This window comes from Clostridium sp. JNZ J1-5, assembly GCF_053901425.1.
Genome location: NZ_CM132773.1, coordinates 288,357 through 346,027, shown reverse-complemented (window position 1 = coordinate 346,027; position 57,671 = coordinate 288,357). Strand labels below are relative to the sequence as shown.

General features: G+C 31.7%; 60 protein-coding genes and 1 pseudogene (2 of these 61 cut by a window edge). 53 read left to right on the top strand and 8 right to left on the bottom strand.

The window, feature by feature from the left end; all coding sequences use genetic code 11:
* The 7 genes from ACWW38_RS01740 to ACWW38_RS01710 all read left to right on the top strand — a co-directional run.
* On the top strand, nucleotides 1–799 hold the 3' portion of the coding sequence (locus ACWW38_RS01740; protein WP_456259111.1) for an acyl-CoA dehydrogenase family protein. It extends 335 nt beyond the left edge of the window; only the last 799 of its 1,134 coding nucleotides appear in the window; its start codon lies off the left edge, out of view; it ends in the stop codon at nucleotides 797–799.
* Between the two features lie 34 nt (nucleotides 800–833).
* Nucleotides 834–1,631, top strand: a complete 798-nt coding sequence (locus tag ACWW38_RS01735; protein WP_456259110.1) for an electron transfer flavoprotein subunit beta/FixA family protein — start codon at nucleotides 834–836, stop codon at nucleotides 1,629–1,631.
* Nucleotides 1,632–1,644: 13 nt separating this feature from the next.
* Nucleotides 1,645–2,661, top strand: a complete 1,017-nt coding sequence (locus ACWW38_RS01730; protein WP_456259109.1) for an electron transfer flavoprotein subunit alpha/FixB family protein — start codon at nucleotides 1,645–1,647, stop codon at nucleotides 2,659–2,661.
* Between the two features lie 21 nt (nucleotides 2,662–2,682).
* Entirely contained in the window at nucleotides 2,683–3,468 is a 786-nt protein-coding gene (locus tag ACWW38_RS01725; RefSeq protein WP_456259108.1) for an enoyl-CoA hydratase/isomerase family protein, read from the top strand.
* A 59-nt stretch (nucleotides 3,469–3,527) separates the two neighbouring features.
* Entirely contained in the window at nucleotides 3,528–4,817 is a 1,290-nt protein-coding gene (locus tag ACWW38_RS01720; RefSeq protein ID WP_456259107.1) for an acetyl-CoA hydrolase/transferase family protein, read from the top strand.
* Between the two features lie 168 nt (nucleotides 4,818–4,985).
* On the top strand, nucleotides 4,986–6,755 hold the full coding sequence (locus tag ACWW38_RS01715; RefSeq protein WP_456259106.1) for a sigma-54 interaction domain-containing protein: 1,770 nt from the start codon (nucleotides 4,986–4,988) through the stop codon (nucleotides 6,753–6,755).
* An 83-nt stretch (nucleotides 6,756–6,838) separates the two neighbouring features.
* Entirely contained in the window at nucleotides 6,839–7,690 is an 852-nt protein-coding gene (locus tag ACWW38_RS01710) for a PhzF family phenazine biosynthesis protein (RefSeq protein WP_456259105.1), read from the top strand.
* Nucleotides 7,691–7,903: 213 nt separating this feature from the next.
* On the opposite strand, the gene ACWW38_RS01705 is transcribed toward ACWW38_RS01710, so the two are convergent.
* A complete protein-coding gene (locus tag ACWW38_RS01705; protein ID WP_456259104.1) occupies nucleotides 7,904–8,971 on the bottom strand; it encodes a hypothetical protein in 1,068 nt (355 codons plus the stop codon).
* 243 nt (nucleotides 8,972–9,214) lie between these two features.
* On the opposite strand from ACWW38_RS01705, the pseudogene ACWW38_RS01700 reads away from it, so the two are divergent.
* The 9 genes and pseudogenes from ACWW38_RS01700 to ACWW38_RS01660 form a co-directional block, all read left to right on the top strand.
* Nucleotides 9,215–9,340: pseudogene (locus ACWW38_RS01700) on the top strand (type II toxin-antitoxin system Phd/YefM family antitoxin); the annotation flags it as partial.
* Nucleotides 9,337–9,522: a death on curing protein gene (locus ACWW38_RS01695; RefSeq protein WP_456259103.1), complete on the top strand. Its 186-nt coding sequence runs from the start codon at nucleotides 9,337–9,339 to the stop codon at nucleotides 9,520–9,522. The pseudogene ACWW38_RS01700 and the gene ACWW38_RS01695, both read left to right, overlap by 4 nt.
* Before the next feature lie 224 nt (nucleotides 9,523–9,746).
* Complete coding sequence (locus tag ACWW38_RS01690; protein ID WP_456259102.1) at nucleotides 9,747–10,238, top strand: RNA polymerase sigma factor; 492 nt, start codon at nucleotides 9,747–9,749, stop codon at nucleotides 10,236–10,238.
* Nucleotides 10,235–11,422, top strand: coding sequence for an anti sigma factor C-terminal domain-containing protein (locus tag ACWW38_RS01685; RefSeq protein WP_456259101.1), 1,188 nt, complete (start codon nucleotides 10,235–10,237; stop codon nucleotides 11,420–11,422). The genes ACWW38_RS01690 and ACWW38_RS01685 overlap by 4 nt, the downstream gene beginning before the upstream one ends.
* 435 nt (nucleotides 11,423–11,857) lie before the next feature.
* A complete protein-coding gene (locus tag ACWW38_RS01680) occupies nucleotides 11,858–13,765 on the top strand; it encodes an acyl-CoA dehydrogenase family protein (protein ID WP_456259100.1) in 1,908 nt (635 codons plus the stop codon).
* Between the two features lie 60 nt (nucleotides 13,766–13,825).
* Nucleotides 13,826–15,025 (top strand): FprA family A-type flavoprotein, encoded by a 1,200-nt coding sequence (locus tag ACWW38_RS01675; protein ID WP_456259099.1) that lies wholly within the window; start codon nucleotides 13,826–13,828, stop codon nucleotides 15,023–15,025.
* Nucleotides 15,026–15,275: 250 nt separating this feature from the next.
* Nucleotides 15,276–15,455, top strand: coding sequence for a hypothetical protein (locus tag ACWW38_RS01670; protein ID WP_456259098.1), 180 nt, complete (start codon nucleotides 15,276–15,278; stop codon nucleotides 15,453–15,455).
* 1 nt (nucleotide 15,456) lies between these two features.
* Nucleotides 15,457–15,687 (top strand): hypothetical protein, encoded by a 231-nt coding sequence (locus tag ACWW38_RS01665; protein WP_456259097.1) that lies wholly within the window; start codon nucleotides 15,457–15,459, stop codon nucleotides 15,685–15,687.
* A gap of 224 nt (nucleotides 15,688–15,911) precedes the next feature.
* Nucleotides 15,912–16,592: a pseudouridine synthase gene (locus tag ACWW38_RS01660; RefSeq protein WP_456259096.1), complete on the top strand. Its 681-nt coding sequence runs from the start codon at nucleotides 15,912–15,914 to the stop codon at nucleotides 16,590–16,592.
* A gap of 97 nt (nucleotides 16,593–16,689) precedes the next feature.
* Here ACWW38_RS01660 and ACWW38_RS01655 read toward each other — a convergent pair whose 3' ends face one another.
* The 5 genes from ACWW38_RS01655 to ACWW38_RS01635 are packed head-to-tail and all read right to left on the bottom strand — an operon-like array spanning nucleotide 16,690 to nucleotide 18,973.
* Nucleotides 16,690–16,986, bottom strand: a complete 297-nt coding sequence (locus ACWW38_RS01655; protein ID WP_456259095.1) for a spore coat protein — start codon at nucleotides 16,984–16,986, stop codon at nucleotides 16,690–16,692.
* 23 nt (nucleotides 16,987–17,009) lie between these two features.
* Nucleotides 17,010–17,228: a hypothetical protein gene (locus ACWW38_RS01650; RefSeq protein WP_456259094.1), complete on the bottom strand. Its 219-nt coding sequence runs from the start codon at nucleotides 17,226–17,228 to the stop codon at nucleotides 17,010–17,012.
* A gap of 54 nt (nucleotides 17,229–17,282) precedes the next feature.
* On the bottom strand, nucleotides 17,283–18,419 hold the full coding sequence (locus ACWW38_RS01645) for a zinc-dependent alcohol dehydrogenase (RefSeq protein WP_456259093.1): 1,137 nt from the start codon (nucleotides 18,417–18,419) through the stop codon (nucleotides 17,283–17,285).
* Nucleotides 18,420–18,436: 17 nt separating this feature from the next.
* Nucleotides 18,437–18,799, bottom strand: coding sequence for a spore coat protein (locus tag ACWW38_RS01640; RefSeq protein ID WP_456259092.1), 363 nt, complete (start codon nucleotides 18,797–18,799; stop codon nucleotides 18,437–18,439).
* 12 nt (nucleotides 18,800–18,811) lie between these two features.
* Complete coding sequence (locus tag ACWW38_RS01635; RefSeq protein ID WP_456259091.1) at nucleotides 18,812–18,973, bottom strand: spore coat protein; 162 nt, start codon at nucleotides 18,971–18,973, stop codon at nucleotides 18,812–18,814.
* A 336-nt stretch (nucleotides 18,974–19,309) separates the two neighbouring features.
* Between ACWW38_RS01635 and ACWW38_RS01630 the strand changes: the two genes are divergently transcribed.
* From ACWW38_RS01630 to hydG, 15 genes are all read left to right on the top strand, one after another.
* On the top strand, nucleotides 19,310–19,975 hold the full coding sequence (locus tag ACWW38_RS01630) for an amino acid ABC transporter permease (RefSeq protein ID WP_456259090.1): 666 nt from the start codon (nucleotides 19,310–19,312) through the stop codon (nucleotides 19,973–19,975).
* Nucleotides 19,956–20,639: an amino acid ABC transporter permease gene (locus ACWW38_RS01625; RefSeq protein WP_456259089.1), complete on the top strand. Its 684-nt coding sequence runs from the start codon at nucleotides 19,956–19,958 to the stop codon at nucleotides 20,637–20,639. Before ACWW38_RS01630 ends, ACWW38_RS01625 begins: the two co-directional genes overlap by 20 nt.
* An 18-nt stretch (nucleotides 20,640–20,657) precedes the next feature.
* On the top strand, nucleotides 20,658–21,401 hold the full coding sequence (locus tag ACWW38_RS01620; protein ID WP_456259088.1) for an amino acid ABC transporter ATP-binding protein: 744 nt from the start codon (nucleotides 20,658–20,660) through the stop codon (nucleotides 21,399–21,401).
* An 18-nt stretch (nucleotides 21,402–21,419) separates the two neighbouring features.
* Nucleotides 21,420–22,310, top strand: coding sequence for a cysteine ABC transporter substrate-binding protein (locus tag ACWW38_RS01615; protein WP_456259087.1), 891 nt, complete (start codon nucleotides 21,420–21,422; stop codon nucleotides 22,308–22,310).
* A 197-nt stretch (nucleotides 22,311–22,507) separates the two neighbouring features.
* Nucleotides 22,508–23,593, top strand: a complete 1,086-nt coding sequence (locus ACWW38_RS01610) for a metallophosphoesterase family protein (RefSeq protein WP_456259086.1) — start codon at nucleotides 22,508–22,510, stop codon at nucleotides 23,591–23,593.
* A gap of 346 nt (nucleotides 23,594–23,939) precedes the next feature.
* Nucleotides 23,940–24,818, top strand: a complete 879-nt coding sequence (locus tag ACWW38_RS01605; RefSeq protein WP_456259085.1) for a cation diffusion facilitator family transporter — start codon at nucleotides 23,940–23,942, stop codon at nucleotides 24,816–24,818.
* 111 nt (nucleotides 24,819–24,929) lie between these two features.
* Nucleotides 24,930–26,411, top strand: coding sequence for an aldehyde dehydrogenase family protein (locus ACWW38_RS01600; protein ID WP_456259084.1), 1,482 nt, complete (start codon nucleotides 24,930–24,932; stop codon nucleotides 26,409–26,411).
* 157 nt (nucleotides 26,412–26,568) lie between these two features.
* Nucleotides 26,569–27,273, top strand: coding sequence for a hypothetical protein (locus tag ACWW38_RS01595; protein WP_456259083.1), 705 nt, complete (start codon nucleotides 26,569–26,571; stop codon nucleotides 27,271–27,273).
* A gap of 202 nt (nucleotides 27,274–27,475) precedes the next feature.
* On the top strand, nucleotides 27,476–28,507 hold the full coding sequence (locus ACWW38_RS01590) for an alpha/beta fold hydrolase (protein ID WP_456259082.1): 1,032 nt from the start codon (nucleotides 27,476–27,478) through the stop codon (nucleotides 28,505–28,507).
* Nucleotides 28,508–28,698: 191 nt separating this feature from the next.
* On the top strand, nucleotides 28,699–28,920 hold the full coding sequence (locus ACWW38_RS01585) for a YdbC family protein (protein ID WP_456259081.1): 222 nt from the start codon (nucleotides 28,699–28,701) through the stop codon (nucleotides 28,918–28,920).
* 77 nt (nucleotides 28,921–28,997) lie between these two features.
* On the top strand, nucleotides 28,998–29,471 hold the full coding sequence (msrA, locus tag ACWW38_RS01580) for a peptide-methionine (S)-S-oxide reductase MsrA (protein WP_456259080.1): 474 nt from the start codon (nucleotides 28,998–29,000) through the stop codon (nucleotides 29,469–29,471).
* 184 nt (nucleotides 29,472–29,655) lie between these two features.
* Nucleotides 29,656–29,997: a hypothetical protein gene (locus ACWW38_RS01575; protein WP_456259079.1), complete on the top strand. Its 342-nt coding sequence runs from the start codon at nucleotides 29,656–29,658 to the stop codon at nucleotides 29,995–29,997.
* Between the two features lie 164 nt (nucleotides 29,998–30,161).
* Nucleotides 30,162–31,058, top strand: a complete 897-nt coding sequence (phaZ, locus tag ACWW38_RS01570; RefSeq protein WP_456259078.1) for an intracellular short-chain-length polyhydroxyalkanoate depolymerase — start codon at nucleotides 30,162–30,164, stop codon at nucleotides 31,056–31,058.
* A 404-nt stretch (nucleotides 31,059–31,462) separates the two neighbouring features.
* Nucleotides 31,463–31,726 (top strand): TM1266 family iron-only hydrogenase system putative regulator, encoded by a 264-nt coding sequence (locus ACWW38_RS01565; RefSeq protein WP_456259077.1) that lies wholly within the window; start codon nucleotides 31,463–31,465, stop codon nucleotides 31,724–31,726.
* A gap of 18 nt (nucleotides 31,727–31,744) precedes the next feature.
* Complete coding sequence (gene hydG / locus ACWW38_RS01560; protein ID WP_456259076.1) at nucleotides 31,745–33,163, top strand: [FeFe] hydrogenase H-cluster radical SAM maturase HydG; 1,419 nt, start codon at nucleotides 31,745–31,747, stop codon at nucleotides 33,161–33,163.
* A gap of 230 nt (nucleotides 33,164–33,393) precedes the next feature.
* Here hydG and ACWW38_RS01555 read toward each other — a convergent pair whose 3' ends face one another.
* Together ACWW38_RS01555 and ACWW38_RS01550 are read right to left on the bottom strand one after the other, a co-directional pair.
* On the bottom strand, nucleotides 33,394–33,699 hold the full coding sequence (locus ACWW38_RS01555; RefSeq protein ID WP_456259075.1) for a hypothetical protein: 306 nt from the start codon (nucleotides 33,697–33,699) through the stop codon (nucleotides 33,394–33,396).
* Complete coding sequence (locus ACWW38_RS01550) at nucleotides 33,692–33,919, bottom strand: helix-turn-helix transcriptional regulator (RefSeq protein WP_456259074.1); 228 nt, start codon at nucleotides 33,917–33,919, stop codon at nucleotides 33,692–33,694. The genes ACWW38_RS01555 and ACWW38_RS01550 overlap by 8 nt, the downstream gene beginning before the upstream one ends.
* Nucleotides 33,920–34,144: 225 nt before the next feature.
* On the opposite strand from ACWW38_RS01550, the gene ACWW38_RS01545 reads away from it, so the two are divergent.
* From ACWW38_RS01545 to ACWW38_RS01440, 22 genes are all read left to right on the top strand, one after another.
* Nucleotides 34,145–34,468: a PadR family transcriptional regulator gene (locus ACWW38_RS01545; protein ID WP_456259073.1), complete on the top strand. Its 324-nt coding sequence runs from the start codon at nucleotides 34,145–34,147 to the stop codon at nucleotides 34,466–34,468.
* 1 nt (nucleotide 34,469) lies between these two features.
* On the top strand, nucleotides 34,470–35,093 hold the full coding sequence (locus ACWW38_RS01540; protein ID WP_456259072.1) for a DUF2812 domain-containing protein: 624 nt from the start codon (nucleotides 34,470–34,472) through the stop codon (nucleotides 35,091–35,093).
* Nucleotides 35,094–35,448: 355 nt separating this feature from the next.
* Nucleotides 35,449–36,681 (top strand): serine/threonine transporter SstT, encoded by a 1,233-nt coding sequence (gene sstT / locus ACWW38_RS01535; RefSeq protein ID WP_456259071.1) that lies wholly within the window; start codon nucleotides 35,449–35,451, stop codon nucleotides 36,679–36,681.
* A 272-nt stretch (nucleotides 36,682–36,953) separates the two neighbouring features.
* Entirely contained in the window at nucleotides 36,954–38,465 is a 1,512-nt protein-coding gene (gene malQ / locus ACWW38_RS01530) for a 4-alpha-glucanotransferase (protein WP_456260390.1), read from the top strand.
* A 126-nt stretch (nucleotides 38,466–38,591) separates the two neighbouring features.
* Nucleotides 38,592–39,560 carry an ROK family protein gene (locus tag ACWW38_RS01525; protein WP_456259070.1) on the top strand — a complete coding sequence of 323 codons (969 nt, stop codon included), beginning with the start codon at nucleotides 38,592–38,594 and terminating at the stop codon, nucleotides 39,558–39,560.
* A 160-nt stretch (nucleotides 39,561–39,720) separates the two neighbouring features.
* Complete coding sequence (locus ACWW38_RS01520) at nucleotides 39,721–40,527, top strand: MBL fold metallo-hydrolase (protein ID WP_456259069.1); 807 nt, start codon at nucleotides 39,721–39,723, stop codon at nucleotides 40,525–40,527.
* A gap of 81 nt (nucleotides 40,528–40,608) precedes the next feature.
* Entirely contained in the window at nucleotides 40,609–41,076 is a 468-nt protein-coding gene (locus tag ACWW38_RS01515; protein ID WP_456259068.1) for a pyridoxamine 5'-phosphate oxidase family protein, read from the top strand.
* A gap of 256 nt (nucleotides 41,077–41,332) precedes the next feature.
* Nucleotides 41,333–42,514: a class I SAM-dependent methyltransferase gene (locus ACWW38_RS01510; protein ID WP_456259067.1), complete on the top strand. Its 1,182-nt coding sequence runs from the start codon at nucleotides 41,333–41,335 to the stop codon at nucleotides 42,512–42,514.
* Between the two features lie 422 nt (nucleotides 42,515–42,936).
* A complete protein-coding gene (locus ACWW38_RS01505) occupies nucleotides 42,937–44,496 on the top strand; it encodes an acyl CoA:acetate/3-ketoacid CoA transferase (protein WP_456259066.1) in 1,560 nt (519 codons plus the stop codon).
* A gap of 53 nt (nucleotides 44,497–44,549) precedes the next feature.
* On the top strand, nucleotides 44,550–44,963 hold the full coding sequence (locus ACWW38_RS01500) for a VOC family protein (protein ID WP_456259065.1): 414 nt from the start codon (nucleotides 44,550–44,552) through the stop codon (nucleotides 44,961–44,963).
* A gap of 120 nt (nucleotides 44,964–45,083) precedes the next feature.
* Nucleotides 45,084–45,869: an acyl-CoA dehydratase activase gene (locus ACWW38_RS01495; RefSeq protein WP_456259064.1), complete on the top strand. Its 786-nt coding sequence runs from the start codon at nucleotides 45,084–45,086 to the stop codon at nucleotides 45,867–45,869.
* A gap of 22 nt (nucleotides 45,870–45,891) precedes the next feature.
* On the top strand, nucleotides 45,892–47,148 hold the full coding sequence (locus tag ACWW38_RS01490) for a 2-hydroxyacyl-CoA dehydratase subunit D (protein ID WP_456259063.1): 1,257 nt from the start codon (nucleotides 45,892–45,894) through the stop codon (nucleotides 47,146–47,148).
* Nucleotides 47,149–47,150: 2 nt separating this feature from the next.
* The gene (locus tag ACWW38_RS01485; protein WP_456259062.1) at nucleotides 47,151–48,269 is read left to right on the top strand and encodes a 2-hydroxyacyl-CoA dehydratase subunit D; all 1,119 of its coding nucleotides are present in this window, start codon (nucleotides 47,151–47,153) and stop codon (nucleotides 48,267–48,269) included.
* Nucleotides 48,270–48,491: 222 nt separating this feature from the next.
* Complete coding sequence (locus ACWW38_RS01480; RefSeq protein ID WP_456259061.1) at nucleotides 48,492–50,015, top strand: hypothetical protein; 1,524 nt, start codon at nucleotides 48,492–48,494, stop codon at nucleotides 50,013–50,015.
* A 257-nt stretch (nucleotides 50,016–50,272) separates the two neighbouring features.
* Entirely contained in the window at nucleotides 50,273–50,656 is a 384-nt protein-coding gene (locus tag ACWW38_RS01475; protein WP_456259060.1) for a response regulator, read from the top strand.
* A 157-nt stretch (nucleotides 50,657–50,813) separates the two neighbouring features.
* On the top strand, nucleotides 50,814–51,335 hold the full coding sequence (locus tag ACWW38_RS01470; RefSeq protein ID WP_456259059.1) for a PH domain-containing protein: 522 nt from the start codon (nucleotides 50,814–50,816) through the stop codon (nucleotides 51,333–51,335).
* A gap of 4 nt (nucleotides 51,336–51,339) precedes the next feature.
* Nucleotides 51,340–52,779, top strand: coding sequence for a PH domain-containing protein (locus tag ACWW38_RS01465; RefSeq protein WP_456259058.1), 1,440 nt, complete (start codon nucleotides 51,340–51,342; stop codon nucleotides 52,777–52,779).
* A gap of 422 nt (nucleotides 52,780–53,201) precedes the next feature.
* Nucleotides 53,202–54,230 (top strand): LacI family DNA-binding transcriptional regulator, encoded by a 1,029-nt coding sequence (locus tag ACWW38_RS01460; protein ID WP_456259057.1) that lies wholly within the window; start codon nucleotides 53,202–53,204, stop codon nucleotides 54,228–54,230.
* 61 nt (nucleotides 54,231–54,291) lie between these two features.
* Nucleotides 54,292–55,218, top strand: a complete 927-nt coding sequence (rbsK, locus tag ACWW38_RS01455; protein WP_456259056.1) for a ribokinase — start codon at nucleotides 54,292–54,294, stop codon at nucleotides 55,216–55,218.
* 33 nt (nucleotides 55,219–55,251) lie between these two features.
* Nucleotides 55,252–55,650, top strand: coding sequence for a D-ribose pyranase (gene rbsD, locus ACWW38_RS01450; RefSeq protein ID WP_456259055.1), 399 nt, complete (start codon nucleotides 55,252–55,254; stop codon nucleotides 55,648–55,650).
* A 35-nt stretch (nucleotides 55,651–55,685) separates the two neighbouring features.
* Complete coding sequence (locus ACWW38_RS01445) at nucleotides 55,686–57,185, top strand: sugar ABC transporter ATP-binding protein (protein ID WP_456259054.1); 1,500 nt, start codon at nucleotides 55,686–55,688, stop codon at nucleotides 57,183–57,185.
* A protein-coding gene (locus ACWW38_RS01440; RefSeq protein WP_456259053.1) for an ABC transporter permease crosses the window boundary here: on the top strand, nucleotides 57,182–57,671 show its 5' portion. Its footprint extends 464 nt past the window's final position; 490 of the gene's 954 nt are visible here — the first part of the coding sequence; the start codon lies at nucleotides 57,182–57,184; its stop codon lies off the right edge, out of view. Before ACWW38_RS01445 ends, ACWW38_RS01440 begins: the two co-directional genes overlap by 4 nt.

Here is a 57,671-nt window from a genome sequence, read left to right as displayed (position 1 = left end):
TATTGTACCAGGTGCTTTTGGTGCTTTCTGTCTAACAGAACCAAATGCAGGATCAGATGCTGGTTCTGTAAGAACAACAGCAGTAAGAGACGGAGACGAATATGTAATAAATGGTGCAAAATGTTTTATTACTAATGGTGGAGTATCAGATGTATATATAGTTTTTGCATCTACAGATAAATCAAAAGGACTAAAGGGACTGACAGCTTTTATTGTTGAAAGAAGTCGTGGTGGTATAACTGTAGGGAAAGAAGAAAACAAAATGGGAATCAGACTCTCAAATACTACTGATGTTGTATTTGAAGATGTAAGAATTCCTGCTACCAATCTTTTAGGAAAGGAAGGCGAGGGATTCAAAATTGCAATGAAAACATTGGATCTTGCAAGGCCTTTTGTTGGTGCAGTTGCTGTAGGTATTGCACAAAGAGCAATTGAAGAGTCAGTTAAATATTCAAAAGAAAGAATTACCTTTAAAAAACCAATTGCTAATTTCCAAGCAATACAATTCATGCTTGCTGATATGGACATTGAAACAGAGGCAGCACGTCAAACTGTAATACATGCAATGCAGCTGATTATAGCTAAAAGACCTTATTCAAGAGAGGCAGCCATTGCCAAATGTTTTGCAGGTGATGTTGCAGTTAAAGTAGCATTAGATGCAATTCAAGTTTTAGGTGGTTATGGGTATAGCAGAGAGTATCCAGTAGAAAAGCTTTTAAGGGATGCTAAAATATTCCAAATATTTGAGGGAACTAACCAAATTCAGAGGATAGTAGTTGCTGGTAATTTATTGAGATAACACATATTTATTAATAAATATGAAGGAGGTTAGAATGAATATTTTAGTCTGTGTAAAACAAGTGCCAGATACAACAGAAATTAAAATTGATCCTATTACAAATACCCTTATTAGAGCAGGTGTGCCAAGCATAGTGAATCCATTTGATGCGTATGCTTTAGAGTTAGCACTAAGAATTAAAGAAACTAATGGGGGGACAATAACCGTTTTGTCAATGGGTCCGGAACAAGCAAAGAGTGCATTGAGACAGTGTTTATCAGTAGGAGCTGATAAAGCAATTTTACTAAGTGACAGAGCCTTTGGAGGATCTGATACATTGGCGTCAAGTTACATTTTATCAACTGCTATTAAGGCTATTGAAGATAAAACAGAAAAATTTGATTTAATATTTTGTGGTAAGCAGGCCATTGATGGAGATACAGGGCAGGTTGGACCTGAAATAGCAGAGCATTTGGGCTATCCACAGGTCACATATGCTTCTGATATTACAGTTGATGGTAAAAATATAAGAGTAAAAAGAGAAAATGAAGACCACAGCGAAATTATTGAAGCACAAATTCCTACTGTTATTACTGTTATTAAAACTGCTTATGAACCAAGATATGCAACGATAAAAAGCAAGCTAGCGGCCAACAAGGTTCAAATATCTACTATGACATCTGATGATTTAGATATTGATTTAGAAAGAATAGGTTTAAAGGGCTCTCCTACAAAGGTAAAGAAAACCTTTACTCCTCAGCTTAAAAAAGCAGGTGTTAAAATTAAGGGAGAAACAGGTTCAGAGTCAGCATTAAAGTTAATTTCCTTGCTTTCTGATGCTGGACTCATATAGGAGGGAACATAAAGTGAGTATATTGGAAGATTATAAAGGCCTATGGGTTTATATTGAAGCAGTAGACGGAAAGGCTAAAAGTGTAGGGCTAGAGTTATTAAATCCAGGAAGAAAACTTGCAGATATCACTAAGGAAAAATTGATAGCTGTAGTAATTGGTGATGGCGTTGAAGATGTTGCAAAGACAGCCATTGCATATGGTGCAGATGAAGCTATTTTAGTACAGTCCTGTGAGTATAAAGAGTATACTACCGATGGATATGTTAATGTTCTTGATAAGTTGATTGAAAAATATAAGCCTTCAACACTTCTAATTGGTGCTACAAATAATGGAAGAGATGTTGCCCCTAGATTAGCTTGTAGAATCAAAACTGGATTAACAGCAGACTGCACAGCACTTGATATTGATAAGGAAAGCGGAAATATTGCATGGACCAGACCTGCTTTTGGTGGAAACCTTATGGCAACAATTTTATGTCCCAACACAAGGCCTCAGATTGGTACAGTAAGACCAGGTGTTTTTAAAAAAATAGAACCTGATTTCTCTAAAGAGATAAAAATTTTAAGAGAAAGAATTACTACACCTAAAGAAAAAATTAGAACTAAATTGATTGAATATATTAAGGACACAACAGGAGAGGTAGTTAATCTTGAGGAGGCTGAAATCATCGTATCTGGAGGAAGAGGATTAGGGAAGGCTGAAAATTTTTCATTGATAAGAGAGCTTGCAGAAGTGCTAGGGGCTACAGTGGGGTCTTCAAGAGCTGCAGTTGATGCTGGTTGGATATCACATATTCATCAGATTGGGCAGACAGGAAAAACTGTTCAAACTAAAATTTATATTGCATGTGGTATTTCAGGTGCTATTCAGCATTTAGCAGGTATGAGTTCTTCAGATATAATTATTGCTATCAATAAGGATGAAGATGCACCTATATTTGATGTTGCTGATTATGGTATTGTAGGAGATTTGTTTGAAGTATTACCTGTTTTAATAAGGGAAATTAAAAAAATTAAAAACAATAAATAAGAATATAGGAGGAGTGTTAGCATGGGTTATAAAAAAATTATTTTTAGTCATGACAACGGTGTTGCTAGAATTACACTAAACAGCAAAGAAAATTTAAATGCATTTGATTATTCTTTGGTATCAGAGGTAACTAGTGCATTGGATGAATGTGCAAGTAACCCAGCTGTAAGAGTAGTAATTTTAAATGGTGCTGGAAAAGGATTTAGCGGTGGTGGAGATATTGCTGCAATGTATAAAGCTATAGACCAAGGACAAGGTTTTGATGAATTAATTGAAGAGGCTGCAGAATTAGCAATAAAGATTAAAAAACTTCCTAAGCCTGTAATCGCTTCCGTACATGGTGCAGTTGCAGGAGCTGGCTTTAATACTGCAATAGCCTGTGATATTTGTATTGCAGCAGAAAATTCTTTATTTATACAAGCATTTGTAAACATTGGGCTTATACCTGATACGGGCGGTGTATATCTATTAACAAAAGCTGTAGGAGTATCAAAAGCTTCTGAGTTGACTTTGACTGGAAAAAGGATTTCTGCAAAAGAAGCATTTGACATGGGAATAGTAACAGAGATGTGTTCTATTGAGGAACTTGAGGAGAAAACAAATAAGCTTGCATTGAAAATGGCAAAGGGTCCTGCCGTTTCTTATAAAAATATAAAAGAACTAATTTATAAAACACAATTCTCTGACTTTGAAGAATATTTAAAAGAAGAAGTAAAAGCTCAGGCAGAATGTAGTAAGACAGAAGATTTTAAAGAAGGATTGAAAGCTTTCTTAGAAAAAAGAAAACCTAATTATGTAGGCAGATAAATAAATATTGCTTTTGAAATATTTACATTCATATTTTTATTTGAAAGAGGTGGATTTTTATGAGTTGGCAAGATATTTATAAAAGTAAATTAGTATCAGTAGAAGAGGCCGCAAAAAAGATAGAATCCGGTGATAAAATATGGTTTGGGGCATGTTCATCAGCACCAATACAAATCTTAGAGGCTTTAGCAGATCGTGCTCAAGAACTTAAGAACGTTGATCTTGTTACTGCAATGGCAATGTATCCATATAAATTTTTACAATCATCAGAATATATTGGTAAACTTAATTTCCATACAATTTTTTATGGACCTTTTGAAAGAAAGTTTTATAAAATCGGAAATGTAGATATTGATTCAGTTCACTTTGCTAATTCATACTTAGCAATAAGAGATGTATATAAGGTTGATACATTATTAGCAGATGTGTCAGAACCTGATGAAGACGGTTACATGTACTATGGAGCAGTGGGTGTATCATGGAATGGGGTAGTTGCTGAGTACGCAAAAAAGAAAATTGTTCAAGTCAATAAATGCCAGCCGAAAGTTAATGGAGTTAAACATAGAATTCATGTTAGTGAAGTAGATTGTATTTGTGAGTATGACCATCCACTTCCTGAATTAACACAGCCTCCTGTTAAAGAAACAGATAAGAAAATTGCATCTTATATTATTCCCTTAATACCTGATGGAGCAACCTTACAAGTAGGATTAGGTGGTATTGCTAATGCTGTTGCTTATGGCCTTGAAGATAAAAAAAATTTAGGTGTTCATACTGAAATGCTCACAGATTCCATGGTGTATTTAGCTAAAAAAGGTGTAATAAGCAGAAGAATTTTAGCAGGCTTTGGCTTAGGAAGCAAAGAATTATATGATTTTGTTGGTGAAGGCAAGGTTGAATTGGCCCCTATTGAAACTGTTAATGATCCGTATGTTGCAGGAAAAAATGATAACTTTATTTCAATTAACAGTACACTTATGGTTGATCTTACTGGCCAGGCAGGTTCAGAATCAATTGGTTTTTCACAGTTTAGCTGTACGGGAGGACAACTTGATTATGTAAGAGCTGCTGGTATTTCAAAGGGTGGAAAGAGTTTTCTTTGCTTGGCTTCTACTGTTAAAAATAAAGATGGTAGTATTGAATCTACAATCAATGTAAGCCTACCAGCAGGCCAGGCTGTTACAACCCCAAGATCTGATGTAATGTATGTTGTTACTGAGTATGGGATAGCTGATTTATATAACAAACCTATTAAAGCAAGAGTTGAAGCTATGATTTCTATTTCACATCCAGATTTTAGAGAAAAACTTAGACAAGATGCTATTGCGGCAGGATTAATATCAAAATAGAAATATTGTATTAATTTTTAAACCTGATGTGCTTTATAAGTACATCAGGTCTTTTAATATACGATTTTATAGCCGCTATGAACAACATTTATCAAATAAACATAATTTTTATATTTATTACATAATAAATATAAAGTTAAATATTATATTTGGTAGGTGGAGGTTAATATGATATTTTCTGAAATAAGCTGTAAGGCTGAAAATTCATTGAAAAAAATAGATAGTTTGGGTATTGCAGAATTGGTTAAAGCAGAGGCAGTTGGTATATGTACTATTACGCAAAAAAGCAAGGTATATATAGATGCTTGTGTAAAATATAATGAGAATGTAGCAGATTTAAAATCTATGCTGGATTGTATTGCAATGAAAATTTTTAAGTTAGAGGATAAAAATGAGGTGTTTAATCTTTCAAAGTATGGTAATTGTGGATTCATATTAGTGATTCCCATAAGAGCATACTATAAGTATAAAGTTTTTTGTGTGTTTTATAATATGAAGGGCTTTACCAAAGGAGAAGTTACCTCAGCATCTGCAGTGCTTAATTTATTGTATAAAAACGTTTTACTTTACCATGATGTATTAAATGAAAGAAATTATCTTAATAGTTTGTTTAATAGTTTGGAATCAATTGTTATTGGATTGGACAAGACTGGAGTAGTAACTTCTGGGAACAAAGCAGTAGAGAAGATATTCAAGATGAACTTACAAGATATTTTAGGAAATAATTTTATTGATTTAAAATATATAAAAGGAAAAAGAAATATTCATGAAATTATAAACAAGGTAATTAGAGAAAGTAGAAGTTACATAGTTAAAGAAGAAATATTTATGTTAGAAGGTGAAAAAGTATTTATGGATATGGTTTTTTCTCCAGTGAACAACAGCAATGGGGAAATTGAGGGTATAGTTATAGTTATGGATGATATTACTGATAGGAAAATGTATGAAAAGGAGAATGAACAGTTAAATCAATTCAAGAAATTAATTGGAAATGGTAAAGAAATAAAAAGAGTTAAAAAAATAATTGAGAAGATAAAGGATTTAGATACTATTGTTTTGCTCACAGGAGAAAGTGGAACAGGAAAGGGTGTATTAGCTAGAGAAATATTTTATAGAAGCAATCGAAGAGAAATGCCTTTTATACATGTAAACTGTGCTGCTTTACCAGAAAATTTAATAGAAAGTGAGCTGTTCGGACATGAGAAAGGGGCTTTTACTGGTGCAAATGAAACAAAGATTGGTAAATTTGAATCTGCTAGGAATGGAACCATATTTTTAGATGAAATTGGTGCTCTAGATTTAAACTTACAGGCTAAACTACTTATTGTTTTACAAGAAAAGAGTTTTGAAAGAATTGGATCATCACAGCCAAGAAAATTGGAAGCGAGAGTAATTGCTGCAACAAACATTAACTTAGAGGATGCTGTACAGAAAAAAATATTCAGAGAAGATTTATATTATAGATTGAATGTAGTGAGAATAGAATGTTCTCCCTTAAGATATAGGAAAGATGAAATAGAAGAGTTATCTTTAGCTTTCATAGAAAATATAAGTAAAAGGTTTAAAAAGAAAATATTATCTGTTTCAAATGAAATTTGGGAAATATTTAATATATATAATTGGCCGGGGAATATAAGAGAATTAGAAAACACACTAGAAAGTAGTATAGCTCTTGCTTCAGATGAAAGGTTAAAGGTAAATGATTTGCCTATAAGAATAATAGAAAAAGTAAAATATATAAAAAAAACAAGTCAAGTGCAAGAATCAAATGTTGCTTCAGAAACTGCAGTTAAAAAATTTAAATTTGAAGAGCAAGAAATTAGGAGATTAAAGGAAGCACTTTATAGAAATAATGGACATAGAGAAAAAACGGCAAATTATTTAAATATATCTAGACGTACTTTACAATACAAATTAAAAAAATATGGTCTTATCTAGGAGTTGAAAATTTCAACTCCTTGTAATTTCAAGGCTTCTATGATATTGTATAATACAGAAAATTACAATAAAGGAGAAAATCAATGAATTATTATCATGTAGATGTATTCAGTTCACAATCTTTATCTGGAAATGGACTTACAGTCATCTTTCATAAAGAAGACTTGGGAGAACAGTATATGCAAAGACTTGCACAGGAATTTAAGCAATTTGAAACTATTTTTTTGAGGCAGATGGGAGAAAAACGCTTTCGTGCAAGAATATTTACGGTAGAGGAAGAGTTGGATTTTGCCGGGCATCCTATTTTGGGGGCAGTATCAGCAATCCATGAAAAATTTTATTCAAATGAGGACAAGGTTACCATTACATTTGAATTAAATAGCAAAATTTTGCCATCAGAATCAATTAAGATGAATGGTTTTTTTCAAGCGACGATGAATCAGGGAATTCCAGAATCTTTGGGAGTTGTTGACGGAGAATTGAGACAAACCTTATTGCATGCTTTGAATCTTACTACCGACAATCTGTATCCGCAGCTTCCAATGGAGGTTATATCAACTGGATTGCCATATCTGATTGTTCCCCTTGCTTCTGGGTTAGAACAGGCAAAAATTATTACCAATGATTTTGAAAGGCAGTTGAGCAAGGTCAATGCGAAGTTTGTATATGTGTTCGATGTTGCTAAGAGGGAAGGACGCACTTGGGATAATTTTGGTGCGGTAGAGGATGTGGCAACTGGCAGTGCCGCCGGGCCGGTTGGAGTTTATCTTTATAAATGGGATATCTGCAATGCAACTGAAAGCATAATTTTAAATCAAGGCAGTTTTCTTGGAAGACCAAGTAAGATAAAAGTCTATGCCGATCAGTTTACAGGAGAAATTTATGTGACCGGTGATGTCAAGATAATTGCCAAAGGAGAACTGTTGTCGTTATGATATAACACCTTTTCAAAACTTTCCTTTAGTTCTAAGAGAAAATAGGGCAGGATTAACATGATATATTCTTATTTTGAGAACATTCCAATAGCTATAAAAAAACCACTTTCCTGATGAGAATTTTCATATCTAATTCACATCAAGAAAGTGGTATTTATTACTTCAATGTTTTATATCAGTTGCATTTTAAATTAGCTAAACCATAATATGAATCTAATCCAAATATATTTGTATTGCATCTATTTCTTGACCGAAAGTACCTGCATAACCATTATTTGAATCATATTCATTGTATCCAGTCACATAAGGCAGCCATGTACCAGTTGTTCTTAAATGAACTCTGTAATGAACAGTTTTTCCGGTATCAGTTTTTATCATTAAGCCGTCAATAGGTTTGCCCATTATACCTGCGTAATCATTTCTGTTTGTTACTGCAGGTAACCAGCTTCCGCCTTTGTAATGCACTTTGTAAGTTATATTTCCGCTTGATAAATTAGCATATACACAATCAACATCGTGCCCAAATATTCCTGCATAATCTGTTGTGTTAACTACATTAGGTAACCATGTTCTAGTAACATCATCATAGGTTTGATATGTTACACTTATTTGACCTGTATTAGAAGATCCAAGAGTACGCCAAAGGTTACTCCAATCAGTAGGTGCACCATTATAAACAGTATTACCACTTGCAACTTTACCCTTATTTATTATAGAAGTGGTTTTATCTGGGTTAATGTAAAAAGCATCAAAAGCATATGTGTTACCGAATCTTGAAAAATATGAAGTGAAGGAGCTTGTCCTTCCTTTATAAACACCTATATCATAGTGTAGACCATATACTTGTGTTACACCATCACTACCAATTCCACCTATTTTATAAAAATTGGTTCCTTGTGGAATAACAGTACCACTGTCCATATATGATTTCCAAGTAGAATAGTTACTTCCATGCATAAACTGAACAGTCATATAATCTAGGGTACCATCTGGATAGTATACTTTATCTATACTTTGAAATAAAGCTACACCATATGAGCTGCTAACGTTTACAATTTTCCCAGTAAAAGGTGCAAATGCATATGTTCCACCAACACAATCAATATGATTTGAATTTCCATGTGAGTAACTTTCATATGCTATTTGTGTAATGTTCATTGAACTAACTGGAAACCAAGCATATTCATAAGCTGCTGCAATGGTAATATCTGCAAACTTCGTGAAAGTCAGGCCAAGCATTAATGTCAACATAAAAATGAATGTCATTAATCTTTTTTTCATAATTATCCTTCCTTTCTTTTTTATATAGATTTGTGAACCTAGAATAAAAAATTATATATAATAAGCTTATTATATTATATATTATAGCAATATAGTAATTATATGTAAATAGAAAAATGTAAATATTTATAAATAAATGTAAAATATACTACAATTGTATACATAACAATACTAATTTTTTATAATTAATTATTAAATGAAAAAGCATTTATACTTAGGTGTTTTTTTATTTTTAACCTTTTTAAATATATTCTTTTAGATTTTGACCAATTCAGTAAAGAAGCAATATCAGAGGAAGAAAAATTAGATGTAATTGCAGATAGAATATTATCTGAAAACTTAGAAGCGTTTAAGGAGCTAGCTAAATGAAATATATATCAACAGATTATATTTTAAAATTACATGAAAAATTGATATTAACTACTGGTGGTTCGATAGGAATAAGAGATAAAGATCTTTTGGAATCAGCAATTGAAAACACAAAAGCAACATTTGCAGGAGAAGATTTATACAAAACTATTGAGGGAAAATATATTAGAATGGATAAATAATCATAAAAATCTATGATAAATTATTTAAATGAAGTAAAGCAGATTAAGAGAGTTATTTAGGAGCAGCCGTGTCTACACCGCTGCTCTTAAAACATATAAATTAGACGAATAGCTGGCAAGGTCAGCTATTCGTTTTTGTTTTATTTAATTATTAAATAAAATTGGAATATAGTGTAACATAAATAACAGGGGTTCGTTTATTAAGTGAAAGGGGCGAGAACATTGTGAAAAATGATGAGTTTGAAATTATATATAAAAAATATAGCGCAGAACTTTATATTTATGTCCTTTCACTATGTAAAAATCATCATTTGTCTCAGGACTTAGTAAGTGAAACATTCTTCAAAGCTTTGCTATCTATTGTAGATAGTCCTGGGCATATAAAATATTGGCTATTTAGAGTGTGTAAAAATCTATACTTAGATCATTTAAGAAAAAATAAATACTTACAAGATATTGAAATAGACCTAGACAAACTATTTGTAGAGGACAGCACACTAGATAAAATCATACTTAATGAGCAGCGGAGAAGTGTTTATTATGAGATTTTAAAATTACAACCGTCATATAAAGAAATAATTACTTTGTACTACTATTGTAATTTTAGTCTAAAAGAAATAGCAGCTATAATTGGAATTTCTCAAGGTGCAGCTAGAACTTTACTATTTAGAGCAAGAAAAAAATTGAAAGTAGTTTTAGAGGGGGAATTGAAATGAGCTTTAAAGATTTATTAGATAAATATAAAAATGGGACTGCTTCTGAGGAGGAAAAAAAATTAATAGAAGAAGAGCTTCATAAATACGAAGCAATAGATGAATATTTATCTGAAAGTTATGACATAGGTTTTGAAAGGGAAACTCTACAGGAGAATATTAATAATGAAACAACCTTTGTTAAAAGAAGTGTAAATAAAAAATTACGCAAAGTAATCTTAGTCTCTGTTGCTATTGTATTTTTAATATTATTTGGTACCTATTATGTAGTTTCTCCTATTGTAAGTAGTTTCTACTATAATCCATCTCAAAAGACAGTAGGTAAATACAATGAAGATTTATTTTATGATTTAAGAGTTTTTACAGAATTGAACTTGCCAGGTTATGCAATTACTGGTGCAGGCTCAGAAAATTTAGGATTTGGTGTTCACGATATATATTTTCAGAGAAAAAACCTATTTAATGGTGAAGCAAAAGATATTACTGCTAAGATTAAAAGAGATACAAAAATAGGAACCTGGCAGGATTTTTTTGCTAAGGATTATTTAGGATTTATGGACATTAGGTTTTCTAATCCTAATCCTCAGAAAAATCAATTTATTGAAAAGAGTAATGAAGAAGTCATCAGTCATATTAAGAAATTGAATCCTGTTTCTTATATTTCTTCAAATGTGATATTTAAAAAGGATTTAAGCGTAAGTGAATTTGAGGAGCTAAGAAAAAAATATTCTGATAAAGTTAGTTTTAAATGGGCAGGAGTGCGAACTAAGAGTAAAGATGATCCTTATAGTTATTTGTCTGGATTTAACCCTAATTTTAATGATGGATTGGTTACTGGAGATAGTGCAGACAAAAATAAATATCCCTATTTAGAATTAGTAGATTATATATCAGATGAAGGTAATAGGAAAAAGTTCAACGGTTCGTTTGTAGAAGCATATACTAAACATTTTACTTCATTATTAAGATATATGAATAATAGACAAGAATCAGTTAAGGTATTAGATTCTAGCCCTGTTAAGGTAGAATATTACAAAAATGCTCTAAATTATGTTGAAAAGAATGGAATAAATATTTATGGAGTTTTAATTTATAGTGAAGCGGGAGAATTATTAGAATTTATAAATAATGAAAATATAGAGTCTATAGAAATAAACAATGTTTTACCTTCAAAATATATAAATTAACAATCTCTAAGACACACAGTGATTATGAATGATTTCGAATACAATTATCTCCTTGTTCTAAGCTTCAGAGGGAGTTTTTACTCCCACTGTTCCTTTTTTTATTTCTGATTGCTTTTCCTGTCTAAAACTAGAGCCTTGAAACCTTAGTATTTTTCCCATTTAACATTGATTATGGAAAGAAAAAGTAAAAATGAAAAAATTTTTTTAAATTTAGGGTTGAAATGTATACTTTTTAGGTATACAATAAAACTATACGGTTTAGGTATACTTTTAAGGAAGATATTTTAAATTATGCTTGTTGCAGCAAAGCACATTGGTTAGATGATTTCTAAAGGCAAAAAATTGAAGAGGTCACCTGAGTTCAAGAAGTTTTGCTTGCACAGCTCATCATAGAATGGCATTCATGAAACCGTATTATTAAGAGGAGGTGTATTTATGTTTTTTAAAACTACGGAACAACATGAAAATTTAAGAGCACAAATTAGAGCTTTTGTTGAAGAGGAAGTTAAACCTATTGCATTTATGTTGGATCAGGAAAATAAATTCCCTTCGGAAGCAATTCATAAGTTAGCTGATATGGGGATGTTGGGAATCCCATATCCAAAAGAATACGGTGGAGCAGGTCTAGATACAATCAGTTATGCAATTGCTGTTGAGGAATTATCAAGAGTGGATGGTGGTACAGGAGTAATTCTTTCAGCTCATACATCTTTAGGTGCATATCCAATTGCTGCCTATGGAACAGAAGAGCAGAAACAAAAATATTTAGTTCCACTAGCAAAGGGAGAAAAGCTTGGAGCATTTGGTCTTACTGAGGAAAATGCTGGTAGTGATGCAGGTGGTACAGAAACTACTGCTGTCTTAGAAGGCGATTACTACATTTTAAATGGTGAAAAAATCTTCATAACCAACGCAGGTGAGGCTGATATATATATTGTTTTTGCAGTTACTACACCAGATATAGGTACTCGTGGTATAAGTGCATTTATTGTTGAAAAGGGATGGGAAGGCTTCGCCTTTGGTAAACATTATGATAAGATGGGTATTCGTTCCTCTGTTACTGCAGAATTGGTTTTCAACAACGTAAAAGTTCCTAAGGAAAATCTATTGGGTGAAGAAGGCGAAGGTTTCAAGATTGCTATGGGTACACTAGATGGCGGTCGTATTGGTATAGCAGCTCAAGCTCTTGGAATTGCCCAAGGTGCTTATGAGAGTGCACTAGAGTATTCAAAAGAAAGAATCCAATTTGGTAAACCTATATGTCAACAACAGGTAATCTCTTTCAAATTAGCTGATATGGCAACTAAGCTTAGAGCAGCTAGATTACTTATTTACAGTGCGGCAGAGTTAAAAGAAAATCATGAGCGTTACGGCATGGAATCTGCTATGGCTAAACAATATGCTTCAGATGTTTGCCTTGAAATTGTTAACGATGCTCTTCAAATATTTGGTGGAAGCGGCTATATGAAAGGTATGGAAGTTGAACGTGCTTACAGAGATGCTAAGATATGTACAATATATGAAGGAACTAATGAAATTCAACGTACTGTTATCGCTGCTAACATTATAGGTAAGATGCCTAAGACTGAGAGTGCAGGCAGAGTTGCTAAAAGAGGACCTATAACAGGTTATCGTAAGAAAGTTATTTTCAAGGATGGAACTCCTGAAGAACAAGTTAAAGCTCTTGTTGAAGCCCTTAAGGCAGACGGTTACGATTTTACAGTTGGAATTCCTATAGATACTCCTATTACTAAAGCTGAAAGAGTAGTCAGCGTAGGTCTAGGTGTAGGAGAAAAGAAAAATATGAAACTTATAGAAGATTTGGCAGTTCAAGCTGGTGCAGCTATAGGATCTTCTCGTCCAGTAGCTGAAACACTTAAATATGTACCACTTAATCGTTATGTTGGTATGTCTGGCCAAAAATTCAAAGGCAACCTTTACATTGCTTGCGGTATTTCAGGTGCAGGTCAACATCTAAAAGGTATAAAGGATGCGTCTACAATTGTTGCTATAAATATCGATCCTAATGCGAAGATATTTAAGAACGCAGACTATGGTATTGTTGGTGACATGATGGAAATATTACCATTGCTTACTGCTGAATTAGACAACGGAGAACCAAAGAAGGATGCTCCTCCAATGAAAAAGATAAAGAGAGCTGTTCCAAAGAAAGTTGCTCCAACTTGGAAATATCACGTATGTAACGGATGCGGTTATGAATATGACCCTATGGTAGGTGATCCTGAAGGTGAAGTAGCTCCTGGCACACTCTTTGAAAATCTACCTGAAGAGTGGACTTGTCCTGCTTGCGGTGAAGAAAAAGATATGTTTATAGAAGTCTAATTTCTATAATAAGTAAACATAATAGTATAATATGTTTTAATGTAAAGGGGGATTAAATATATGTATTGTGTTAGAAATGTAACAGAGGATCTTTATTGGGTTGGTGGCAATGATCGTCGACTTGCCTTATTTGAAAATATTCATCCAATTGAAAGAGGTGTTTCATATAACTCTTATCTACTTTTAGATAAGAAGACAGTATTATTTGATACTGTGGATTGGTCAATTTGCCGTCAATTCCTTGAGAATATTAAATCAGTTCTTGGGGACAGACCTTTAGATTATATGGTAATCAACCATATGGAACCAGACCATGCAGCTTGTATGGAAGAGATTATTCTTCGTTACCCTGATGTAAAAGTTGTATGTACAGAAAAAGCTGCTATGTTCATGCATCAGTTTGGTTTCCATATCGATGGCAAAATAGTACAAGTTAAAGAAGGGGACACTATGTCCTTCGGAAAACATAATGTTGTATTCGTATCTGCTCCAATGGTACATTGGCCAGAAGCTATGGTAACATATGATACTACTAATGGCGTATTATTCTCTGCAGATGCCTTCGGTTCTTTCATATCATTAGACGGCAGACTATTTAATGATGAAGTTAACTTTGATCGTGATTGGATTGACGAAGCAAGAAGATACTATACAAACATTGTAGGTAAGTATGGTCCTCATGTTCAAGCTCTATTAAAGAAAGCTGCTACTATAGATATCAAGATGATTTGTCCTCTACATGGACCAGTATGGCGTAATGATTTCGCATACTTATTAGATAAATACAACAAGTGGAGCAGTTATGAACCTGAAGAAAAGGGCGTAATGATTGTTTATGGAACAATGTACGGCAATACAGAGGCAGCTGCTAATGATTTAGCAACAAGATTAGCTGAAAAGGGAATGACAAATGTGGTTATGTATGATGTTTCAAAAACACATGTATCATACTTGATTTCTGAGTCATTCAAATATAGTCACATAGTTCTTGCTTCCGTAACTTATAACTTGAAGATTTATCCACCAATGCTAAGTTATATAATGGATATGAAGGCATTAAATCTTCAAAAGCGTACTTTCGCTATTTTGGAAAATGGATCATGGGCTCCTCAATCTGGCAGATTAATGCGTGAACTTATAGAGGAAATGAAAGATATGACTATTTTAGATAGTGATATGACAGTTAACTCAAGCTTAAAAGAAGGCGATGAGGATTCAATGGATGCCATTGCTGACAGTGTTATCGAGTCAATGAAGTAATGTTATTTTAGATTCGTCTAAATTAATTTACTGCATATATCTAAAGTTTTTAAAATGATGGAGAAAAATTTATCTTGGAAAGAGAATCTAGCTTAGATGAGCTTAGGTAATAAAAGCTGTATTGAAAGACCTCAATGCAGCTTTTATTTATTTGCAAGGAGGTACACAAAGGAATTGCATTGCTAGGTTTATTTACTATAATTTATAACTATGGTATTATTATACTATAGTTATAAATGGAGGATTGAATATGGCTAAGCAGGTTAAAAAGTTTTACAGGTTTCTAGCTTGGTTCTTCTCCGTGGTTCTTGCAGCTGGTACCTTAATTGGTTGTGAGGGAGAAAATAAGTACGGGCCGCTAACTTCAAAATATGGTCCGCCTGTGCCAAGCGGGTACCAAGATAATATACAAGGAAACAAGGTAATATAAAATGAAAAAGCAGTTTCAAAATTGGGCTTGGAGCCAAGGAAATGTTAATGAAATATCTTTTTCTGAAGCTTGGGAAACCAGATATAAGAGCATGAGAAATCGAAAATGGATGAAAACCGGAGATTGTGAAAACTGTGAACAGTGGAAGAAATGTAATGGGTCAAGTCTTCATCTATGGGATTTTAAAAATAAAAGGCCCAAAATGTGCCACTTTAAGATGCTTAACGATTAAAGTGATTGAAGGCAAATATTAGAATGTACCTAATTAGATACATTCTATGGACCTAATGATGTAAAGATGATTTACACTAAAAGGTTCTAGTATTTTAATATGTTATATGATATATTAGACATAAACTAAGATAACCGTACACAATGTGTGCGGTTTTTCTAATTTGTGGAGTTACAAAAAATATATTAATTTTCAATGAAAGTGAAAGGATAAATATTTATAATATGAGAATAAATAAACTGCTTAGTAATCGTGGAATATGTTCAAGAAGGGAAACTAATAGAATTATTGAAGAAAAAAGAATTACAGTTAATGGAAAGTTGTGTGAGGCGGGGCAGTGGGTAAAAGAAAGTGATATCATCTTAATTGATAATAGGCCTATTCCTGTAAAGGATAAAGTTTATATTGCCTTAAACAAACCAGTAGGAATTACTTGTACAGCGGCAAAGGGAGTGGAAAGCAATATAATTAAATTTATAAATTATCCGGAGTATATATTTCCTGTTGGAAGATTAGACAAGGCATCGCAAGGATTAATACTGATGACTAATGATGGAGATTTATCAAATAAAATTTCAAAGGCGGAAAATAGACATGAGAAAGAATATATAGTAACCCTTAATAGGCCTTTTGATGATGTTTTTATGAAAGAAATGTCTGATGGAGTTGAGATTTGCGGAGTTGTTACAAGACCTTGCACGGTTAGTAGAGTAAGTGACAATACCTTTCGTATTATTCTAACCCAAGGACTAAATAAACAAATTCGAAGGATGAGCAAGGCTCTAGGGTATAAGGTTATTCGTTTAGAACGTATCAGAATTATGAATATAAAAATTGATGGCATAGACATGGGAAAGTGGCGTAATCTTACAGAAGAAGAAGTAGAAGGTCTAAGAAACTGGTGAAAATTTCACATTTCATGAATAAAAGGCTCGGCAAGCAGCTGAGTCTTTTATTTATAACTTTCTTGATCTTAATCTATTTTGTTTACTATACGTAGAGTTAGAGTGTAAGATTTAAAGCTGTTTCAGTTGTTTTCATATCTACTTCGAATTGTTCTTGAGGGTTATAAGCATGGTAATAACTATTTTTTACCATATAATTTGTAATCACTTCATGAGTTCTTATAGCATCATTTAGATGCCTCCTTAGTACTACTCTTACATCTGGGGAAGTTGTTTCTGTCAAAGCGACGGCATAATTTTTGATACCGCTTTTAGCAGCTATTAAAAAGTCTGTAGCAATAACTTGGTCACTCATTTTATCCATTCCAGTAAGACTTTCTATTATTGAATTCATGATTTCACCAGCTTTCTATATTTTTATAGGTTTGTATTGTTTAGGCAAGAATGCTCTAGCAGTTCTTTTAATTCTTCAATATGTTGCTTTGTTGTAGTAACATCCTGCTGTAAAATTGATTTCAGCTCTTTATCAGAAAGTAGTGGTGACATAGTAATTGATTTTGTCAAACAAAGGTTTTTAAAGGTTAAAAGCTCATGAAGCTCAATACTTTCATGTGGAGCAACACCTTGGGATTGCATTATATCACCTCCTAGTTAAGTGAAAGTCTAATATTAATTTTTTAGAAGTAGTGTTTATGGTTTTAGAACAACTTTGATACATCCTTCAGTTTTTGTATCAAAAACCTCGTATCCATGTTCTGCTTCATCTAGAGATAATCTATGTGTAATTATATCGCTAGGATCCACCTTTTTTTCAACAAGCAGTTTATAAAGCTGTGGCATATAAGGAATAACTGGTGCTTGACCTGTTCTCAAATTAACATTTCGATTAAATATATCTCCAAGAGGAAAAGCGTTATACCTAGCACCATAAGTTCCTGTTATTTGGATAGTTCCACCCTTTTTAACTGACTGAGTAGCCATAACCAAGGCACCCATAGAACCACCTTGAAGCTTTAATCCTGTTTCTAAAAATTCAAGAGGAGTCATTTTTCCATCCATACCTACACAATCTATAACTACTTCTGCGCCGCCATGAGTGATTTCTCTTAAATATTCTCCAGTATTTTCATGTTGCTCAAAGTTTACGGTTTCCACTTTATTAGTTTTCTTTGCATGTTCTAGACGATAATCTATATAATCAACTGCAATGACTCTTTCTGCACCATTAAGCCAAGCAAACTTTTGAGCTAAAAGTCCAATAGGTCCGCAGCCAAAGATAACTACTGTATCACCTTTTTTAACACCAGCATTTTCTACACTCCAGTATGAAGTAGCCATGGCATCAGACATTAACAGTAGCTTTTCGTCTTCAACTTCACAATCCTCTGGAATAAGGAAAGGAGTAAAGTTACCATAAGGAACCCTCATAAATTCAGCTTGCCCTCCTGGATACCCACCAAAGGTTTCAGAATATCCAAAATAAGCACCGCCTTCACCATGAGGATTTGAGTTATCGCATTGACTTGTTAACCCGTGCTTGCAAAAAAAACATTCTCCACAGCTAACGTTAAAGGGAACGATAACCCTATCTCCTTTTTTTACTTTTGTAACTTCAGGACCTACCTCTTCAACAATTCCCATAGGTTCATGGCCTATTATGTAATCTTGAGGAAGATTAGGAATCATATCGTGAATAAGGTGTAAATCTGACCCACATATAGCTGTACTCGTGAGCCTTACTATAATATCATCTGGCTTATGAATTTTAGGATCTTGTACCTCTTTAACCTTTACATTTTTTATACCTTGAAATGTTACAGCTTTCATTGCTGATACCTCCTAAATTATTTTTCTGGTGTTGCAAATGTACCAAGCCTACTAGTATTTCCAGGGAAGAGGTCTAAGTTTGCAATTTGAACTGCTGTTTCTGAAGATTTCATATCCATTTCAAATTGTTTATTAAGTTCATAAGGATAAAACCAACCTTTATTTATCATAAGATTAGTTATTTCTTCATGAAGATTAATTGCATTTTCCAGTTGGGTACTTAAAGTAGCTCTAACCTCTGGAGTTGCAGCTTCTGACAAAGCGAAAGCACAATTTCTTACCCCAGTTTTTGCAGCAAGTAAGAAGTCAAGAGCTATGGTTGAATCAACAAGCTTAGGCATTCCCTCGGCATTCCTCACTTCTAAATAGTCATTAATCATTGTTTTCACCTCCTATTGTAGAGTTGGAGCTTTAGATAATAATTCTTGCAAATCATTTATAGCTGTGATGGATTGTTGTACATCTTTTTCCATTATATTTTTGAGGTCTTGATCAAATACTAAACCTTGCATCATCTTAGATTTAGTTATGCAAACTGTCTTAAAGTTAAGCATTTCGTGGACTTCCATTGTTTCATGTAACGCTAAACTTGAATGTTTCATAAATTCGCCTCCTATATTTCTAATGTATATATTCTTCCACTCACAGCTCTTTGATATACAGTGGGTATTATCGTTGAATATATGCTAAAGTAGGAAAAAACGTGCTAAAATTTTTGATATCTTTGATAATGCGAAAAAAATAATCATTTGTTAAAAAATAATTTAAATCTTATTGACAAAACTAGACAATGCGTATAATATATACTACATAACATAGTAAAACTATAGGAATTATAAATTACACTTTATAAACTTAGCGCGAATCATATTAAAAAGGGTGATAAATTTATGAATATTAATTGGGAGTTTATTCTAGAGCATTTACCTTTGTATGAAAAAGCAACTATACTTACCTTAAAACTTGCCTTTTGGGGTATATTGTTTTCAATAATACTTGGGGTTATATGTAGCGTAATACAATATTACAAGATAAAGGGGCTGCAGACTATTGCGCAAGTTTATATAGAACTTTCACGTAATACTCCGCTACTTATACAGCTATTTTTTTTATACTATGGATTTCCTAAGATGGGCATAAAAATGAGCGAAAATACTTGTGCAATAATTGGTCTAACATTTTTAGGTGGAAGCTATATGGCTGAAGCCTTTAGAGGGGGAATTGAGGCGGTTAATAAAACTCAGATTGAGTCAGGACTTAGCATTGGTCTTTCAAAATTCCAGCTTGCTAGGTATGTAATATTGCCCCAGGCATTTTCGGTGAGTGTACCTGCCTTAAGTGCAAATTGTATATTCTTACTAAAAGAAACCTCTATTCTAGGAGCAATATCAATTTTAGATCTTATGAATGTAACAAAAGATTTAATAGGAATGTATTATAACACCTTTGAATCTCTATTAATGCTAGTAGCTACATATTTGATTATAATTTTGCCTTTATCAGTCTTTCTTACTTGGGTAGAAAGGAAGGTGCGTTATGCTGAATTTGGGAATTAGGGTTCTTTTTGAAGGAAGAAATGTAGAGCGACTATTTGGGGGATTGCTAGTAACTGTAGGAATTGCTTTTATTTCAATTTTTATAGGCGCTTTACTTGGAATAGTTTTGGGAATCATAAGGACTGCAAAATCGAGATCAAAATTTATCAGAGTTATATATCGATTTTACTTGGAGTTATTTAGAATAATACCAGTTCTTGTTTGGCTTTTTATTGTTTATTTTGGAGTTACTGCTGCTTTAGATATACATTTAAGTGGTGAGGCAGCTTCAGTTATAGTTTTTAGCCTTTGGGGAGCTGCAGAGATGGGAGATATTGTAAGAGGTGCATTAGAATCTTTACCAAAGCACCAAACCGAATCGGGAAAGGCTATTGGTCTTAGCACCTTTGGACTTTATAGATATATTCTTATACCTCAGGCCATAAGGAGAATGCTTCCAGGCGCCATAAATTTAGCTACAAGAATGATTAAAACCACTTCATTAGTAGTGTTAATAGGAGTTATGGATGTTGTAAAAATAGGCCAGCAAATTATAGAGCTGTCTCGTTTAGAAGTACCTTCAGCGTCCTTTTGGATTTATGGTATCATATTTATTTTGTACTTTATAATTTGTTATCCTCTATCCATACTATCAAAAAAGCTAGAAGCTAAGTGGCAAAACTAAGGAGGGAGTATAATTCATATGGAAAAGAATCAAGTATTGCTTAAGATAAATGATTTAGAGAAGAGATATTCAGAAAAAGAAATACTAAAAGGTATTAGCCTTAACATACACAAAGGAGAAGTTGTAGTTATCTTGGGGCCATCAGGATGTGGAAAGAGTACGCTGCTTAGATGTCTTAATGGACTAGAAGATATTCAAGGAGGTAGAATAGAGTTTTCTGGCAAGAACCTTGCAGATAAAGATGTTAATTGGCAAGAAATTCGTCAGAAAATAGGTATGGTGTTTCAAAGCTATGATCTTTTTCCACATATGACGGTTATTGAAAATATACTTTTAGGACCAATAAAAGTTCAAAAGAGATCAAAAGATGAAGTGATGAGACAAGCAGAGCAGCTGCTAGATAGAGTAGGTTTGCTTGAGCGTAAGAATTCCTATCCTCGTGAGCTATCAGGAGGGCAAAAGCAGAGAATAGCAATAGTAAGAGCTTTATGTATGAATCCTGAAATAATGCTTTTTGATGAAGTAACAGCATCTCTTGATCCTGAAATGGTGAGAGAGGTTTTGGAAGTTATATTAGACCTTGCAAAACAGGGTATGACTATGATAATTGTGACACACGAAATGAACTTTGCACAATCTGTTGCTGATAAAATAGTTTTTGTTGATGAAGGAAATGTCTGCGAGGTATCAGAGCCAAAGGAATTCTTTACAAATCCAAAGACAGAAAGAGCTAAACAATTCTTAAATGTATTTCAATATTAAATAAAGGAGGAAGTTAACATGAAGAAAATGAAAAAACTTTTAGCTGCAGTTATGGCTGGCACTATAATATTAGGAGGTCTTGTAGGTTGTGGTAAAACAAGCTCAGAAGCAGCAAATAGTAAATCTGAGTCTTCTGAATCAAAAGTGACAGCAAGCTCATTAGATGAAATTAAGAAACGAGGAACTATTAAAATTGGAGTATTTAGTGACAAAGCTCCTTTTGGCTATGTAGATTCAAATGGTAAAAGTCAAGGCTTCGACGTACATATTGCTAGAAGATTTGCAAAAGACCTTTTAGGAGATGAATCTAAGGTAGAATTTGTCCTAGTTGATGCAGCAAGCAGGGTAGCTTATTTGGAGTCAAACAAAGTTGATATAATAATGGCAAACTTTACTGTTACAGAGGAAAGAAAACAAAAGGTAGATTTTGCAAACCCGTATATGAAGGTTTCTCTTGGATTAGTATCGCCAGACAGTGCTCCAATTAATTCTATTGAAGAAATGAAAGATAAGAAGATTATTATCGCAAAAGGTACAACTGCAGAAACTTATCTTACAAAGAATCATCCAGGTATACAGTTAGTAAAGTATGATCAATACTCAGAAATATTTGAAGCATTAAAAGATGGACGTGGTGATGCAATAGCTAATGATAACACAGAAGTACTTGCATGGGCAAAGAAAAACCCTGGCTATAGTGTTACTATACCGAAATTTGGAGGAGAAGATACAATAGCACCTGCTGTTGCGAAGGGGAATAAAGAACTTCTTGACTGGATAAATTCTGAACTTATAACTTTAGGAAAAGAAAACTTTGTCCACAAAGCTTATGAGGAAACATTAAAAGATACCTACGGGGCTGAGAGCATAGAAGATATAGTTATTGAAGGGGGAAAAGTAGAACAATAAAAAAACTTAAGAAGTGGAAAGCTTAAAGTGGAAAACGGAAAAAATTCCTCGCTATAAGCTTTCCACTTTAAACTCTAAACTAAAATTTCTAACCTCTAACTTCACGCTTTAGCGTCTAACTCAGGCTCAAGTCCCTAGCTAAAGTTGCTGCGTAATTTTAAAGTACTTTAGTCAATACATTACAGTTAAGTATTACTGTGCATACTGGAGAAACAGTAAAAATTCAACCGGTACAGCCAACTGCTGCAGATAACTCCAGAAAAAATAAATACATAATCCTGGGTGATAATCGAGACGGATATGATACTTTTGGGGAGATTATTCAACAGGTAAATGGCCAAAATCCTATATTTGTAATCGATAATGGGGACTTGGTGTTTAGTGGAAAACCTAACCAGTACAGACTTTTTGACCAGATGATGTCAAAAATCTCTGCTACAGTCTGCACAACTCTTGGTAATCATGATATTCGCAGCAATGGCCGTGATACTTATACCATGTTGTATGGCCCGGCTAATTATTCATTTGATTTTGAAGACAGCCATTTTGCATTCGTAGATTCATCTCCAGGATGGGCTGAAAAAAGAGCTATTTCGGATGAGCAATATGCATGGTTAGAAAAAGACTTGAAAAAAGCACAGGGTAAACGTATTTTTGTCGTTACACACATACCACCTGAAGATCCAAGAAGTGGCGTAACTCCTAATAAAATTCCGAATTATGTTAATCAAGTGGAAAGCGGCGAAAATTGGGTAGAGCAGAAATTGAACAATTACAACGAAAACAAGAATATGGATCATGGCTTCCAGGACCTACAGGAAGCGGCAAAGTTTGAAAATCTCATGAGTAAATACCATGTAGATACAGTATACTTATCTCATATTCATAGCTATATGGAATACGCCAAGGGTGGTGTGCGCTATTTGATTACTGGTGGTGCAGGAGCAGAGCTTTTAACTAAAAACAGCTATTACCACTATATAATTGCTAAATTTGGTGATATTAATAAAGTCACAGTGGTAGAGTTTCCATCACCAGCAAATAATTATATTTCTAGATATTTGGCAACTATACAACTTTTTGCAAATGCTATGTATGAAGAAAATCCGATTTCGGTTGTACTTATCAGTATAGGTTTTATATTGCTTATACTCTTATTTGCTATAAAGGTTTACTTACGTAAAAAGCAGCCACTTGATACTTTTAGAAAGTGGATAAGTGATACTGTCAAATATTCGGCCAAACGTTTTAAAGAATTGTTTATTAAAAAAAGAGACGATTAATAGATACAGAGTGTACCATTAGCAGCTTGTATAGAAATGATTTTAATACCTTATACTATGCTTAGAAAGATTAATATTTATTTTTTAATCTTCCTCAGTAAGTAAAGGTATTACAGTTGAAGCTTCTAATGATAATGATGTGCATCTTGTTTTAGATTCATTGTAAACAAGGAGTAGGAAGAACAACTACCTTTATGATTACTGTAAAACAAATGGAGATTCCTTCAATATAAAATGGAGTGATTGGAAGAAAGCTACTAATTCTAACAGTTCAGTAGCTTTCAGTACTGAGTACATGGCAAATATTATAATTTCTTAGATTTTGAAATAGAGGAGGAGGTTATCTATGGTTACTTCTGACAGGAGAGTTAAAGTTGCTCTTTTATCAATTATATCAAACACAATGCTCATAATTTTTAAGATTGTAGCAGGTATTTTAAGTGGTTCTGTAAGCATTATTTCTGAAGCAATACATTCAGGAATGGATTTAGTAGCATCACTGATTGCGTTTTTATCTGTAAGACATTCTGCAAAGCCTGCTGATAGGAAGCATCCTTATGGACATGGAAAAATAGAGAATATATCTGGAATAATGGAAGGGTTACTGATTTTTATAGCCGCTGGAATGATTATTATCGAAGCTTTTAAAAAAATATTTGAACCCGCTGCAATAGAGCAAGCAAATATAGCAATTGCTGTTATGCTTATTTCAGCACTTATAAACCTTGTTGTGTCAAGAAAATTATATAAGGTTTCTAAGGAAGAGGATTCTATGGCTCTTAAAGCGGATGCTCTTCACTTGAAAACTGATGTTTACACATCACTGGGAGTAGGGCTTGGAATTCTTCTTATCAAGGTTACAGGACTACTTATCTTGGATTCAATTGTTGCAATACTTGTAGCACTGTTAATAATTAAGGAAGCGTGGGAACTTTCTAAAGATGCCTTTGATTATCTTCTTGATGCAAGATTATCTGACGAAGAAGAAGGAGAGATAGAGAAGATTATAAAAGAACATAATAATCAATTTATAGATTATCATAAGCTAAAAACTAGAAAGTCAGGGAACATGAAGCATATAGATTTTCATATTACTGTAGATCCTAATCTTACAGTGCAAGAAACACATAATATTATTGGTAGTTTAAAAAAAGATATGAACAAAAAATTTAAAAATATCAGAGTAAACATTCATATAGACCCTTATAAAAAAGAAGAAAATTAGCATATTTAAGTGTTTTATGTATAATATTATTTGTCAGAATTGTCGGAATATTATTAAAGTGATATAATGTACATGTAATTAAATTTTATAATTAGTAGAGGGGGAGATTACATGGAAATTAAATTACAAGAAAAATATCAATTATATATTGATGGACAATGGAGAGATGCTTCTGATGGTACAACTATTAAAACTTATAACCCAGCTACAGGTGGATTATTAACAGAGATTGCTGATGCATCAGAAAAAGATGTAGATGATGCAGTGAAAGCAGCGCGTAAAGCATTTAAAACTTGGGGAAAAACAGCACCTGCCGAAAGAGCTGCTGTATTAAATAAAATTGCAGACATTATTGATGAAAATGCAGAGTATTTAGCTACTATTGAAACTATGGATAATGGAAAACCTATTAGAGAAACAACAGGAGCCGATATTCCATTGGCAGCAGACCATTTCAGATATTTTGCAGGAGCTATTCGTGCTGCAGAAGGTAGTTCAACAATGGTTGATGAAAATACTTTGAATATAATATTAAGGGAGCCTATTGGTGTAGTAGGACAAATTGTACCATGGAATTTTCCATTTTTAATGGCAGCATGGAAACTAGCTCCAGTATTGGCTGCAGGAGATACTACAGTATTTAAACCATCAAGTACTACCTCGTTGAGTGTAATAGAGCTTATGAAGTTAATAGAAAATGTTGTTCCTAAGGGTGTAATTAATATAATTACAGGAAGAGGATCAAAGAGCGGTGAATATATACAGCATAATCAAGGAATTGATAAACTAGCTTTTACAGGATCTACAGAAGTAGGTAGAAAAATTGGACTTGCCGCAGCACAACAGATTATTCCTTCTACTTTAGAACTTGGAGGGAAATCTGCTAATATATTCTTTAAAGATGCAGATATAGATATGGCTCTAGAAGGTCTTCAATTAGGAATTCTTTTTAATCAAGGACAAGTTTGTTCAGCAGGATCTAGGATTTTTGTTCAAGAAGACTTTTATGATGAATTTATAGAAAAAGCAATCCAAGCTTTTGAAAAAGTGAAAGTTGGGAATCCATTAGATATTAATACTCAAATGGGGGCACAAGTTAGTGAAACTCAGCTTAAGAAGATTCTTAATTATATAGAAATTGGAAAACAAGAAGGAGCTAAAGTGGCTACAGGAGGAGAAAGATATACTGAAGGCGATGCTGCAAAAGGTTACTTTATGAAACCTACACTACTTGTAGATGTTTCAAATGATATGAGAGTAGCTAGCGAAGAAATCTTTGGACCAGTAGGGGTTGTTATTAAATTTAAAAACGAAGAAGACGTTATTGATATGGCAAATGATAGTGATTATGGTCTAGGCGGTGGTGTATTTACACGTGACATTAATCGTGCTATCCGAGTTGCAAGGGGAATCAGAACAGGTCGTGTATGGGTTAATACTTACAATAGTTTCCCAGCTGGAGCACCTTTTGGAGGATTTAAAGACTCAGGAATAGGCAGAGAAACTCATAAAGTTATATTAGAGCATTATACTCAGATGAAGAATATTATCGTTAATCTATCTGAAAAACCTGGCGGAATGTATGTAAAATAAAGTAGTTTTTAATTAAAATAGATATAAGGCTATAAACTGTAGTAATGATACAGTTTATAGCCTTATTTTCTATTAGCAAACTAATTACCGTAGATTTCGTATATAATATTGAAAGTTAGTATAACTGGATAATTTATTTTATATGGAGGAATAAATTATGGGCAAAAAAGGTAATCACATCACATTACTTATCTTATCATTATTTATGCTTGCTACGTTTATAGGTTGTGCCGACAAAAATGACCCAAAAGATACTTTTTATATTGAACAATTTCAAAGTGAAATGAAAGCAAAGAATTATAAATTTCAAATGCAAGATGTAGAGAAATCTAAGCATTTTCTTCCAACTACACGAAAAAAAATGATATTTGATAATGAAGCATTATATATTTATTTGTTTAATAGCAATGAGAAGATGGAGAATGAAGCAAAACGTATTGATAGTGATGGATGTGGATATAGCGATGGCTCTAAATCAATGGCGATTGATTGGATTTCATCACCTCACTTCTATAAAAAAGGGAATATTATTGTTCAATATGTTGGAAAAGATGAAAAAATTATTTCTGACTTAGAAGATATATTAGGAAACCAGTTTGCAGGGGAACGGGATGTTAGAGAAATCGCATACAATCAACTAACATCAAAAGATAAAGAGAGAGTAGTAGGAACTTGGAGAGATAGTAAACTTTCTAAAACAACTTTAAAAGAAAGCATGGGAAATATTTATGATAAATCTTATATTGGGAAAGAAGTATATCTTGTGGATTTTCCAAGAAAAAGCGAATCAAAGCTAAACAATATGATTGTATATATAAGTATAGATAATTATAAATTAATCGGGCATGGACATGTAGACTAAATTGACCGCGAAATTTATTTTTTGTAATGCACAGCTAAAGATTAGTAGTGTATAATCTAAATAAGAAGGTTTTGGTTTGAAGTTGCAATATAGGAAATATGTAGAGATACAATATATAGAGCTGCTATAGGATAGTAAAAAATTATGGCGTAATATTTATTATGTTTTGCAAAAAAAGAAGGTCATTTTTGGAGGTGCATATTTGAAAAAAATAAAACAAATTTTAAAGTATATAGGTATTATTATAATTCTACTCATTGTAATATTGTTGATTTTTCCTACTTGGACACCAGCAATTAAAGGAGAAAATAGCATAAGTGAACTTGAAAAAGTTGAAATAAATGGTACTAAGCATCAGATTATGATAAGAGGACACGACAAGTCAAATCCAATTTTAATTTTTGTTCATGGAGGACCAGGTTGTCCAGAAATACCTTATGTGACAAAATATCAAGATTTATTAGAAAAAGATTTTACAGTGGTTCATTATGATCAACGGGGAAGTGGTAAATCTTATCATTTTTTTGAGGACTATTCAAATCTTTCATCTGAGTTACTGGTGAATGATGTGCTAGCATTAACAGACTATATTTCTGAACGTTTTGGCAAGAAACAAGTGGTATTGATAGGTCATTCATTTGGTACATATATTGCATTGCAAGCCGTAAATAAAGCACCAGATAAGTATATTGCGTATATTGGTATTGGGCAAATGGCTAATACTGCTCAGAGTGAATTAGATAGCCTGAATTATTGTATTAAACAAGCAGAGAATGCTAAAAATATGGATGATGTTTCAAAGCTCAAAGAGTTATCAAATAAAATTGAAAAAGGTGAAACTTTTACTCCACGCAATTATGTTAGAAAATATGGCGGGGCATCACGACTTATTGACGATAATCGCGATTATACTGAAGGTTTTTTGTTTCATCCAGAATATAATCTCCTTGATGTTGTTCGATATTTTCGCGGAGTAAATATTTCACAAGAAGCACTACTTGATGAAGCTTTAACAAATCCTTTGCCTACACTTGTGAAAAGCCTTAAAATTCCTTGCTATTTTATTATGGGGCAATATGATTACATGACCTCAGCACAGTCGGCAAAGAATTATTTTGATTTAATTGCAGCTGACAAAAAGGAGTATATATTATATTCAAATTCAGCTCATTATCCACAGTTTGAAGAAAAGGAAAAGTTTGCGAAATGGCTCATAAGCAACTTTGCAAAATGATTATAAGCTGTAATTGTAGTTAAGACATATAATTCTTAAAGGTTGCACTAATAATGTTTCTAAGGTTAGTGCAACATTGTATTTTATAGCAATCTAGTTATATTTTCATAAGTTATTAATGATACTATAATAATAGATAAATCAATGTAAGAACATAAAGTGATTATTTAGTTTAGTAGGAGGAAGAATTAATGGCAGAAATTAAATATGAAATCAAGAAAACTATTGGTATTGTTTCAGAATCAGCTAAAGGCTGGTCTAAAGAGTTAAATATAATCTCATGGAACGGAAGAGATCCAAAATATGATATAAGAGATTGGTCAGCAGAACATGAAAAGATGGGAAAAGGAATAACTTTATCGTCTGAGGAGCTAAAGAAGCTTAGAGATATATTGAATGGTATGGAGTTATAAAAGCTTTTTAAGAAATGCTGACTAAAATAAATTAAAAATGTTTATATAAAAATCTTTAAATTAGAGAGGTATCGTTTATGAGAGAAATAGTTTTAGCTGGAGGTTGTTTTTGGGGAGTAGAAGAATATATGTCAAGAAATCCTGGAATAGTGGAAACAAAAGTGGGCTACGCCAATGGAATAAAAGAAAATCCTAGTTATGAAGAAGTATGTACTGGAACTACAGGCCATGCAGAAGCTTGTTACGTAAAATATGATGAAAATATTATATCATTGGAAAAGCTATTATATAAATTCTGGAGCATAATAGATCCAACAATATTAAATAGACAAGGAAATGATAGAGGGAGCCAGTACAGAACAGGCATATTTTACTTAGATGAAAAAGATCTAAATATAATTATGAAGAGTAAAAATGAGGAACAGAAAAATTACAAAAATCCTATAGTTACTGAAGTAGAACGCTTAAAGTGTTTCTATGAGGCTGAGGAATATCATCAAAAATATTTAAAGAAAAATCCAGGAGGATATTGCCATATACATTTAGATTAATTGAAATCTATCAAAATAAATATTTTGAATTTTTAAAATATTAAAAATAATTCTAAAATTTTAAGGTAAAAATACAGATTATATATTATAATATAAATAATAAACAAATCATAAAGTCTACCTACCTAATATAAGTTCTAAAAAAATAATAAAAATAATTGGTATATTTAAGGAGGGCTTTTTTATGTATGCAAATTTGGCTAAAGAAATTTGTATTGAAGATACAGAAGACTTAAGATTAAAAGAGAAGTCAGATTTATCAAATGGAGAATATAAGGACTATGAAGTTTTTATATTTACTATTAAAAATTCTCCAAGTATATTACACAATAAATTGGAATCAAAGGTAGGGAATATAGTACTATACTGCTATAAGTGGAAAAATAATCCTGAGCATATTGTGAGAGCTTATGTAAAGAAGGATTCTTCAAGAAAACTAAATACAAAAGATTGTTGGAAATTATTAAGAGAAGATATGGAGAACTTAGGAATTGAAATTAAGAAATTAGTAATGCACAAAGCCTAATTAAATAAATGAATTTTTAAGTACAAAATCTAAGCTTTATAATAATGACGGCTTTATGCAAGAGTGGTATATCAAAATAAGAAATTAAAGAATATGGGAATAAAACTTCTTAAGAGTCTTAGAACTTAGGAAGTTTTATTCTTTATAATTTAGGAGGAGAAAAAATGAGTAAAAATTTAACACCAAAATCTATAAAAATCAAGAATGGAGAAACTATAGGTTACAGAGAAAGTGGCTATGGAGATAAGATTATAGTTCTGGTTCATGGGAATATGACCTCTTCAAAGCACTGGGATTTGCTAATGGAAGCTATGCCTGATGATTACAAAATATATGCTGTAGACTTGAGAGGTTTTGGTATATCAAGTTATAATAATCCCATTGATTCAATAAAAGATTTTTCAGAGGATTTAAAACTTTTTGTAGATGAACTAGGTATAAAGGGGTTTTACTTAGGTGGATGGTCCACAGGTGGTGGAGTATCAATGCAATTTGCAGCTGATTATTCAGACTATGTTAAAAAGTTAATATTGATAGAATCTGTAAGTGTTAAGGGATACCCTACATATCCTTTGGATGCTAAGAGAAAGCCTTTATCTGATAAGCCTTTTCAAAGTAAGGAGGAACTTACCAAAGATCCAATAAGTATGATTCCATTAGTTGAAGCTTATAAAAAAAGAGATAAGAAATTTTTAAGAAATTTATGGGATGCAGTAATCTATACTGATAAGAAACCTTCAGACTTAAAGTATGATGAATATTTAGAGGACATGTTAACACAAGTAAATATATTGGACGTGCATTGGGCTTTAATAAAATTCAATATAAGTCATGAACATAACGGAGTTACAGAAGGTACTGGAGAAGTGGATAAGATAAAAATTCCAACCCTAATTATCCAAGGAGAAAGAGATTATGTAGTTGTTCCTAGTAGAGGAAAAGAGATAAAAGCTGCAATGGGTGATAATGCAACCTATCTCAGTCTAGAAGCTGGACATTCTCCTTTTATAGATTGCTTGGAAACTCTAGTAGATAAAATAGTTAGCTTTATTGAAGAATAATTTAAATAAGGATTTGTGTTTATGTAACTAATTAAAATAACTTTTTTGTATAAAACAGACTATAGAAAAAATGAGTAAGATGTAATATTATAGCTCTAGGGAATGACTGGAAAATATCCTTTGCTATTTGGTAAAAAATTGTGGTATAATTAATTGTGTTTTGGTAAACTGTCTGAGGCTTAGCTTTTATTGCTTTTTCTTGGAGTTAACCATAAAAACGTTAATTCTAAAAAAGTATCGTACTGAATGCATGAGGGTTAGTCCCAAATGAAAAGGCGAGATAATAGTTGTTATAAACTCGGGGAATCCATATATATGTGATTATCTGCGATTTATTTGCTATCCTTGTTCTTTTTTTGGAACAAGGATTTTTTATTATTATAATTTAAGAAAGGATTTTAAAAATGGAAACAAGAATCGCTATTATTGGAATTATTGTTGAAAACGGAAATTCCATACAAAAATTAAACTCTATTCTGCATGAATATAGTGATTATATTGTAGGTAGAATGGGGATTCCGTATCAAAAACGTAATATTAAGGTAATAAGTATTATTATGGATGCGCCTAATGATATTATCAGTGCCCTTTCCGGAAAATTAGGTATGTTACCTGATGTAAACATTAAAACGGTTTATTCAAAAGTGTCCCAGACAGCAAATGAATAAAATTGGAGGGGTTTTTTAATGTACAATAGTAAATCTAAGATTGCAACTGAATTTATTGATGACGAAGAAATTATGGATACTCTTGCATATGCGAAAAAAAATAAAAGTAACCGTCAGCTTATTCAAAGCCTTATTGAAAGAGCAAAGGATTGTAAAGGTTTAACACACAGAGAGGCAGCAGTATTACTGGAATGTGATTTAGAAGATGAAAATGAAAAAATGTTTAAATTGGCAAAAGAGATCAAACAGAAATTTTACGGAAATCGTATCGTAATGTTTGCTCCTCTTTACCTTTCAAATTACTGTATAAACGGATGTGTTTACTGTCCATATCATTATAAAAATAAAAGTATAGCAAGAAAGAAGTTGTCACAGGAAGACATCAAAAGAGAGGTAATTGCACTTCAGGATATGGGGCATAAGCGTTTAGCGTTGGAAACTGGAGAAGATCCTGTAAACAATCCTATTGAATATGTTCTTGAAAGTATTAAAACAATATATAGCATAAAACATAAGAATGGAGCAATTAGACGAGTAAATGTAAATATTGCGGCTACTACAGTGGAAAACTATAGAAAATTAAAAGAGGCAGGCATTGGAACCTATATACTCTTCCAAGAGACATATAACAAGAAGAGTTATGAGGAGTTGCACCCTACAGGTCCAAAACATGATTATGCATATCACACTGAAGCCATGGATCGTGCCATGGAAGGCGGCATCGACGATGTGGGAATTGGTGTTCTATTTGGTCTTAATATGTACAAGTACGATTTTATAGGATTACTAATGCATGCTGAGCATTTAGAAGCTGCCATGGGAGTGGGTCCGCACACTATAAGTGTTCCTCGTATCCGCCCAGCAGATGACATTGACCCTGATAATTTTTCAAATGCTATATCAGATGATATTTTTGCAAAAATTGTAGCAGTTCTTCGTATTGCAGTACCATATACAGGTATGATAGTATCAACACGTGAATCTCAAAAAACTCGTGAACGTGTACTAGAATTGGGTGTATCACAAATTAGTGGTGGTTCCAGTACTAGTGTTGGAGGTTATGATAAACCAGAAGCAGAGGATGATAATTCTGCACAGTTTGAAGTTAATGATAATCGTACACTTGATGAAATTGTGAATTGGCTTTTAGAAATGAAGTATATTCCAAGCTTTTGTACTGCTTGCTATCGTGAGGGAAGAACTGGTGACAGGTTCATGAGTCTTGTTAAATCAGGACAAATTGCAAACTGCTGTCAGCCAAATGCTTTAATGACTCTTAAGGAATATTTGGAGGACTATGCTTCCGATGACACAAAGAAAAAAGGTGAAGCATTGATTGCTGAGGAAGTTCCTAAAATACCAAATGAGAAGGTTAAAGCAATAGTAAAAGAACACTTAACAGAATTAAAGAACGGAAAACGAGATTTCAGATTCTAAGCAAGTTGTAAGTGGCATAAACTGATAACTTAGTAATCTAGCTGATTCTTTAACTTAAGTATTTTTAATAATATATTATATAAGAATATATTATTAAAGGTTGCACTAATAATGGCTTTAGAGTTGTTGGTGCAACCTTGTATTTTATAACAAACTAAGGAATATAGAAACTATGGTAAGTTAAAGTATATATAAATCTATGGATATATAGAATGAATATTAGTATACTTTTAGTTCCAAAACTTTTTTAAAATAACTACTGTTAAAAATGCAATAATAAAAGTGAGAATAAATATAAAGGTAACTACTTTTATCCAATTTTTTACTAAGATTTTCTTTTTATACTGATACATTGTTATAACAATTCCACTTATAATTATTATAGCAAATAAGTCCCATGGTGCTTCATTGAACCTTAAAGCCCTGTAGATAATATCAAGAAATAGTACGTAGGTAATGAATTTGTATCCAAATGTATAACTGGCATTTTCAACAAAGGTTGTTCTTTCATCTTTTTCCACCATTTTATTAATCATTATTTTTTACCTCCTCAAAATAAAATAAATCTTCAAACTTTTTATCAAGCACTTTTGAAAGTATTAATGCTAATTTTGCAGTAGGACAATACTGACCTGTTTCAATAGAACTAATTGTTTGTCGAGTTACGCCTGCAAGTACAGCAAGTTGTTCCTGTGACAGGCTTTTTTCAGCACGAGCAATTTTAAGCCGATTCTTTAGTGGTCTATCTTCATTCAAAGTATCACCTCCATTAATTAAATGGTATCATGTGGAAATATATTTGTCAAGTATACTTTGCAAAACGACAAGTATACTTGTTAAAATTCATTGCGCAAGGTAAGTATACCTAATTTAGATATAAATTGATTTTTACTCCATTTTTTATTGACGTTTATTACGGTTAGTGATATAGTTATATTACAGTAAACGATATATAGGATACTGTAATACTGGAGGTGCAAAATGAGAGATAATGTAAAAGGCGGTGCTTTGACGGAAACTACCTTTTTCATTCTGCTGGCTGTATATAAACCTAATCACGGTTACGGAATTATGCAGTTTATTGAGAATGAAACAGATGGCAGATTGTCTTTAGGAGCCGGAACATTGTACGGAGCAATCAACACATTATTGAAAAAGGAATGGATTGTTCTCTATGATAGTGACGAAAATAACCGCAAAAAAGAATATGTTATTACAGATAAAGGTAAAGAAGTTGTAGAAAACGAATTGATAAGATTAGAAAAAGTTCATAGTGCTGCAATAAAAATCATAGGAGGGAAATAGTATGACCATAAAAATATTTCGATATTTTTTCAGCTTTTTTGAAACACAGGAAAAGTGGCTGAATAAAATGGCAGCTCAAGGTTGGAGACTTGTTAGAACTACAAAATTGTTTTATGAATTTGAGTCTTGTAAACCATCAGAATATGAATACTGTGTAGAATTTGTAGGTGCTAAATCTTATAAGGAGGCTAAGGAATACAAGTCTTTCCTTGAAGAAATGGGATTTAGAACATTTACAAAGAATATCAATACAAACTATTCATTTGGCAAGATTAGATGGCGTCCGTGGGCAAGAGGGGGTGGTCAGATAGCAACATCTCCAGGTGGTTATAACAAAGAAATATTATTATTAGAAAAGAAAAATGATGGAAAACCATTTGAATTGCATACTGACTACAATGATCTTATTCGATATTATCGCCCGATTCGAAATGCTTATTTATGTGGATTGTTGCTGCCATTATTTATGATGATTGGAAATTATGTTTTTGATTTATTTATGGTTTCAATTAATTCATATGGAAAAATCTTAGTAGCTATTGTAGCACTGATTCTTACGATTCCAATTTATAAATATTCTGCGCTTATTAAAAAATATAAGAGTATTTTAAAAATAAATGAATGAGGTATTCAATAAAGAAATGGAGCATGATTTCGCTCCATTTTTATATTTTTGTACTACATTATGATGAATGAAACTTATTTATTTCAATTAATAGTAAAGTTACTAATTTTCAAACTTGAAATACCTTAAATATAGTGAGTTTTTAGATAGTAAAACGGTATTATACAAAAAATAGTAAATAAACATAAAATACTATTATAATATTAAAAAAAATAATTTTTAACTTAAAAAGTTTGTGATATACTGTAAAAGGAACACGATTATTAGTGGGGATAACGTGGCTCCTGAAACAGCACATTTTAGTATATGTGCATTGCAATCATTCGAATTATATATTTAAGGGGGGAAAAAGACAATGAGAAATCTGATCAACAAATGGAATCAGCTCAGTCTTGTAAAAAGAATTATTGTAGGTCTAGCTATCGGTATTATTCTAGCAGTAACGATCCCTGACAAGGCACAACCAATCGTCATTTTTGGGTCTTTATTTGTAGGTGCTTTAAAAGCTATTGCACCTGTATTGGTATTCTTCTTGGTTATGTCCGCTATATCTCAACATAAAAGTGGCCATGAAACCAATATGAAGTCTATCATCGGTCTTTATCTATTAGGAACATTTTTAGCTGGTCTTACTGCGGTTGTTGCAAGTTTTATGTTCCCAGTGAGCTTGACACTAGCAGCAGGAGCAGAGAATGTGTCGCCTCCTGGAGGGGTTACAGAGGTTCTAAAAGCATTACTCTTAAACATTGTAGACAACCCAGTTAAGGCACTATTTAATGCCAACTATATTGGTATATTATCTTGGGCTCTACTTCTTGGTTTTGCTTTAAGAAGTGCACATGAATCTACTAAAATAATGATCAGCAATTTTTCAGATGCAGTATCTAAAATGGTAGTATTGGTAATCAACTTTGCACCATTAGGTATTATGGGGCTTGTATTTGATTCTATTGCCACAAATGGAATTGAATCTTTATTAAGCTATGGGCAATTACTTGCTGTTTTAATTGGCTGCATGCTTTTTGTAGCACTTGTTGTTAATCCAATTATTGTGTTCGTATACACTCGTAAGAACCCATACCCACTAGTTCTTAAATGCCTAAAAGACAGCGGTATTACAGCATTCTTTACACGTAGTTCAGCTGCAAATATTCCTGTAAATATGAGCTTATGTGAAAGACTTGGTTTAGATAAGGACACATATTCTGTTTCTATTCCATTAGGAGCTACTATAAATATGGCTGGTGCAGCTGTTACAATTGCTGTCTTGACATTAGCGGCAGTACACACACTAGGTATTCAAGTGGATATAGGTACAGCATTGATACTTAGCGTATTGTCAGCTGTATGCGCTTGCGGTGCTTCTGGGGTAGCTGGTGGATCTCTATTGCTAATTCCACTAGCATGTAGCTTATTTGGAATACCAAATGACATTGCTATGAAAGTAGTTGGTGTTGGTTTTATAGTAGGTGTGTTACAAGACTCTTGTGAAACAGCACTTAACTCATCAACTGACGTTCTATTCACAGCAACTGCTGAATTTGCAAAGAGACGTAAAGAAGGTAAAGAAATCATTATCAACAAGTAACAGCTTGAAGATATTATTCTAGATTTATTTAATCCCTCTGTTCTCAGTTTATTTTTCTGAGGTAGAGGGATTTTTATTTGAGTACATAGTAGCTGATTCAAAGTTTTAAATCTAAATCCTATAGAGGCCTTAAGGTTTGAATAGGATTATTACAAAAAAATGTACTACAGGATCTATTAAGAGGTATAACTTATATTTTTAAGAGATATAAATTTAATATTAGCATCTTACTATCAGATAAATAAAAATTTGAAAGTAAGGTGCTTTTCTATATTTTACAGAGTTATAAGGGGGAAAAGTTAATGATTAATAGATGCAGTGGTATTTTAATGCATATTACCTCTCTGCCGAGTCCCTATGGTATTGGAACCTTTGGAAAGGAAGCATATGATTTTGTAGACTTTTTAGAAAAGTCAGGGCAAAGTTTATGGCAAATATTGCCTATAAGTCCTACTGGTTATGGTGATTCTCCTTATCAATCCTATTCAGCTTTTGCCGGTAATCCATATTTTATAGATTTACCATTGCTAACAGAAGTGGGATTATTGAAAAAAGAGGATTATGAAAATATAAACTTTGGTAAGGACTGTACAAAAGTAGACTATAATAAAATATTTGATAATAAAATACCTATTTTAAAAAAGGCCTTTAAGAATAGTACGGGTAAATTTGAAAATAGGATAAAAAAATTCAGAGAAGATAATAAAACATGGATAGAGGACTATGCTTTATATATGAGCATAAAAGAGGGATTTAACTTAAAACCTTGGCAGGAATGGGATAAAAAAATTAAGTTAAGAGATGAAAAAATTTTAAAAAAATGTAGAGAAGAATTAAGAGAAGAAATAGATTACTGGGTGTTTTTACAATATATTTTTTTTCAACAATGGGCAGATTTAAAAGGTTATGCAAATGATAAAGGAATAAAGATTATAGGAGATATACCAATTTATGTGGCGGAAGATAGTGCTGATACATGGGCAAACAGTGAAGTGTTTGTTTTAGATGAAAATAAAAATCCTACTGTTATTTCTGGATGTCCTCCTGATGCTTTTTCAGCTGTAGGTCAATTATGGGGCAACCCTATATATAGATGGGACTACTTAGATAAAGCAGGCTATGGTTGGTGGATAGAGCGAATTAAAGCAAGCAGTAAAATATATGATATAACCAGAATTGATCATTTCAGAGGTTTTGAGGCTTATTGGGAAGTACCAGTCGGAGAAGATACTGCAATAAATGGGAAATGGGTTAAAGGACCGGGAATGAAATTATTCAATAAGATAAAAGAAGAAATAGGAGAAATTGAAATAATAGCTGAAGACTTAGGTTTTTTAACTAAAGAAGTTATTGATTTTAGGGTTACTTCTGGCTATCCAGGGATGAAAGTTTTAGAATTTGCTTTTGATGCTAAAGAAGAAAGTGATTATTTACCACATAATTATGATAAAAATTGCGTAGTATACACTGGAACTCATGATAATGATACCATTAATGGCTGGATGGAAAATGCAAATAAAAAAGATATAGATTTTGCTATAAAGTATTTAAAGCTAACTGAAGAAGAAGGATATAATTGGGGATTTATAAGAGGAGCCTTAAGTTCAGTTGCAAATCTTGCAGTAATACAAATGCAGGATTATTTAGGACTTTCAAGTGAAGCTAGAATGAATATTCCATCAACTGTAGGAGGAAACTGGCAGTGGAGGATTAATAAAAATGACTTAACAGATGAACTGGCTAAAAATATTTATAACATTACAAGGTTGTATGGAAGGTTATAGATGAAGAAAAGGTTAGTAGTGACAGTATCATATAATATTATCCAAAAGAAGCTTGGAATATAATTCACGGGAGATATGATATAATGAGACAGACTAAAACTTAATTTTAACAGGGGGCTTTATAGTATGTATATAGGCGTAGATTTAGGAGGAACTAATATTGCCACTGGTATAGTAAATGAAGAAGGAAAACTAATATATGATGATTCTGTGCCTACAGGAAAAGAGAGAAATTATAAGGTTATAGTTAATGATATTATAGATCTGATAAATAAAATAATTAAGGAAAGTGGAATTGAGAAAGAAAAGATTAAGGCGGTTGGCATAGGAATTCCAGGAATTGCTGAAGCAAATACAGGTAGAGTAATAAAATGTCCAAATTTAAATTGGAGTAATATCCCATTAAAACAGATAATGGAAGATAGATTAAACATTCCTGTATTTATCGATAATGATGCTACTTTAGCTGCGCTTGCAGAACATACAGCAGGATCAATGAAATATGTTAGTAGTGGAGTATTTATTACCATAGGAACGGGTATAGGCGGTGGAGTTATATTAGATGGCAAGATAGAGGCTGGATTCCACGGAATTGGTTCGGAAATAGGTCATATGATAGTTGGAAAGAATTATTATAATTGTGGTTGTGGCAGAAATGGATGTTTAGAAACTTTTGCTTCATCTACAGCACTAATTTCATATACTAAGAGACTTATAGAAAGTGGAGAAAAAACTGTTATTATAGATAAATTGAGAGGGAATATAGAAAAATTAAATGGTAAATTAATTTTTCAGGCAGCTAAAGAGGGAGATCCCCTAGCGAATAAGGCTGTCAATAGAATGGCTAAATATTTAGCAGTAGGAATTATGAATATAGTTTCTATCATTGATCCTGAAATCTTTGTATTAGGTGGTGGAATTTCTAAGGCAGGTGACTTTTTATTAAACAAGATTAAAGAAGAGGTATCTAGAATAAAGTACTATGAAGGGCTGCCTATAGGCAATATAGTTCTTGCAAAACTTGGAAATGAAGCTGGTATAATTGGGGCAGCAATTCTTGGAAAGTTGAATTTAGAAAAAGAAAGAAAAATATGATGATAGAGGAGGAAGTAAATTCCTCCTTTAAATTTTTAGGTTTGTTATTACTGACAATTGCTACATTTTTTGATATGATATTTCCTATAGTTAATACTGAATAGGATATATGTAAAATACTTTTATTGAGAGTGCTTTATTAATTAAAGGAGTGAAGAATGTGAAACTAAGAGTTCTGGTAGATAATAATACATACATTGATCAATATTATTGTGGTGAACCTGCTGTTTCATACTATATTGAAGATGAAGATGTTAAGTTACTATGGGATGTAGGTTATTCTGACTTATTTTTGAGAAACTCAGCTGCATTAGATATAGATTTAGAGAGTATAAGTATTATTGCTATTTCACATGGTCATGATGATCATACAAAGGGATTAAAATACTATTTTGATCAAAAATATAAAAATCATATTTCTATTATTGCCCATCCAGATGCATTTAAAGAAAAAATAATAAACAATATGAAAATTTGTTCTCCTATTTTAGGGGAAGAACTAAAAGAAAAGTGTAATTTAAATCTTTCTAAAGAACCTGTTAAAGTCAGCAAACATATAACTTTTTTAGGAGAAATACCAGAAATAAATGAATTTGAAAATAGAAAATCTATTGGTAAACAAGTTATTGGTAAAGATTTAGTTGATGATTATATAAAAGATGACACAGCACTTGCATATAAAAGTGAAAATGGAATTTACATTATTACAGGATGTTCCCATAGTGGCATATGTAATATAGTAGAATATGCAAAAAAAGTATGTAAAGATAATAGAGTATTAGGAATTATAGGAGGATTTCATTTATTTGAAGTAACTGAACAGGTTAATAAAACTATTACTTATTTAGAAAATAACGGAGTAAAAGAATTATATCCTTGCCATTGCACTTCATTTGCTGTTAGAGCAGAGATGAATAAAACTCTGCCTATAAAAGAAGTTGGAGTTGGTTTGGAAATAAATTGGTAAAACTTAAAGGGCAAATTAAATAATTGAGGAATGTATATGGATTGCTAATTATAAAAAATAACTTTATGGGGGGAATTTAATATGCCAGTAAAATGGATTTCTAAAGATAAGTGTATGACTTTATTATCAAAAGCGGTATATGGAAGGCTTGCTACATCTGGAGAAGATGCTCAACCTTATATAACGCCTATAAATTTTGTGATTTATAATGATAAAGTATATTTTCACACAGGTTTCAAAGGAAGAAAATTAGATAATTTAAGTAAAAATCCAAAGGTTTGTTTAGAGGTTAGTGCATCTGGTAAAATTTATGCAACACCTCATGCTAGAAATTTTACAATGAGGTTTTGGAGTATTTTAGTTTTTGGAAAAGCCACTATAGTTAAAGATAAGGAACTGAAATTAACTGTACTAAACTTACTCATGGAAAAGCATGCAAAAGGATATAAATATGAGCCTCTTTCTATTGATGATATGGAAATTGTAAATATTGTTGAAATATCCATGGATGAAATAACCGGAAAGGTAAGTGTGGATCCTAGCTTATAATAAATTTTATAGTAGATTTAAAGAATTGTATCCAGTATTAAAAAACACCTTTAAAGAAAAAGTATGAAAACCAAATTTGGGATATATTATTATATGAAGGCAGTATTCTTTATATGTTTCCATTAGATAGAAATAAGTCTAATATACTTGAAATTAATCCCAAAGTATGTAATTGACTATAAAAAATAAAGAAACTACCATAGTATATAAGTAGAGCAGCTTTTATGCTTAATTATATCTATAGAAGGTGAAATAAATGGATAAATTTTTTATAAGTAAATTTTTAAGTGAATTATTCTCTGATACTTTTGAAGTACATTATTGGGATGGCACTAGCGAAAAACATGGTGAAGGGGATATTAAGTTTAAGATATACATAAGAGAAAAAATATCAAAGAAAGATATTTTAACTGATCCATTTCTTGCATTTGGAGAAGCTTACATGAATAATAGTATAGATTTTGAAGGTAATATTCAAGAAGTAATAGAATCTGTATATAAAAATGAAAAAAGTTTCTTACATAATTCGTCAGCTTTTGCCAAATTGTATAAAATAGCATCTAATAGCATAAAAAACAGTAAGGAAGATATTCAATATCATTATGATTTAGGGAATGATTTTTATAAATTATGGCTAGATGAAACAATGAGTTATTCCTGTGCGTATTTTAGAAAAGAAGATAATTCTTTATATGAAGCACAAATGAATAAAATACATCATATATTGAAAAAGCTTAATTTAAAGAGCGGAGATAGATTACTTGATATAGGATGTGGTTGGGGAGAATTAATAATTCTTGCAGCAAAAGAGTACAATGTTAAGGCATTAGGAATAACCTTAAGCCAAGAACAGTTCAATAAAGTAAAGGAAAGAATCAAAGAAAACAACTTGGAAGGACAAGTAGAAGTAGCATTAATAGATTATAGAGAGTTAATTAAGAAAGGAGAGAAGTTTGATAAAATAACCAGTGTGGGAATGATAGAACATGTAGGAAGAGAAAACATTCCTTTATATATAAAAGAAATAAAGGATCTTTTAATACCTAAAGGAGTAGGATTACTTCATTGTATTACTGCACAAAAGGAAGGCGAAGCTAATCAATGGATTAAAAGATACATATTCCCGGGAGGATATATACCATCTATAAGGGAGTTGGTATATAATATGGGTGAAAATGACCTGCATTTAATTGATTTAGAAAGTTTAAGATTGCATTACAAGAAAACATTAGAATGTTGGGCGGAAAACTTTGAGAAAAATATTGAAAGCATAAAACAGATTAAAGATGATAAGTTCATTAGGATGTGGAGATTATACTTAAATTCCTGTGCAGCATCTTTTCACTATGGGCCAATAGATGTACACCAATTTTTATTTACAAGAGGATTAAATAACGAACTACCATTAACAAGAGAGAGTTTATATAAATATGATTAATAGAATAAAATCTTATCAACTTAAGAGTGCTGATAGTATTCTCTTACAGTAAATATTTAATTAAAGAATTCAATAAGGATGGAGATTTATACCTTTTATAGGGTATAGATCTCCATTTTTAATTAAATTTTATATAAAATCCTCTATTTAATAACAGATTATATGTAAAATGCAAGGGGTATTTAGTTGAAAAGATATGAATCAACTTGAATTTTAAACATGCAATAGTTGAATTATTTTCTCCAACGTTAATCAATTTAATCTTGTTTTATTTCCCTTTAACTAGTATTAAAATGAATTTAGAAACACATTTTGACATTTTTAAATTTGAAATGTGTAAATTTTATACCTTGTCATTTAAGAACTTAGAATTTAAAATCTGCGCAGATTTTAATGCTATAAATGTAGTTAGGGGGAAGAATATGAAAAAAGTTAGTATACTTACAGCCGAAGAAGCAGTTAAATTAGTTAAAGATGGTGACACAGTTACTACAACTGGTTTTGTTGCTAGCTGTAACCCAGAAACATTAACTAAAGCATTAGAAAAAAGATTTTTAGAGACTAGTTTTCCTAAAAATTTAACACTTTTCTATCCATCATCTCAAGGTAATAGAGATGGAAAGACTGGTGGAGATCATTTTGCACATGAAGGTATGATTAAGAGAGTAATAGCAGGACATTATGCTACTGCACCAAGATTAGGAGAAATGTGTGTTAGTAATAAATGTGAAGGATATAACCTACCTCAAGGAGCACTTTTATATTTATTAAGAGATATTGCTGGACATAGAATTGGTACACTTACAGAAGTTGGTTTAGATACTTTTGTAGATCCAAGAAATGGTGGAGGTAAAATAAACGAAAGAACAACAGAAGATTTAGTAGAAGTTGTAGAAATAAATGGTAAAGAAATGCTTTTATATAAAGCTTTCCCTATAAATGTTGCATTTATTAGAGCAACATATGCAGATGAATATGGTAATATAACTTTTGAAAAAGAAATAACTCCTCTTGAAGGAACATCAATAGCACAAGCAGCTAAAAATAGCGGCGGTATAGTTATTATACAAGTTGAAAAGGTTGTCAAAGGAGGTACATTAGATCCTAGACTAGTAAAAATTCCAGGAATCTATGTAGATGCTGTTGTAATAGCAAATAAGGAAGACCAAGAACAAAGTATGGGACAAGATTATGAACCAGGAATTTCTGGAGAAGCTAAAGTTATCATAGATAACCCTAAACCTTTAGCATTAAGCGCTAAAAAGATTATTGGTAGAAGAGCAGCTATGGAATTAGAAGAAAATGCGGTTGTTAACTTAGGAGTAGGAGCACCAGAATATGTTGCTCAAGTTGCAAGTGAAGAAGGAATTGGAGACTACATGACACTAACTGTTGAATCAGGACCAATAGGAGGTATTCCTCAAGGCGGACCTAGATTTGGATCAAGTTTAAATCCAGATTGTCTTCTTGACCAACCATATCAATTTGATTTTTATGATGGCGGCGGTCTTGACATGGCATATTTAGGATTAGCTCAATGTGATGAGAATGGTAACATTAATGTTAGTAGATTCGGTTCAAAAATAGCTGGCTGTGGTGGATTTATCAATATAACTCAAAATTCTAAAAAAGTATTTTTCTGTGGTACTTTTACAGCAGGCGGTTTAAAAACAAGAATTGAAGATGGAAAATTAATAATAGAACAAGAAGGTAAAGAACGTAAATTTATAAAACAAGTTCAACAGGTTACATTCAGTGGAAGATATGCAGTTAAAAAAGGACAACCTGTACTATATATAACAGAAAGAGCTGTGTTTGAATTAAGAGAAGATGGAGTTCACTTAATAGAAGTTGCTCCAGGAATAGATATCCAAACACAAATTGTAGATTTAATGGATTTCGTTCCTAAGTATGATAAAGATAAAGTTAAGATTATGGATTCAAGAATATTCAGAGAAGAAAAAATGGAATTAAAAAAATAATATAAATAATTAAAATTTAAATATAATATTTAAATATTAGGAGGAAAAAAATTATGAAACCTATGAGAATGCACCACGTTGGTATTATTATGCCTACAAAAGAGAAAGCACTAAAATTTCTTGAAACATTTGATTTAGAAATTGACTATTCAGGATATGTTGAAGCATACTCTGCTGAGGTAATATTCACAAAATATAAAGAAAATGAAAGCCCAGTTGAATTAATTATTCCAACATCAGGAGTTCTTACTAAGTTTAACGACGGAAAAGGTGGTATTGCTCATATCGCATTTGAAGTTGATGATATTGAAGCTATACGTCAAGACTTTGAAAGCAAAGGAATGCAAATGCTTGAAGGAAAAGCTGTACAAGGAACAAGTGACATTATAGTTAATTTCTTAAGACCAAAATACGGACAAGGAATACTTGTTGAATATGTACAAAGTGTTGGACCAATTGAAAGATAATTTCATATAGAATATCTTTGAATTTTATCCAAGATAATTTTTAATCAAATTTGTTAAATAAATAACCATGATAAATAAGAAGTAGGTAAAAACTATTAACTATAAAAAGGAGGATATACAATGTTTACAATGGGAATTGACATTGGTTCTGCATCCTCAAAAGTAGTAATTCTTGAAAATGGAAGTAAGATTATTGCTGCAGAAGTTGTTCAGATTGGAACAGGCTCTACAGGACCTAAACGTGCATTAAATCAAGCTCTTACAAGTGCAGGGCTTAAGATAGAAGATATAGAAAAAGTTGTTGCTACTGGTTATGGAAGATTTAATGTGGAAGAAGCACAAAAACAAATCAGTGAAATTAGTTGTCATGCTAAAGGAATTTTCTTTTTAGTACCTACAGCAAGAACAATTATAGACATTGGGGGTCAAGATGCTAAGTCAATTAGACTCGACAGTAAAGGTAATGTTAAGCAATTCTTTATGAATGATAAATGTGCCGCTGGAACAGGACGTTTCCTTGATGTAATGGCCAGAGTTCTTGAAGTGAGACTGGATGAAATGGCAGAATATGATAGCCGCGCAACAGAACCAGCCACTGTCAGCAGTACTTGCACAGTTTTCGCAGAATCTGAGGTAATATCTCAGCTTTCAAAGGGAATTGCTAGGGAAAACATCATTGCCGGAGTTCACCAGTCGGTTGCTAGCAAGGCTTGTGGCCTAGCTTATAGAGGTGGATTAGAAGATGATGTTGTTATGTGCGGAGGTGTTGCACAAAATGCAGGAGTTGTTAGAGCCATAAGCAGAGAACTTAAAAGACAAGTTATTGTAGCGCCAAATCCTCAAATTACAGGTGCACTTGGTGCAGCTATATTTGCCTATGAGGAAGCTAATAAATCTAAAAAATAAAATAAAGGGAAGAGGGATAAAAATGACTGATATAGCAGAAATGAGTGCAAAACAATTATTAGGTTACTATCAGGAAAAATTAGATGAAGAAGCAAGACAAGCTAAAAGAGAAGGAAAACTTGTTTGCTGGTCAGCATCTGTTGCTCCTCCAGAATTTTGTGTTGCTATGGATATTGCTATGGTATATCCTGAAACACATGCTGCTGGAATAGGTGCAAGAAAAGGTGCACTAGATATGATTGAAGTTGCAGATAGAAAAGGATATAATGTTGACCTTTGTTCTTATGCAAGAGTAAATCTTGGCTATATGGAACTTTTAAAAGAAAAGGCTTTAACAGGAAAAACTCCTGAAAAGCTTGCAAATTCTCCAGCAGCAGATGTACCACTTCCTGACCTTATAATAACATGTAATAATATTTGTAATACATTATTAAAGTGGTATGAAAATCTTGCAGCAGAATTAAATATTCCTTGTATTATAATTGACGTACCATTTAACCATACAATGCCAATTCCACAATATGCAAAAGATTATATTGCTGAACAATTTAAGGAAGCTATTGCTCAACTTGAAGAAGTTTGTGGAAGAAAATTTGACTATGATAAATTCTTAGAAGTACAAAAACAAACTCAGCGTTCTGTTGCTCAATGGAACAGATTAGCTTCTCTACTATCATATAAACCATCACCTTTAAATGGTTTTGATCTTTTCAACTTTATGGCACTTATCGTTTGTGCTAGAAGTAGAGATTATGCTGAAATTACATTTAAGAAATTTGCAGATGAACTTGAAGAAAATCTTAAAAATGGAGTTTATGCATTCAAAGGAAATGAACAAAAACGTGTTACTTGGGAAGGTATAGCTGTTTGGCCACACCTTGGACATACATTTAAAACATTAAAAAATACTGGTACTATAATGACTGGTTCAGCTTACCCTGGTATTTGGAACCTTACTTATACACCAGGAGACATGAGCTCAATGGCAGATGCTTACACTAGAGTATATATAAATACTTGCCTTGATAACAGAGTTAAGGTTCTTAACGATATAATTACCGGAGGAAAATGTGATGGTGTTTTATATCACCTTAACAGAAGCTGTAAGCTAATGAGTTTCTTAAATCAAGAAACTGCTGAGATTTTACAACAACAAAATGGATTACCATATGTAAGTTTTGATGGAGATCAAACTGATCCTCGTAATTTTGCTCCTGCACAGTATGAAACACGTGTACAGGCGTTAGATGAAATGATGAAGCAAGGTAAGGAGGAATAATAATGAACAGAATCGAAAGTATTATAAATGAATTAGCAGCAATTTCAAGTAACCCTAGAAAAGCTATGGAAGATTATAAAAAAGAAACTGGCAAGGGTGCAGTTGGTATTATGCCTGTTTATTCTCCAGAAGAAATAGTTCATGCAGCAGGTTTCCTTCCTATAGGTATTTGGGGTGGACAAAAAAGTATTTCTAAAGCACGTGCATATCTACCTCCATTTGCTTGTTCAATAATGCAATCTGTTATGGAAATGCAAGTTGAAGGTGTATACGATGATTTGGAAGCTGTAGTTTTTTCAGTTCCTTGTGATACATTAAAGTGTCTTAGCCAAAAATGGAAAGGAAAATCTCCTGTAATTGTATTCACTCATCCTCAAAATAGAAAGATAGAAGCTGCAAACAAATTCTTAGTTGAAGAGTTTAAGCTTGTACGTGAAAAATTAGAAAAAATATTAAATGTTAAAATTACAGATGAAGCAATAAGCAATAGTATTGAAATATACAATGAAAATCGTAGAGTTATGCGTGAATTCTCAGATATTGCAGCTGAGTATCCACAAGTTATTGATCCAATAAAACGTCATGCTGTTATAAAATCAAGACTTTTCATGGAAAAATCAAAGCATACAGCTATGGTAAAAGAATTAATTGCAGAAATTAAAGCTCTACCTGTTGAACCTTGGACAGGCAAGAAGGTTATTTTAACAGGTATTACTGCTGAACCAAATGAAGTATTAGAAATTTTCAAAGAGAATGGTTTAGCCGTTGTTGCAGATGATCTTGCACAAGAATCAAGACAATTTAGAATTGATGTTCCAGAAGGAACAGATCCATTATACAGATTAGCTAAATGGTGGCAAAACTTTGACGGATGTTCTCTTGCTACAGATGCTAAGAAGCCAAGAGGCCAAATGCTTATAGATATGGTTAAAAAGTATAATGCAGATGCAGTTGTTATTTGTATGATGAAATTCTGTGATCCTGAAGAATTTGATTATCCAATTTACTATGCACAATTCGAAGAAGCTGGAATTAAAAACTTATATATAGAAATAGATCAAGAATCAACAGCTTTTGAACAAGTTAAAACAAGAGTACAAAGCTTTGTTGAAATGATGTAATTTTAGAGTAGAATTAAATATATTTTATTAAAAGTAAAAACCTTGTAAGGCTTGAAAAACATGCCATTGCAAGGTTTTTCTTTCTTTTGAACTTAGGTAACATTGAATTTATAAACTATAATTGTTATAATATATACAAAGTTTGTTGGAGCTATCAAGTCTATAAACTAGCAATATTATAGAATTGATTTGTTTTTTTTGCCTAAAGTTTGGAGGTGCCAGATGAAAAAAACAAAAAAGTATGGTTCTATGTTAAAAGAACTATTACGTTTTACTGATACTAAATTTATAGTGTTATCTAAAGCTGTAGGATATGACATATCATATATAAGTAAATGGTGTAAAAATATTAAAATACCTACTCTTAAAAATATTTCAACTATTAATGATAAAGCGGCAACAATTTTTTCAGATGAGATTATAAGGCAGGGTAGAGTTGATGAATTTTATAAAACTTTCGAAATTGAAGAAATTGTAAAGAGTGATGATCCATCAATTAGTAATATATTAAAAGATCACATATATGATTTATTACATAATGCATATAAAAAGTCGGAAAACGATTTATATGGAGTACCTGAAAAAAAGCAGGAAGAAATGAAAGTTATCCTTGGCAAAAATCAAGCTACTGATTTTATAAGAGATATTATTTCTACTACTATTGAGAATTCAACAACTGATATTGAATTTCTATCTACAATCGATATATGCAAATCTACCTCCAATATCAATCTTGACATAATGGAAGAATATAAGTTTAAAGATATTAGAGTTAGTGCTAAAGTTGGATTAGATATGAATGAATTTGAAAGGAATCCTAATTTTTATTTGTGGAGAATTTATTTTATATTAAACAAAAGATGGAATGTAGAATTTGATTTTTTTGATAATAAAGACATGGATAAACTAAATATAATAGCAATTAGGGATAAATTTGCTATTATTGTTTCTTTAGATTCAGATGGATTGATAGAGATAGCAAATGTCATAACAGATCAGGAAACAGTAAATAAAATTTATGATAAAACTGTCTCAAAGTTTAGAATAGGAGATATTTTAATTAAGTCCACAGAGACTTCGGCTTTAGAACAAGGTGGATATAGGACAGATTTTTATTCTAATGATGAGTTTAAATTTCTTTCTACTAGAGGATTTGAATTTCTACTACCTTCTGAAGTTATTTCAGACATCATTGACACAGCATATAGGCAAGGCTTTGGAGATGCTACAGCTTTTTTAATTAGAAAATTACAAATTACATGGGAAGAGAGATTTGAAAAAAGCACAATTAATTTTATCATAGTAAAGTCTGCACTTATGAAGTATATTGAAGATGGGGAGATAGTATATAGTGACATTGTGTATAATTTATCTACAGAGCAAAGGAAGAAACATGCCCTTAATATAATAGAATCTATGAAGAAAAATAATGATATTAAGTTTACAATTCTGGATGATGAATTACTTAATTATGGAATAAAATTTTTTAAAATTTCAGTTTATGCAAATAATAAAAAAGTTTTTTTGAAGAAGAATTCAAGTTATATTACTAATTCTGCACCTTTGTTTTATACTATTATAAATGAAAAGCTTGTTAGGCATATTAACGAATATCTATTATTCATAAAAGATAAGGATTTTTGTGTAGAATATGATGTTAATGCAGTAGAACAAATTTTTGAAAAGTATGGACCTATGTTTTTTAGAATGATAGAAGCAAAAGATTATAATAAGAAGCCAGAGTAAATATTAAAGTGCTTTTGTTTTTACGAAGATAAATCCAACTATTACCATAAGAAGTTAAATTATAAAACAACACAAATTTAATAATTTGCATTATATGTTGAAAATTGCACTAAAAACAACTATAATATAGGTGTAATTTAGCTTTTTATAAAGAAATATGAAATATGATGTTAACTACTAAAATTTTTTATAGAGCACAGATTATTACTGTTTTCTATTAAATACCTATTCATAATTTGATATGGAGGTTAAGAAATATGAGAGTAGAGCAGAAAAATATACTGGTAATTGATGATTCTGCAAGTGTTAGAAACTTTATAAAAAATATTTTAGAGGAAGCTAATTATAATGTTTGTGAAGCTTGTAATGGTAAAGAAGGAATTGAAGTATATAAGAAGAATGGAAATATTCATCTTATAATTACAGATATATTTATGCCTGAAAAGAGCGGATTAGATGTGGTAATAGAATTGAAAAGGGAGTATAAAGATATAAAAATAATTGTTCTTTCCGATGGAGGAAAAGATCACTTCTCAAATGAATTAGGTACTTGTGAAGCATTAGGAGCTACTTATTTTATAAAAAAAGATTTAGTTAAAGCTGAACTTGTTAATTTAGTAAATAGAGTTTTTTCAGAATAACATTGCTATTTTAGAAATTAAAAACTTCTTAAGGGTTTAAATACTTAAGAAGTTTTTTTATGAAAAATTATAAAGAATAAATAAAGTTTAAAATTAATTGGATTATTTACTGTATAATTTAAAGAGGACATAATGATTTGAGAGAGGGGGGCTTTAAATGGAATACAGTAGACTAGATGAAAAAGCAAAAAAATCTTGGTTTATATCTAGACTAATTGCTCTGATTATTATAAGTGGAATACTTATAACTTTAAGAATAGTATTAAAAAACAAGCTTGCTAGCCATAGTTTTATTGCTAACATTGTAGTGGGTGTTATAGTATTACTTTTGATTATAAACACATTTATACATCCTTCAATAGAATATAAGCAATGGAAATATATAATTACTGAAGATAGAATAGAATTTATACATGGGATATATTTTTTAACGACTACAATAGTACCTATAGTTAGGATACAGCATGTTAAAATAAGCCAAGGGCCTATAAATAGGATATTTAATTTAGCTGATATTGAAATCCATACCGCTGGAGGAGTTCATGAAATTCCAGGTTTTCCAAAAGAAAAAGCTGAAGAAATATCAACTTATTTAAAAGACAAGGTTCACATAAAAGTAAATGAGAGGATAAAAGAGAAGCTTATAAATGAAGAAGAAAATATGCAGTTAAAGGGATGATGTTATGGATAAGGCTCAAAAAAATCACATTTCTTCAGTACTTGTTAGTATATTTAAGATGGTAAAAGAGATGACTTTTTTAATTGTTATACTTTTAGTTAAACTCCATTTAAAAGGAGTAATAGCTATAGCGGGTATGATTTTAATAATTATTATATTAGCTTTTATAAAGTGGCATAAAACTCTATTTTATATAAGTGATGATATTTTAGTTTATGAAACTGGAATATTAAAAAAGAATGTATTAAAGCTTTCTATAGATAAGATTACTACTGTAGATCTTGAGCAGAGTATAGTTCAAAAATTTTTTAATACATTTAGATTAAAGATAGATAGTGGAAGTATTCAGTCAAATTCCACTGAAATAGATATTATTTTAGCTAAAGAAGCAGCTTTTAAAGTAAGAGATATAATATTAAGTGCTGATACAGAAGTAGGAGCACCAGAAAAAAGAAAAATAGAGGATTACTATGAAGACAAGAAAAACATATTTGAAGTATCCTTAAAAGAACTTTTAATTGATGCTATAACAAAAAATAATTTTGTCTTTGGACTTGGAGTGATTTTTTCGGCATTTACTTTTTTAGATGATATTTTAGACGTTTTTGGAATAAAAGTATCAGAAACTCTAGATAAGTATTTTAATATAAGTGAATTATCAAGTAAATCAATGTCACTTATAATTATAAGTATTTTGCAACTTATAACTTTTTTTTGGATTGTATCTATAATATTTTCTATAGCATCAAATATAGTAAAACTCTATGGATTTAAAGTGTATAAACAAGGTGAAAATATAAAGATTGAGTATGGATTAATAAATAAAAAAGCCTACTCTTTGCCTACAAAGAGTATACACGCAATAAAACTTAAACAAAATTTTATAAAACAAAAATTTAATTTATATAACGTTGAAGTAACTACTATTGGATATGGAAATGAAGAAAAAGAAGAAGCTATATTATATCCTACAGCAAATATAGAATTTGTAAGGAAGCTAATATACGGGCTAGCCCCTGAATTTAGATATGAGTGCGAGATGTTTAAGCCACCGAAAGAAGCTATAAGTAAGTTCTTATTTATACCAATAACAATTGCTATAGCATTTTGTTTAGTTTTAACTAAGATATTTTCAAAGGGATATTTAAGCTTCTTAGTATTACCATTGGTAGTATTAAATGGATATATAAATTTTAAAAATACTTCTATGGGTTTTGATGACAATATATTTGTAGGTGCTTTTGGAGGATTTTATAAAAAGATTGTAGTAGTAAAAATACCAAGTATACAGTCTCTTTCCATTACTTCAAACTATTTTCAAAGAAGAAAAAATCTATGCAGTTACAATGTAGAGTATTATGGCAATAAACTTAATAGTAGTATAGATATTAAGCATTTAAAAAATTCATATTTTGTAGAACTAAAGGAAAAAATAGATTATTAAAATAACCTTAACATATTAGAGGAGAGTTTTAAATGAATGTAAAAATGAATATTCATTTAAAACAGAGCCTTAAAATTAAATGTGTTTGCAATATAATTATCTATTTAGCTGAAAGATTAATATGTGTAACAGCTTACATAATAATCTTTCAGCTTTTATTTTTAACTTAATACTTATAATTAATATAAAGCGAAAAATAAGGCTAATAGTACGTGCTCTTTACATATATGATACAATACTTACTATTAAAAAAAGATTTAGTATATACTTAATTGCGGTTTATAAATAATTATGTTATAAAAGTAACTAATAAATTTTAAAAAATTTTAAAATAATATATTGAAATTAAATATTAATTGTAATATAATTTAGTTAAGTTATGTGTAAGCGATTACACATTCTTGGGTAGGAGGGCATAAAATATGGCTATTACAATCAACGATATCGCAAAGAAAGCTGGGGTGTCATCTGCAACAGTATCGAGAGTTTTAAATAACTCTGGATATGTAAAAGAAGAGACAAAACAAAAGATTTTAGAAATAATGAAAGACTTAAATTATTCACCTAACGCCGTTGCTAGAAGCTTGTCAAAAAATACAACCAATATAATTGGAGTGCTAGTTCCTGATATAAATAACCCGTTTTTTGGAGAGGTTATAAAAGGAATATCTATGATAGCAGATAGTGAAAACCTAAACATGCTTTTAGCAGATACGGATGAGAATATAGAAAAAGAATTTAAAGCATTAGAACTTTTGAAAGAACAAAGAATTAGGGGGATAATAATTACTCCTACCTCTGATAAAAATCAATTTAATGCTGATTATTTAAATGCCTTAGAAAACTTAGGAATACCTATTGTCTTAATAGATAGAGATGTTAAATATTCAAATTTTGATGGAGTTTTTTTGGATAATATTAACGGAGCCTTTGAAGCTACCGAAGCCTTAATAAAAGAAGGTCATAAGAAAATTGCAATAATTGCTGGCCCAACTACATCAAAACCTGGCAGAGATAGGGTTAGAGGTTATGAAAAGGCTATGGCAATGAACAGATTAAATATAGATGAAAATTACGTTTTTTATGGAGATTTTAAGCTAGAGAGTGGTTATAACATAACAAAAGAAATTATGAAAATGAAAGACAGACCAACCGCTATATTTACTTGTAATAATATGATGACCTTAGGTTGTATTAAGGCACTGTATGAAGAAAATATAAGAATACCTGAAGATATAGCAATTATAGGATTTGATGAAATAGAAATGTTGAATGTATTAGGGATAAAGGTAAGTGTTGTTTCTAGACCTACAACAGAAATGGGAAAGGTTGCAATGACTATATTATCTGAGAGATTGAAAAATAACGATGATCCTCATACAAAAAGGATAATATTATCACCTAAATTAATATTAAAAGGATCAGAAAAATTAGTTGGAAATAATAAATAAATTATTTTGAATTCATTTTGATGAAATATGTATGCGGTTACATAAATAAGGAGGGATAGGTATGAAAAATAATACGATCACTGTAATGGGTAGCTTTGTAGTAGATTTAATGGCTAGAACACCTCATTTACCTGTAAAGGGAGAAACTGTAAAAGGATCTACATTTAAAATTGGACCTGGAGGAAAAGGATCAAACCAAGGGGTAGCTGCTAAAAGAGCTGGAGCTAATGTAGTTATGATATCTAAAATAGGAATGGATGAATTTGGAGATATAGCTATAAAAAGCTTTGAAAAAGAAGGAATTGATACAAAATATATATTCAAAGATGATACAAACCCTACAGGAGCAGCTTTAATAATGGTAGATGAAAATACAAGTGAAAACGAAATAGTAGTTACTCTAGGGGCATGTAATAACATTACTTCTAGTGATATTGAATCTGTAAGAAAATCCATAGAAGACTCTAAAGTATTTTTAACTCAATTAGAAACTAATGTGGATGCAGTGGAAAAAGCAGTAGATATAGCTTATAAAAGTGATGTAAAGGTTATATTAAATCCTGCACCAGTTCAAGAGATACCAGATGAAATAATGAAGAAAGTCTATATTCTAACACCTAATGAAGTTGAAGCATCTATATTATCTGGAATTCAGGTAAATGATGTGGAAGATGCTAAAAAAGCTGCAAAGGTTCTAATGGATAAAGGTGCAAAAAACGTTATTATAACTTTGGGAAGTAAAGGAGCTCTAGTTGTAACTGAAGAAAAGACTGAGTTTATAGAAAGTATAAAAGTAAATGCTGTAGATACTACCGGGGCGGGAGATGCTTATAATGGAGGATTGGTTACTGCTCTAGCAGAAGAAAAAAATATATTTGAAGCTGCAAAGTTTGCTAATGCAGTAGCAGCTCTATCAGTTACTAAAATAGGAACAGCACCAGCAATGCCTTATAGAGAAGAAATAGATAATTTATTATTAAACCAATAGTACAGAAACTTAAATAAATTTGGAGGGATATATATGTTAAAGACAGGAATATTAAATCCACAAATTGCCAATGTATTAGCTAGTACAGGGCATAAGGATATGCTTGTTGTAAGTGATGCAGGGCTACCTATGCCATTAGGAGTAGAAAGAATAGATCTTGCGTGGAAAGCCAATGAACCGAGATATTTAGATGTTTTAGAGGAAATATTAAAGCAAATAGTTGTAGAAAAAGCTATTCTAGCTAATGAATTAAAGACTGTGAGTCCTGAAATGCATGAAAAAATATTAGAAGCACTACCTAAAGATATCGAAATTGAATATGTTGAGCACGTTGAATTAAAAGAAAAAACAAAATCAGCAAGAGCAATAATAAGAACAGGTGAGTTCACACCTTACCCAAGTGTAATATTAGTTGCTGGATGCGCTTATTAGTAATTTACTGATAGCATGAAAGATGGTGATATAAAGTGATAGATAACAAAGTGATTTTAAAGCTTGAGAATATTGTTAAGGTATTTCCAGGTGTTAAAGCTCTTGATAACGTTCAGTTGGAAGTGTTAAAAGGGGAAGTACATGCACTTTGTGGAGAGAATGGAGCAGGAAAATCTACTTTAATGAAGATAATATCTGGAGCTCAAGAGTATACTTCAGGGAAGCTTTATTTTGAAGGAAATGAAGTGAAATTTTCCTCTACAAAACAAGCTCAAGACATGGGAATATCCATGATATATCAAGAATTTAACTTGATTCCTTATTTGAGTATAGCAGAGAATTTATATTTAGGTAGACAGCCCTTAAATAAATTTGGGCTTGTAGACTGGCGTAAATTGTATGAAGATTCAAAAAAGTTACTGGAAAGAGTTGGCCTTAGCAGTGACCCTAAAACATTAGTAAAGGATATCACTGTTGCTGAAGCACAAATGGTTGAAATAGCAAAATGTTTATCACTAAATTCTAAGGTAATAATTATGGACGAGCCAACGGCTGCCTTGTTAGATGAAGAAATACAGAAGCTATTTAATATAATAAGAAGTTTAACAGAAAGTGGGATTTCTATAATTTATATATCCCATAGATTAGAGGAAATATTTGAGCTAACTGATAGAATAACAGTTTTTAGGGATGGCAAATACATACAAACTATGAAGACAAGTGATACAGACTATGATGAATTAGTAGGGCTAATGGTTGGTAAAGATGTTACTGATTTATATCCAGATAGAAAGTTTAATGGTAAAGATATAATTCTTCAAGCAAAAAATATTACTGCAAAGCAGGTAAATGGAGTTAGTTTTGATTTGAATAAAGGAGAGATACTAGGAATATATGGACTTTTAGGATCAGGAACTATTCAATTATCTAAAGCTCTATTTGGATGCTATGGAAATATTGCTGGAGAAGTGTATATTGATGGAAGTAAGGTAAATATTAATAAACCTTTGGATGCGATAAATCATGGAATATCATTAGTTCCAGATGATAGAAAAAATGAAGGATTAGTATTAATAAGAAGTGTTAAGGAAAATGTCTCTTTAGCATCATTAGATAAAATTAAAAAAAATAATTTGCTAAATAGTACACTAGAAAAGAATTTAGTTGAGAGAGAAATTAGTAAGTTAGGCATTAAAGTACCTTCAGAAAATCAATTAGTTTTAAATTTAAGTGGTGGAAATCAGCAAAAGGTCGTATTTGCAAAAATGCTAGAAACTAAACCTAAAGTATTAATTCTTGACGAACCTACAAGAGGTGTTGATGTAGGCGCTAAAGCGGAAATATACAACATTATGGATGAGCTTACTAAGAGCGGAATAAGTGTAATTCTTGTTTCTTCAGATTTGCCAGAACTAATTGGGATGAGCGACAGAGTTGTCATAATGAAAGAAGGTAAAATTGTTAAAGAATTAAGTAAATCTGAGGCGACTCAAGAAAATGTGTTAGCTTATGCAGCGGGAGGGGTTAAAGAATGAAGAAATTTACTAATTTGATTACTAAATACAGAACTTTTGCGGTATTAGTTTTAATATTAATAGTTGCTACATTTTTGTCAGATGCATTTTTAACAGTAGATAATTTGCTAAATGTTATTAGACAAGTTGCTATCATTGCAATAGTTGGAGCTGGAATGACATTTGTTATATTAACTGGAGGAATTGACTTATCTGTTGGTTCTATATTAGCACTTTCAGGAGCTATATCTGCTTCAGTTTTAATAAAATCAAATTCAGTATTTGCAGCAATTGTTGTTGCGCTAGTTATTGGTACAGCGTTTGGACTATTTAATGGTCTATTTATAACTAGGGGAGGTATACCGCCTTTTATTGTAACCTTAGCTACAATGGTATTAGTGAGAGGATGCGTTTTAGTATTTACAAATGGATCACCTATAGCAGTAAAAGACAAGGCGTATAAATTTATTGGTAAAGGGTATATTGCTGGACTTCCATTTCCTATCG

What these genes read in the sequence shown, in the direction of transcription:
- rbsK (WP_456259056.1), top strand. Translation starts at nt 54,292, where the DNA reads ATGAAAAATAATACGATCACTGTAATGGGTAGCTTTGTAGTAGATTTA.
- ACWW38_RS01495 (WP_456259064.1), top strand. Translation starts at nt 45,084, where the DNA reads ATGTTTACAATGGGAATTGACATTGGTTCTGCATCCTCAAAAGTAGTA.
- ACWW38_RS01480 (WP_456259061.1), top strand. Translation starts at nt 48,492, where the DNA reads ATGAAAAAAACAAAAAAGTATGGTTCTATGTTAAAAGAACTATTACGT.
- phaZ (WP_456259078.1), top strand. Translation starts at nt 30,162, where the DNA reads ATGAGTAAAAATTTAACACCAAAATCTATAAAAATCAAGAATGGAGAA.
- ACWW38_RS01705 (WP_456259104.1), bottom strand. Translation starts at nt 8,971, where the DNA reads ATGAAAAAAAGATTAATGACATTCATTTTTATGTTGACATTAATGCTT.
- ACWW38_RS01515 (WP_456259068.1), top strand. Translation starts at nt 40,609, where the DNA reads ATGCCAGTAAAATGGATTTCTAAAGATAAGTGTATGACTTTATTATCA.
- ACWW38_RS01555 (WP_456259075.1), bottom strand. Translation starts at nt 33,699, where the DNA reads ATGATTAATAAAATGGTGGAAAAAGATGAAAGAACAACCTTTGTTGAA.
- ACWW38_RS01685 (WP_456259101.1), top strand. Translation starts at nt 10,235, where the DNA reads ATGAGCTTTAAAGATTTATTAGATAAATATAAAAATGGGACTGCTTCT.
- ACWW38_RS01735 (WP_456259110.1), top strand. Translation starts at nt 834, where the DNA reads ATGAATATTTTAGTCTGTGTAAAACAAGTGCCAGATACAACAGAAATT.
- ACWW38_RS01710 (WP_456259105.1), top strand. Translation starts at nt 6,839, where the DNA reads ATGAATTATTATCATGTAGATGTATTCAGTTCACAATCTTTATCTGGA.
- ACWW38_RS01510 (WP_456259067.1), top strand. Translation starts at nt 41,333, where the DNA reads ATGGATAAATTTTTTATAAGTAAATTTTTAAGTGAATTATTCTCTGAT.
- ACWW38_RS01575 (WP_456259079.1), top strand. Translation starts at nt 29,656, where the DNA reads ATGTATGCAAATTTGGCTAAAGAAATTTGTATTGAAGATACAGAAGAC.
- ACWW38_RS01465 (WP_456259058.1), top strand. Translation starts at nt 51,340, where the DNA reads ATGGATAAGGCTCAAAAAAATCACATTTCTTCAGTACTTGTTAGTATA.
- ACWW38_RS01620 (WP_456259088.1), top strand. Translation starts at nt 20,658, where the DNA reads ATGGAAAAGAATCAAGTATTGCTTAAGATAAATGATTTAGAGAAGAGA.
- ACWW38_RS01505 (WP_456259066.1), top strand. Translation starts at nt 42,937, where the DNA reads ATGAAAAAAGTTAGTATACTTACAGCCGAAGAAGCAGTTAAATTAGTT.
- ACWW38_RS01675 (WP_456259099.1), top strand. Translation starts at nt 13,826, where the DNA reads ATGTATTGTGTTAGAAATGTAACAGAGGATCTTTATTGGGTTGGTGGC.
- ACWW38_RS01715 (WP_456259106.1), top strand. Translation starts at nt 4,986, where the DNA reads ATGATATTTTCTGAAATAAGCTGTAAGGCTGAAAATTCATTGAAAAAA.
- ACWW38_RS01565 (WP_456259077.1), top strand. Translation starts at nt 31,463, where the DNA reads ATGGAAACAAGAATCGCTATTATTGGAATTATTGTTGAAAACGGAAAT.
- ACWW38_RS01655 (WP_456259095.1), bottom strand. Translation starts at nt 16,986, where the DNA reads ATGAATTCAATAATAGAAAGTCTTACTGGAATGGATAAAATGAGTGAC.
- ACWW38_RS01460 (WP_456259057.1), top strand. Translation starts at nt 53,202, where the DNA reads ATGGCTATTACAATCAACGATATCGCAAAGAAAGCTGGGGTGTCATCT.
- ACWW38_RS01680 (WP_456259100.1), top strand. Translation starts at nt 11,858, where the DNA reads ATGTTTTTTAAAACTACGGAACAACATGAAAATTTAAGAGCACAAATT.
- ACWW38_RS01630 (WP_456259090.1), top strand. Translation starts at nt 19,310, where the DNA reads ATGAATATTAATTGGGAGTTTATTCTAGAGCATTTACCTTTGTATGAA.
- sstT (WP_456259071.1), top strand. Translation starts at nt 35,449, where the DNA reads ATGAGAAATCTGATCAACAAATGGAATCAGCTCAGTCTTGTAAAAAGA.
- ACWW38_RS01470 (WP_456259059.1), top strand. Translation starts at nt 50,814, where the DNA reads ATGGAATACAGTAGACTAGATGAAAAAGCAAAAAAATCTTGGTTTATA.
- ACWW38_RS01615 (WP_456259087.1), top strand. Translation starts at nt 21,420, where the DNA reads ATGAAGAAAATGAAAAAACTTTTAGCTGCAGTTATGGCTGGCACTATA.
- ACWW38_RS01660 (WP_456259096.1), top strand. Translation starts at nt 15,912, where the DNA reads ATGAGAATAAATAAACTGCTTAGTAATCGTGGAATATGTTCAAGAAGG.
- ACWW38_RS01605 (WP_456259085.1), top strand. Translation starts at nt 23,940, where the DNA reads ATGGTTACTTCTGACAGGAGAGTTAAAGTTGCTCTTTTATCAATTATA.
- ACWW38_RS01625 (WP_456259089.1), top strand. Translation starts at nt 19,956, where the DNA reads ATGCTGAATTTGGGAATTAGGGTTCTTTTTGAAGGAAGAAATGTAGAG.
- ACWW38_RS01585 (WP_456259081.1), top strand. Translation starts at nt 28,699, where the DNA reads ATGGCAGAAATTAAATATGAAATCAAGAAAACTATTGGTATTGTTTCA.
- ACWW38_RS01490 (WP_456259063.1), top strand. Translation starts at nt 45,892, where the DNA reads ATGACTGATATAGCAGAAATGAGTGCAAAACAATTATTAGGTTACTAT.
- ACWW38_RS01640 (WP_456259092.1), bottom strand. Translation starts at nt 18,799, where the DNA reads ATGATTAATGACTATTTAGAAGTGAGGAATGCCGAGGGAATGCCTAAG.
- ACWW38_RS01595 (WP_456259083.1), top strand. Translation starts at nt 26,569, where the DNA reads ATGGGCAAAAAAGGTAATCACATCACATTACTTATCTTATCATTATTT.
- msrA (WP_456259080.1), top strand. Translation starts at nt 28,998, where the DNA reads ATGAGAGAAATAGTTTTAGCTGGAGGTTGTTTTTGGGGAGTAGAAGAA.
- ACWW38_RS01665 (WP_456259097.1), top strand. Translation starts at nt 15,457, where the DNA reads ATGAAAAAGCAGTTTCAAAATTGGGCTTGGAGCCAAGGAAATGTTAAT.
- ACWW38_RS01600 (WP_456259084.1), top strand. Translation starts at nt 24,930, where the DNA reads ATGGAAATTAAATTACAAGAAAAATATCAATTATATATTGATGGACAA.
- ACWW38_RS01725 (WP_456259108.1), top strand. Translation starts at nt 2,683, where the DNA reads ATGGGTTATAAAAAAATTATTTTTAGTCATGACAACGGTGTTGCTAGA.
- ACWW38_RS01720 (WP_456259107.1), top strand. Translation starts at nt 3,528, where the DNA reads ATGAGTTGGCAAGATATTTATAAAAGTAAATTAGTATCAGTAGAAGAG.
- hydG (WP_456259076.1), top strand. Translation starts at nt 31,745, where the DNA reads ATGTACAATAGTAAATCTAAGATTGCAACTGAATTTATTGATGACGAA.
- ACWW38_RS01500 (WP_456259065.1), top strand. Translation starts at nt 44,550, where the DNA reads ATGAAACCTATGAGAATGCACCACGTTGGTATTATTATGCCTACAAAA.
- ACWW38_RS01695 (WP_456259103.1), top strand. Translation starts at nt 9,337, where the DNA reads ATGAAATATATATCAACAGATTATATTTTAAAATTACATGAAAAATTG.
- ACWW38_RS01485 (WP_456259062.1), top strand. Translation starts at nt 47,151, where the DNA reads ATGAACAGAATCGAAAGTATTATAAATGAATTAGCAGCAATTTCAAGT.
- ACWW38_RS01545 (WP_456259073.1), top strand. Translation starts at nt 34,145, where the DNA reads ATGAGAGATAATGTAAAAGGCGGTGCTTTGACGGAAACTACCTTTTTC.
- ACWW38_RS01525 (WP_456259070.1), top strand. Translation starts at nt 38,592, where the DNA reads ATGTATATAGGCGTAGATTTAGGAGGAACTAATATTGCCACTGGTATA.
- ACWW38_RS01540 (WP_456259072.1), top strand. Translation starts at nt 34,470, where the DNA reads ATGACCATAAAAATATTTCGATATTTTTTCAGCTTTTTTGAAACACAG.
- ACWW38_RS01670 (WP_456259098.1), top strand. Translation starts at nt 15,276, where the DNA reads ATGGCTAAGCAGGTTAAAAAGTTTTACAGGTTTCTAGCTTGGTTCTTC.
- ACWW38_RS01650 (WP_456259094.1), bottom strand. Translation starts at nt 17,228, where the DNA reads ATGCAATCCCAAGGTGTTGCTCCACATGAAAGTATTGAGCTTCATGAG.
- ACWW38_RS01635 (WP_456259091.1), bottom strand. Translation starts at nt 18,973, where the DNA reads ATGCTTAACTTTAAGACAGTTTGCATAACTAAATCTAAGATGATGCAA.
- ACWW38_RS01645 (WP_456259093.1), bottom strand. Translation starts at nt 18,419, where the DNA reads ATGAAAGCTGTAACATTTCAAGGTATAAAAAATGTAAAGGTTAAAGAG.
- ACWW38_RS01475 (WP_456259060.1), top strand. Translation starts at nt 50,273, where the DNA reads ATGAGAGTAGAGCAGAAAAATATACTGGTAATTGATGATTCTGCAAGT.
- rbsD (WP_456259055.1), top strand. Translation starts at nt 55,252, where the DNA reads ATGTTAAAGACAGGAATATTAAATCCACAAATTGCCAATGTATTAGCT.